Origin of the sequence: Terribacillus sp. DMT04 (assembly GCF_019056395.1) — a bacterium.
GTDB classification, from domain to species: domain Bacteria; phylum Bacillota; class Bacilli; order Bacillales; family Amphibacillaceae; genus Terribacillus; species Terribacillus aidingensis_A.
The window spans coordinates 1,824,818-1,881,863 of sequence record NZ_CP077639.1 but is presented as its reverse complement, the minus strand read 5'-3'; the positions used below and the strand labels follow the sequence as shown (position 1 = coordinate 1,881,863).

Below are 57,046 nucleotides of genomic sequence, written 5' to 3'. Positions count from 1 at the left end.
ACGAAAGCAGCGGATGTAGTCCTAACGGATATAAAAATGCCTGTGATGGATGGTTTAACATTGATTCAATCTCTCAAATCAGCAGGTTATACAGGTGATTATCTTGTGTTGAGCGGATTTGATGACTTTGATTATGTCCAACAGGCGCTGCGGAATAAAGTAAGTGACTATTTGCTAAAACCTATCGATCGGGAGCAGCTGCAAAAACGTCTGCTGGAATTGTATGAAAAGAAGCAAGAAAAACGAAAGCAGCTCGTAACCGAGAAGCAAAAGCAGGAACAGCTGCATTTGCTGCGGGCGCTTACGGGCGAAAGCAGTCTTGCAGATCAGCAGTGGACCGAGATGTTTCCGGAAGGTATGTATTTCACTTGTCAGCTGCATGTGCTGGACTTTTATCAGCAAAAATCCAAGCGTGATCCCGTCCGATTCCATCAAGAGCTGAGCAATGTTATTCGCTTACTAGAAGCGGAATTGTCCGCGCACTGGTCAGAACAAGATTTTTGGTGGTGGTGGGATCAGGAACGAAGCTTCGGACTGCTTGTTCACAGTGATAATCCAAATTTGTCTCCCCAATTTGAAGGAATCGCAAAGACACTATCACATCGAACATTTTTTCAGTTGATCGTTTCCTCTGGACAAGCGCTGCAGGAATTGGAGCTGCTGCCTGCTGCTTTGGAAACAGAGCACATCGAGATGAAGCTTCGCCCCAAATTAGCGGAAATCACAAGCATTGAATCATACAGTCAAAGCGTGCAAGATAATTTAAGTACCATGCGCTTTGCTTTCAAACAACTGTTATTTGATAAGCTGGATAGTGCTTTGACAGAATTACGAAAAGAGCTCTCTTCATTGCAGCAAATGGAACGGACGGCAGCGCTGCTTCAAACAACTGGCATTGAGATGCTGCATGATGTCAGCAGACGTCTGCCAGTTACAGAGGTAAATAACATGCTGCAACGTTTAGGCAAACTCACCGGCCGATCACTTCCCGAGATAGAGTTCGTGCAGGCATTTGAAAGCTGGACGAAAACGTTGGCCGGTTTGTGCATACAGTCTCACAAGCAGTCGGACCAAACAGCAGTGGAACGGGCCAAAGGATTCATACAGGATCATTTGCAGGATAGTATAACAATTGAACAAGTAGCTGGGCATGTGTATATGAATCCAACTTATTTTTGTGCTTATTTTAAAAGGCATACGAATGAAACGGTGCTGCACTATGTAACAAATCAACGGCTGGAACTTGCTAAGCAGCTGTTGGAAAATACCGAGGCAAAAGTGGTAGAGGTCGCGGAAGCTGTTGGCTATCAAGATCAGAAATACTTTACAAAACTATTCAAGAAACATACTGGTTTTGCTCCATCCGAATACAGACGTACACGTCGTTAGCTCAAGCAGCAGAAGAATGGATACCATAACAGAAAGACGTCCCCTTTTCGAAGCGGGACTTTTTTCATACTCTCTATGTAAGCGCTTTATTGATTGGAGGAGGTACTTTTGTTAAATGAATTTGTCCTGGAGATGAAAGGCATAACCAAAGCGTTCCCAGGTGTCAAGGCGCTGGATGATATGCAATTTCAGCTGAAAAAAGGGGAAATCCATGCGTTGATGGGGGAGAACGGTGCCGGTAAATCGACCTTTATCAAGATTATTACGGGCGTGCACGAGCCTACTGAAGGAGATATGTACCTTTTCGGTGAAAAGATAAGCTTCCAAAATCCAAATGAAGCAGAAAAGATGGGCATTGCAGCGATTTATCAGCATGTTACTAGTTATCCAGATTTATCTGTCACCGAAAACATATTTATGAATCATGAAATCAGACACCGGACTTGGAAGACGCTGAATTGGAGGGAAATGCATAAACAGGCACGGGAGCTTTTGCGCGAATTGGGCAGCAGTATCGACCCTAAAGCCCAAATGAATACGTTGAGCGTTGCCCAGCAGCAAATTATTGAGATTGCGAAGGCGATTAGTACGAAAGCAAAAATTATTATAATGGATGAACCGACTGCAGCTTTAACCGCAAGAGAAAGTGAAGAGTTGTACCGCATAACCGAAAAATTGCGGGATGAAGGAACGTCTATTATTTTTATTTCTCATCGATTTGAAGATATGTATCGTCTGGCAAGCCGGGTAACTGTACTTCGTGATAGCAAATATATTGGCACTTGGAATGTAGATGAAATTTCGAATGACAAATTGATTGTAGCGATGGTTGGAAGAGAGATTAATCAAATATTTCCTGACAAGAAAGTGACGGCTGGCGATACCATTTTAGAAGTAAAAAACTTATCTAAGCTGGGCGACTTTGAGGATATCAGCTTCTCGGTTAAAAAAGGTGAAATTCTCGGCATGACAGGGCTAGTGGGTGCAGGAAGAACAGAGGTATGTCAGGCTATTTTTGGGATTAAACGTTTTGAGAAAGGTGAAGTCCTGCTTAACGGCAATCCGGTTAAAAGTCGTAATCCACAAGAAGCGATGCAGAATGGAATTGGGTATTTGGCAGAAGACAGGCTGGAACAAGGATTGGTAGTGGATTGGAGTATCGAAAAAAATGTAACACTTGCCAATTTGTCTGATTTGTCAACGTTTACTTGGCTTCATCGTGCAAAGGAAAAAGAGCAGGCGAAAACATTCGGAGAAAAGGTACAGATTAAAGCAACAAGTATTTTTGACACCGTCCATTCCCTTTCTGGCGGTAATCAGCAGAAAGTGGCCGTTGCAAAGCTGCTGGCAAAGGACTTGAAGGTCATTTTATTAGATGAACCGACTAAAGGAGTGGATATCGGAGCGAAGGCGGCAATTTATGAGATTGTCCAGCAGCTTGCAGAAGAAGGCTATGCGGTCTTGTTTGTATCATCAGAAATGCCGGAGATCCTCGGTATGAGTGATCGAATTCTCGTTATGAAGGAAGGCAGGATAGCTGCTGAATTTGTAAATAGGGGAGTAACACAGGAGATGATCCTAGAAGCCGCAATGGGTGAAGAACCAGTGCAGAAGAAGAGCGGCTAAAAGGAGGAGGATATCATTGGAGAACAAAGTGGCACATGCAGAAAATACGAAGAAAAACATGTTGACATTGTTTTATCAGTTTCGTGAGTTAGGTTTGTTATTCTTCATAATTCTTTTATGTATAGGTGTACAGATGCGAAATCCTTCTTTTCTAACGGGCGAAAATATACTTGATCTGGCAACAAACACGTCAATCTTAGTAATCCTCTCCTTAGGAATGATGATTGTCCTCATCACAAGAGGTATTGATTTGTCAATAGGAGCTGTCATAGCGCTGTCAGGTATGCTGACGGCACAGCTTGTCGCAGCCAATCCTTCCATCAATCCGCTTCTGTGTTTATTATTCGGAACGATAATCGGGGCTGTGTGCGGAATGGTCATCGGCTTGCTCATCGCAAGGGTAGGCTTGCTGCCGATAATCGCGACGCTTGCTTTAATGAACATATTCCGCGGTCTAACATTTTTGGTTAGCGATGGAGAGTGGGTAAGTTCTTATCAAATGTCAGAAGGTTTCGTTGCGTTGGCGGGAGGATCTTTCTTAGGAATAAATCATCTGATCTGGGTTGCAGTCGTTTTCTGCCTCGTATTCTTTTATTTCCTGAATTACACACGTACCGGCCGACAAATTTATGCGGTTGGCAGTAATCCGCAATCTGCAGCAGTGAGCGGTATTAGACAAGGGCGTATTTTGTTGCTGGTTTATACAATTATGGGCGGCTTATCCGGCTTATGCGGCGTTTTGTGGGTCTCTAAATTCGCCTCTGCCCAAGGCGATACGGCGTCTGGATATGAACTGACTGTTATTGCTGCTTGTATTCTTGGCGGTGTCAGTATTGCGGGTGGTTCGGGAAAGCTTGCTGGTGTTCTGTTAGGTGCAATCTTACTCGGAATCTTGAATAATGCACTGCCGCTTTTGAATGTATCTCCATTCTGGCAAAACGGTATTCAAGGATTTATTATTTTGCTTGCTGTCATCGTAAATGTCATTGTAAAGCGGCGTGTTGATCGGACACACTTGCTAAGGAGGGCTGGCTGATGGAACAGAAAAAACAAATCTATCAACCTCGTACGTTGGAAACGCAGTTGCCGTTCTCCTGGAAACGCTTGTTTTTTCAATGGGAATGGATGCTTTTGCTCATTTTAGTAGCAGTTATGCTGTTTGGCAGTTATGTATCGCCATACTTTTTCAATTATCCGAGCTTGCGGGATGGTACGATGGTGTTTTTGGATAAGGCTTTAATCGTTTTCCCTATGGCGATGATTATGATTATGCGGGATATTGATATCTCGGTAGGATCTACAGTCGCATTGTCTTCCGTTGTCATGGCATCTCTTTACACAACTGCTGGATTGCCGATGGAAGTAGCAATCGTGGCTTGTCTTGTGACGGGAGCTGTTTGCGGTTTAATCAATGGCCTGCTAATCGTTAAGTTCAAAGAGCTGTCAGCCGTTATTGTCACGCTTGGCACGATGATCCTATACCGGGGTATTGCTTACATTATATTGGAAGATCAAGCAGCAGGAGGCTTCCCAGAGTGGTTCGGTTTCTTTGGGTGGGGTTATGTATTTGGAATCCCATTTCTGTTAATTGTTTTTGCAGCTTTTGCTATAGTCTTCGGAATTCTTTTGCACCAAACAACTTTTGGCAGAAAGGTGTTTGCTATCGGTAACAACCCGACTGCGAGCCGCTTCTCTGGTGTGCGAGTTGACCGTATAAAAGTAATTGTCTTTATGCTTGCAGGACTATTGGCTGCTATTACAGCGATTTTCCTAACTTCTAGAATGGGCAGTACGAGACCAAATATTGCCACAATGTATGAGCTTGATATTATTGCCATGGCTGCACTTGGAGGTGTGAGCACCGCTGGCGGAAAAGGCCGCGTACTCGGTGTTGTAATAGCTGTTTTCATTATTGGCTATCTGCAATATGGACTTGGTCTGATCAATATGCCGAGCCAGCTGTTTTTAATCATTGTTGGCGCATTGCTCATACTGTCTGTCGCCATTCCAAAGTTAGGCAGCATGATAAAAAGAAAATGAGTACTCCAGCTTAGCTGATACTAATAGAAAAAAGGGGAGACCATGATGAAGAAAATAGCAAAGTGGGTAGGATTGATTGTATTGGTATGCATGCTGGCTGCTTGTAGCCAAGGAGCACCAGAATCCAACGGTGCATCCGGGAATACAGACGATGGGCCAAAGAAATATGCTTTTGTATTTAAGAACACAGGAAATCCTTATGGCGAAAAGATGCAGGAAGGCTTTGAGAGCGCAGTAAAAGAATTAGGCGGAGAAGTAATTTTAAGATCGCCGGATCAGCCAACTGCTGAAGGACAAATTCAGATTATTGAACAGTTAATTACGCAAAAAGTAGATGTAATTGCAGTCGCAGGTAATGACCCGGATGCACTCGAGCCTGCTCTGAAAAAGGCGAGAAATCAAGGAATCAAAGTATTGTCTGTCGATTCAGCAGTCAATGCAGCCAGCCGTGATATCCACGTGAACCAAGCGAACCCAGAACGAATCGGGCGCGTACAGATTGAAGCAGTGTCCGAAATGATAGGCGGCGAGGGACAAATTGCTGTATTGAGTGCAACGAGTCAGGCAACGAACCAAAATGAGTGGATCGAATGGATGAAGAAGGAACTGGAGAAAGAGGAATACAAAAATATTGAACTTGTAAAGGTAGCTTATGGAGACGACTTGCGAGATAAAAGTGTATCTGAAACAGAAGCACTGCTAAAATCATACCCAGATTTGAAAGCAATTATTGCACCAACCACAGTCGGTATTGCAGCAGCGGGCAAAGTGCTTACTGATAAAGGACTTGAGGGAGAAGTTGCGCTGACTGGTTTAGGGCTTCCAAGTGAAATGGCAACATATATTGAGAGTGGCGTCAGCCCTTGGATGTACCTTTGGAATCCGATTGATGTTGGTAAGGCAGCTGCGTATACAGCTTATGAACTAGGAGAGGATAACATAAGCGGCGAACTTGGCGAGAAAGTTGATTTGCGTGATCTCGGAGAAGTAGAAGTTGTGGAAGATGGGGAAGGCACACAGATTATGTTAGGCGATCCATTTAAGTTTGATAAAAACAATATCGATGAGTGGAAAGACGTATATTAAACAGTTCAGCGGGGGAGAATTACTCCCCGTTTTTTCTATAATAGGATAAGAAATCAGACGATTACAAATAAAGGAATCTATTCGACAATCATGCATAACGCTAAAATGCATCAGAATCTTCATATTTAACAATTGCTTTTTGTTAAGCACCCGAATACCCCCAATATTATCCATTAAGATTTTCATTGATAATGAAACTTAAATCATGTATCCTCTTATTTACTGCGACAAAAAAATAATATTTTTTTCTTATTAAGAGAGATGGAGGGACTGGCCCGATGATATCTCGGCAGCGGAACTTAATAATTAAGTTGCTGTGCCAAATCCAGCAAGCCAAAGCTTGTAAAGATAAGAGAAGTGTTTTATAGCTATAAGGCCTCTTCTTGTTATATGAGAAGGGGTCTTTCTTTGGTTGCAAGTTGGAGAATGATTTGTCGTATTATATTTGGAGGTGGAACGATGAAAAAAGGAAATCCATGGGCACTCATCCCATTTCTTGTTTTTTTGATTTTATTTATTGGTTCAGGAATTATTACGGGTGATTTTTATGCATTTCCGGTTATTGTAGCTATTGCTATTGCGGGTGCTGTGGCATTGGCGATGAATCGAAAAGAAACTTTTGCACGAAAGGTTGATATTTTTTGCCAAGGCGCAGGTAATTTAAATGTCATGATGATGGTTGTTATTTTTCTTCTAGCTGGGGCATTTTCAGCGACAGCAAAAGGCATGGGAGCTGTGGACGCTACAGTTAACTTCGCATTATCTTTTGTACCGCAAAACCTGCTTATTGTAGGTCTGTTCATTATTGCCTGCTTTATCTCTCTGGCTATGGGTACATCAGTAGGCACGATTGCGGCGTTAGCGCCAATCGGTGTGGGAATAAGCGATCAAACCGAACTTTCGGTAGCTTTCGTCACAGCGGCAATTGTTGGCGGAGCAATGTTTGGTGATAATTTATCCTTTATTTCAGATACGACAATCACCGCCGTTCGCTCGCAAGGTGTAAAAATGAAGGATAAATTTAAAGTGAATTTTTGGATTGTGGTGCCAGCAGCTATCGTAACCAGCATTATTCTAGGAGTAATGACAATAGGTGAAACAGCACAAGTAGACCATGTTGGTTATAATTGGGTAAAAATTCTGCCTTATATTTCCGTCATTATCTTTGCTTTAGCCGGAATGAATGTGTTCCTTGTTTTAGCATTAGGAATTGTTTTTTCTGGTGTTATAGGCTTGGTTGATGGCAGCTATCAAATGATGACGCTTTTCCAAACGATAGGAGACGGAATCGCCGGTATGTATGAAATCGCCTTTCTCGCTATCTTAATAGCTGGAATGGTAGCAGTTATTAAACACAATGGCGGGATTGACTTTCTGCTTCACCTCTCTACACGAAAAATCAAGTCACAAAAAGGTGCTGAATTTAGTGTAGCGGGACTTGTAGGTCTTACGAATTTATCGACGGCTAACAATACGATCTCTATTTTAATTACCGGACCGCTTGCAAAGAATATATCTGATAAGTATGGAATTGATCCGCGAAAAACCGCAAGTATTTTAGATATCTTCTCTTGTACCATCCAAGGGCTAATTCCATACGGTGCGCAATTACTGGCAGCTGCTAGCGTAGCGGGTATATCGCCAGTAAGCATCTTGCAATATTCCTACTACCCAATCCTTATTGGTATTTGCGGTAGCATTGCGATACTTCTCGGATATCCGAGAAAGAAGAAAGACTAAAAGAGCGATAATAAGATGATAGATTGAAGTTAGGACATTACCTTTTGTAATATACAATGGATGTAATGTCCTTTTTCTATCTATAGATAAGTTAATCTGCATAAACAGTTAACTATAATAATATTACGTAAACTAATATCGTCACTTTTTTCTCAAAATTATGTCTTTCATCTAGTCAGCGGCAGAAAACCTGTGATACTATTTTATCTATGTAAAGAAAAAGCGTAATGGAGAGAGAGATATGAAGGTAGCTAAATTTGGTGGTAGTTCAGTAGCAAGTGCGGAACAGCTCCGCAAAGTAGCACAAATTGTAAAAGAAGATACAGAACGGAAATTTATTGTTGTTTCTGCACCAGGGAAACGGGATAAAGCAGATACGAAGGTAACAGATTTGCTGATTGCAATTGGCGAGGCGCATCGCAAAGGAGAAGACGTCAGCAAACAGGTCGAGAAAGTACTAGCGCGTTTTCGCTCCATCGTAAGTGACTTGGAGCTGGATAACAATCTAATTGAGCAAATAGCTGATCATTTAGATGGAATACTAGCTGATACGATTCCTGTTTTGGATAAAATGGACGCTTTGAAAGCTACGGGAGAAGATTCGCTGGCGAAAGTATTTAGTGCTTATCTAAACAAATTAGGCGTAAAAGCAGCCTATGTTAATCCACAGGAGGCGGGCCTTCTTGTCAGAGAGGAACTGGGCGGTGCCCGTATACTTGATGAAAGCTTCGATCATTTGTACAATCTTCGTAAACGTGACGAGGTGCTTGTTATTCCAGGTTTCTTTGGTTATACAAAAGAAGGAAAGCTGGCAACATTTCCGCGGGGCGGATCTGATATTACTGGGTCGATTGTAAGTGCGGGTGTAAAAGCTTCTTTATATGAAAACTTCACCGATGTAGATAGCGTATACAGTGTGAATCCAAACATCGTGGACAATCCGAAAGAGATTCATACACTGACATATCGGGAAATGCGGGAGTTGTCTTATGCCGGTTTTTCTGTGTTTCATGACGAAGCTCTAATTCCAGCGTTCCAAGCAAAGATTCCAGTGTGTGTGAAAAACACCAATAATCCGTCTGCGCCAGGTACGATGATTGTAGCGGAGAGAGAAGTGGCGGGCAACCCGGTCATTGGTATTGCAAGTGATGCAGGTTTCCTTAGTATTTATATTAGCAAATATTTAATGAACCGGGAGCTCGGATTTGGACGGAAGCTCCTGCAGATTCTTGAAGAAGAGAATATTTCGTTTGAACATGCGCCATCCGGAATTGATGACATGAGTGTTATTATTCGTGAGAGTCAGCTTCCTGCAGACAAAGAAGCAATTGTTGTGCGCAGGCTGCAAGAGGAACTTCAGGCAGATCATGTATCGATAGACCGAAACCTTTCTATGATTATGATCGTGGGAGAGGGAATGATTGAGACTATTGGAGTATCCAGCACCGCTACAAAAGCATTCACAGACGCAAATGTGAATATCGAGATGATCAACCAAGGTTCTTCAGAGGTGTCTTTAATGTTCGGTGTAAAAACAACACAGCTTCATGATGCGGTGAAATCTCTGTATCAAGCATTTTTTCAGTAAAAAAAATCAGGACAGCGACTAAAGTTGCGCTGTCCTGATTTTCTTTTTTATCTTACTTAAAGGCAGTTGGAGGCTGGCATAATCACGGATTCCTCGGTCAGCTGCCATGTCCAGCAGACGAACGAACACGTTAGCTGTCATTTTCGCATCTCCGAGTGCGTGGTGCCGATCGGACTGCGGCACCTCGAAGCGGCTGATTAAGCTGTCAAGACGACACTGCCTTTTTTTAAAAAACATCCTCGCCATTATTTGTGAATCCAACGTATAGCAGGAGAGGGGAGGCAGTTTATACATCTTCAGCATCGTCTGGATAAACCGAATATCGAATGACGCTGGATGAGCTACGAGAATGGTATCTTTACTGTATGCCAAAAAACGTTCCATCACTTCGGTAAATGCAGGTGCGTTCTCTATTTCATCAGGGTCCATTTTGGTCAATTTGATGATTTTCTTTGGTGTTTTCAGCATTGGTTTTGCAACTTCATAAAATGTCTCATCAGATAGTATGTGGTTTCCTTGTACTTGGACCGCTCCGATTGAAATAATCTCATGCCCGAAGTCGGGGAAGAAGCCAGTCGTTTCTAAATCAAACACCGTAAATGTCTGATCTTCGAATGGCACTTCCCGCAGCGAGCGAGCTGGCTTGTAATTGGTAAGCGCTTCTTGCAGCTGTTCATATGCTGGTTCTTTCATCAGTGCTTTACGCTTTATATGCTGTGTCAATTTCCCATAAAGCATATATCGGAAAAGCTGTAAATCGATAATCATCCGTTCACCTTGTTTCTATTCTGTCTTAATTCAAGACCTTGCTGCATTCCTTTTGCGGCAGCAAGTGCATTTTTCAATGTCTGTTTATCGACTTTGTCCAGTTCTTTTACAGAAATTTGCGTTGTTAATGGTTCACCAGCATCCAATTGCTGCAGATTAAGCTTAAGACGGAAGAGCAGCAGTTCGTGCAAAGCTTGGATGGCCATTTCACTGTCACTTTTAGACATGTGGTTGTTGTCTAGAAGAGAGCGAAGGCGCCGGACAGTATGGACATTTTCAATGCCATAGCCGACCGCGTAAATACGTACGGCGTTAACGATTTGCATCATAGCTGACTGCTTTAGATTTAAACGCTTTTCCTTTGAACTAGTAGAGATACGGCCAAATGCTTGCAACGGCACACGTATCTGCAGCGTGTCGCGAATCAGCATTGGCTGCAGTTTTGGTGCGTGCTGCATCGCATGTGTAAGTTTTTCCCGGAGCTTGTGAGCAAGATCAAAATCTCCATATACAGGACGGAAATCAATAAAGATAGTAAAATCTCTCACTTCTTGTGCATCCAAATTCCGCAGCCATTGATCAATGGTATGAGACCATTGGGACAGGGAATGACGCCATTTCTTTTCCTTCGCCATAATGCCGCCGGTACAAAGCGGGAATCCGCAGGCATCGAGTTTAGCATTAATCTTTTCTGTCAATCTTTCGAAGTAAGTTTCTATTTCTTCTTTGTAGTTCAATTCATCGTAGTCTGCAAGAATAATCCCGTTATCTTGGTCTGTGCTGAACCCCTGCTCTTTCCTGCCTTCACTTCCCATTACGATAAAGCAGTAATTAATCTTTGGTCTGCCATATCCCTCATGGACCATTTCCCGTTCTGACAGTTCGATAATCTGTCTGTGCATGCGATCATTGTAGCTTGAGATCAATTCAACAATATCGTAACCATACATACGCTCGTCGATCAGCTGCTGGATGAACAGCTGAAATTGCTTATTGTGCACCGGACTGAGACTTGCCAGTGTTTCAATTGAGTCAGCATTGGCAATTCTGTAAGTGAGCTCAAAGTAAACGCTGTTCGACACACTGAGGAAAGAGGATTGGCGGATAAAACCGACCGCTCTGCTTCCGTGGAGCACAGGTATCACAGCCGCTGGGTGATGCTTAAGGAAGGAAAGGGCATCATAAATAAAATCATGTTCCTGCACAAAATAATAATCTTTATTCATAATTTGTTCTACTGGAGCGTCCAATCTGCCTTCCTTCAGAGCATCGAATATTTGCCGATATCCAATCATCCCTTCAATATCTTGTTTGTTCGAACTAACAGCAACACCTTCCGTTTCTGCAGTTTGAAGCAGTTCGGCTGCTGCATAAACGGATTCGTCGGGATGAATGAAAGTGGGGCGCTCCATAAAACCGGATACGCGCTTTTTATAAAGGGCCGGTTCCGTTTGGTCAGATAAATCACTAGTTTTGTATTTTACTTCTTCATACAAGCTTTTCATCATTTGGCTGACTCGCTCGAGAATCGCCTGCGAAAACTGTACATTTTGCTGCATGGCTTGCTGGAAGGAAGCCTTTGGGAAAACAATCGATTTTGCTTTCTCTGCAGCTTGAACAGCTATTTGCATGTCGCCATTAGCTACCAGCGTTAATAAGCCGGCAAAATCTCCTGGATAGTCGTAACGAACAGCCACTTGCTTGCCATTGGCTTGGTATATGATATCTTTTGCAACACCTGAGACAAAATAATGCACATGGGCATCTTCAACGTTTTCTTCGGCGGAAACAATATACTCATTTTCTAAAAATTCCTCGATCTCTGCTTGCTCAAACAACGCATTGCGCTCTTTGTCATGCAGCAGGGAGAAAGGCATTGTGTTTTCGTATAATTTGGCTAATTGTGTCATCGTTAAGTCGCTCCTTGCATGTCAAGAATCTTATTATTGCTAATTTCTGCAGACTAGTATACCCTATAAGTGTGCAAAACTTTGCAGGATGTGATCAAAATGAAAAATTTACTCATAATTGGTGCTGGTGATGAGGCCGTCTTATTTATTAAGCAGCTGCAACGGTTCAAGGAAATTCGGGTCGCTGGGATGCTAGTGAAAAGTCCAAGTGCCCTCGTGAAATACCAAGCAGAACGACTGGCTATTCCGCTTTGGAAAGATGTGACCGCTGAATCATTAGAGCAGGTCGATTTTGTGCTGGAGATCTCTGGTGAATTAGCAGATTTTCTTGATCCTTCGCTTTGTAAGGCGGAGATTATATCCGGACAAAGTGCACAAATGATGCTTGCATTCGCATCATCAGAAGATACAGAGAAAACTTCTACATATAATAGTCAGCATTTTCGCAGTAAAACGCTGGAATACTTGCATGAGGGGATCCTGTGCATCAATCGTCAGGATGAAATTATGTATATGAACGAAGCAGCAGAGATGCTGCTTGGCAGCCGCAAGCACACAGTGATCGGGAAACCCATAAATACCGTACTACCCGGTTCAAGACTATCTGAAACCATTCGAAAACGAGAACGCTATACGGATGAACAGCTAAAACTCCCGAATGGAGAGGAAGTCGTGTACACATGTGCGCCAATTGAAGATGACCAAGAGCGCGTGACAGGAGCATTTGCAGTACTAAAAAAGACAGTTGATATCGTGGCGCTGGCAGAAGAGCTGACAGATGTTCGGGAAGTAAAATCGATGCTGGCGGCCATTATTGATTCATCACAGGAAGCCATCAGTGTTGTGGATGAAAACGGTATTGGTTTGATTGTTAATCCAGCGTACACACGCCTGACCGGCTATGAAGCTGACCAGATAGTCGGGAAACCGGCGATAACGGATATTATGGAAGGGGAGAGCCTGCATATGCAGGTGATTCGTACACGCAGACCGGCCACAGGAGCTCGTATGCGAGTCGGGAAGAGCGGGAAAGAAATGATGGTCAATGCTGCTCCGATTATCGTTGATGGAAAGCTCCGCGGCAGTGTCGGGGTACTGCATGATATCTCAGAACTGCACGAACTTCAAGATGAGGTGCAGCGCGCCCGGAAGATAATCCGCAGTCTGGAAAATAAATATATGTTAAAAGATGTTGTTGCCGATTCTGACACGATGCAAGTAACACTTGAACAAGTAAAATTTGCCGTTCTTGCAGATGCGCCGTGTCTTTTACGCGGAGATGCGGGTGTCGGTAAAGGGATGTTTGCTGCAATTATTCATAATGAAAGTAAACGGCGTCATCATCCGTTTATCCGTGTTGATTGTGCCGCAAATGATGAGGAATCGTTAGAGAATCAATTGTTTGGTTCCGTTCGCCAGCAACGTGCTGGTGGTTTAATTGAAAGAAGTAATGGAGGCACCTTGTTTTTGGATGATGTAGATTTCTTGCCGATTCGTTTGCAGGAGAAGCTTTCAGATTTCATGACTACAGGACAGGTTCTGCTTCCTGCCGGCAAACCAAAACAATTGGATGTGCGAATTGTTGTCAGTGCACGTCACCCGCTGGAACGGGCTGTGTTTGAGAAGCGATTTCATGAACCATTATTCGAGAAATTAAAGCGAATTACAATTTATATTCCAGACCTAGCAGCGCGAGTAGATGATTTCGAAGGATTATTATCCACAATTATCCACAAGCAAAAACAGCTGCTGCAAACATCGGTTCAATCCATTTCTAAATCGTCAATTGATGTATTGAAAGCAAAGAAATGGTCCCATAATGTTAAAGAACTGGAAACAGCTATCACTCAAGTTATGACTTTTATGGAGAAACATGAGCGTGTTATCCTGCCGAAGCATATACAGCAGAAAAGCTCTGATTCTGAACTGTCTGTATCAAATGGGACACTGCAGGAGCAAGTAGAACTCCTGGAAAAACAGTTGATTGAGGCCGCTTTGCAAGCAAATGATTACAATAAGAAAGCGACAGCAGATCAGCTTGGTGTATCCATCCGTAATCTTTACTATAAAATGGATAAATATAATTTTGATAGAAGTGGCATGCAAGATTTTTCATAACGGGGAAGGAAGAATACGATGCATAAGTTTACCGCTCTTGAAAAAATGTCTGCTGCCAAGCGAGGGCTGACTATTGCCATAGCAGCTGCAGACGATCTGTCCATTATGCAAGCTGTAAAAAAAGCAACCGATCAACAGATGGCTTCCTTTATATTATACGGAGATAGTGATCGGCTGAAGCAGTTCATGCAGGAAGAACAGCTACGGAAGGAAAGCGTATCCTGCGTCCATGCAGAAACAGCTGACAGGGCGGCAGATATGGCGATCGAATCCTGGAAGGCAGGAGAAGCGGATATGCTGATGAAAGGAATTGTTAGTACAGATGTACTGGCAGGCAAGCTTTTAAAAGACAAAACAATGCTAAAATCAGGCCATATTTTGTCGCAGCTGGCAATCTTCGACGTCCCATCTTATCACAAGCTCCTTTTTTTGACGGATGCGGGCATTAATATCGCTCCGTCTTTAGAGGTGAAAAAGAAGATTCTTGCAAATGCTGTGAATGTTTATACGCAAATGCTGCACCAAGAACCAAAAGTAGCCGCACTTGCCGCTACCGAAAAAGTGAATCCGGCGATGTCTGCTACGACGGATGCTGCACTGCTTCGAGTGATGCAGGAACGGGGCCAGCTGGCTGCTTGTGAGCTGGATGGTCCGATTGCACTGGACAGTGCGTTGTCGGCACAATCGGCTGCTATTAAGAAATTAGATTCATCCGTCGCAGGAGATGTAGATATTTTATTAGTTCCTGACATTGAAAGCGGCAATATGTTATATAAATCGTTTACTTATACAGCAGGAGCCGTCAGCGCTTCGCTGCTCGTTGGTACTAAAACGCCCGTCATTCTCACATCGCGTGCAGATAACAGTACGAGCAAATATTATGCAATATGCTTCGCCATTGCGGCAGCATCCGTTGCTTAGGAGGAAGAAAAATGAAAATTTTCGAGACGTTAGAACAATATGATTACGAACAGCTTGTCCTTTGCCAGGATAAAGAATCCGGCTTGAAAGCAATCATTGCTATTCATGATACAACACTAGGACCTGCACTAGGCGGTACAAGAATGTGGACATACGCGTCGGAAGAAGATGCCATTGTTGATGCGCTTCGACTGGCAAAAGGGATGACATATAAAAATGCAGCGGCTGGTCTGAATCTGGGCGGCGGTAAAACCGTCATTATCGGAGATCCAAAAAAAGATAAAAACGAAGCAATGTTCCGCGCATTTGGACGTTACGTACAATCTTTAAATGGCCGTTATATTACGGCAGAAGACGTAGGAACAACGGTAGAAGATATGGAACTTATCCATACAGAAACTGATTTTGTAACAGGAATCTCTGCAGAATCCGGGTCGTCAGGTAATCCGTCTCCTGTCACAGCTTATGGAGTGTACAAAGGAATCAAAGCAAGTGCGAAGGAAGCATTTGGAGATGACAGTCTGGAAGGCAAGACGATTGCCGTGCAAGGTATTGGGAACGTTGCTTATGCTTTGTGTGAGCACCTTCATGCAGAAGGCGCCAAACTGATTGTCACGGATATTAATAAAGAAGCTGTTCAAAAAGCGGTCGAAGCATTCGGTGCTACAGCTGTTGATCCAGACGATATTTACAGCGTTGACTGTGATATTTTCGCACCTTGTGCACTTGGAGCGGTTATTAACGACGACACATTGCGTGTACTCAAAGCAAAAGTTGTGGCTGGAGCAGCTAACAACCAGCTGAAAGAAGAACAGCACGGACAAATTTTATATGAACGCGGTATTGTTTACGCGCCAGACTATGTCATCAACTCAGGCGGTGTTATTAACGTTGAGGACGAACTGCATGGCTACAATCGCGAACGTGCGCTACGTAAAGTAGAGACGATTTATGACAGCTTGCAGCGTGTGTTCGAAATAGCTAAACGTGACAATATCCCTACAAGTATCGCAGCAGATCGAATGGCAGAAGAAAGAATTGAAACAATGCGTCGATCCAGAAGCCAGTTTTTACGTAACGGCCATCATACATTAAGCAGAAGATAATATCGAGGGGGAATCCGCGTGCATACTGTTGAAAACCGTATTTTAGCGATAAATCCAGGTTCTACTTCCACTAAAATTGGTGTGTTTGATGATGAGCATAACATCTTTGAACGAGTGATCCGTCATGATTTGGAAGATATCGGCGGATACGCAAAAGTGATGGATCAATATCCTTTTCGGAAACAAATTATCTTGGATGCATTGGATTTTGAAGGCATCAATGTTTCCAAGCTAACTGCAGTCTGTGCACGCGGCGGACTGCTCAGACCGCTTGAAGGCGGAACGTATCAAGTAAATGAAGCAATGCTTGCGGACCTAAAGGCAGGTTATAACGGCGAACATGCGTCGAACCTTGGCGGACTGATTGCTTATGAGATTGCCAGCAGTCTCGGAATTCCAGCATTCATCACCGATCCCGTTGTCGTAGATGAATTGGACCCGCTGGCCCGGTTATCGGGTTTGCCCGGTGTAGAACGGAAAAGCATCTTTCATGCATTGAACCATAAAGCGATTGCACGGAAGGCTGCTGCAGCGAAAGAGAAGCCATATGAAGAAGCGAATATAATCGTTGTTCATCTCGGAGGCGGCATTACCGTTGGCGCACATCGGCAAGGATTTGTAATTGATGTGAATAATGGGTTGAATGGAGAAGGTCCGTACACACCAGAAAGAGCGGGAACTGTACCGGCTGGTGATTTAATTGAACTAGCACTAAGCGGTGAATACACGAAAAATCAGTTAATGCGTATGCTGACGACAAAAGGCGGTTTCATGGGTTATCTCGGAACAAATGACGGACGGCTTGTCGCCGATCGAATAAAAAAAGGCGACGAAAAAGCAAAATTCATTTTTGAAGGGATGGTTTATCAGACTGCCAAAGAAATTGGCGCGATGAGTGTCGTTTTAACGGGCGAGGTTGATGCGATTGCCGTCACCGGCGGACTGGCACATGATGAATTGTTTATTTCCATGCTGAAGGACAGGGTAAGCTGGATAGCAGATGTGCTTGTTTATCCAGGGGAAAATGAGCTTCGTGCTCTGACAGAAGGTGCTCTTCGCGTCATGCGTAAAGAAGAAGCAGCAAAGATTTATGCCATATAGGAGGCAATAACAATGGTTAGAGAATACGATATTGTCATCTTAGGAGGCGGTACGGGCGGTTACGTTGCCGCCATACGTGCTTCCCAGCTAGGATTGAAAACGGCAATTGTAGAAAAAGCAGAACTTGGCGGAACGTGTCTGCACCGCGGATGTATTCCATCAAAGGCATTACTTCGTTCAGCAGAAGTGTACCGCCAAACAAAGGAAGCGGCAGCATTCGGTATACATACAACAGATGTGCGCCTTGATTTTGAAGGTGTACAAAAGCGAAAAACGGCTATCATAGACCAGCTGCATCGTGGTGTGCAGCATTTAATGAAAAAAGGAAAGATTGATGTATTTCAAGGATTCGGCCGTATTTTAGGCCCATCCATCTTTTCTCCGACAGCGGGAACAATATCGGTTGAATTTGCCGACGGCAGCGAAAATGAAATATTGCTGCCGAAGAACGTCATTGTAGCGACCGGTTCTACTCCGCGTTCACTTCCGGGAATCGAATTTGATGAGAACAGAATTTTAAGCTCGGAGGGTGCTTTGGCGCTGACAGAGCTGCCGGAAACTATAACAATTATTGGCGGCGGGGTAATTGGGATTGAGTGGGCATCCATGCTCCATGACCTTGGTACAAAAGTGACTGTACTTGAATACCAAGATTGCATTCTTCCTACTGAGGATGAACAAATCAGTAAGGAAATGGAAAAACAGCTCAAAAAACGCGGCATCACCATCCATACAAATGTGAAAGTAGAGAGCGCTGCTGCAGATGACAGCCAAGTAACCGTAACAACTCACATGGATGGCGGCAAACAAGTATTTGTTTCTGAAAAGATTCTCTTGTCTGTCGGGCGTGCAGCTAACGCAGCAGATATTGGCTTGAAAAATACAGATATCCAGCTCACCGAGCAAGGTTATATTGCCACCAATGCATACTATCAAACAAATGAATCCCACATCTATGCAATTGGCGATGTGATCGGCGGCATGCAGCTGGCGCATGTTGCTTCTCGGGAAGGAATTGTGGCAGTTGAGCATATTGCAGGTGTGAAAACAGAAGCCCTGGACTATAGCACAGTACCTGCTTGTGTATACAGCTACCCGGAGACAGCCAGTGTCGGAATGACAGAAGCCCAAGCCAAGGCAGAAGGCTACACCGTTAAGACGGGTAAAATGAGCTTCCAAGCAATTGGTAAAGCGCTAGTTTACGGAGAAACAGAAGGGTTCGTCAAAGTAATTGCTGATGAACAAACAAATGATTTACTAGGTGTTCATATGATTGGTCCGCATGTGACAGATATGATCTCTGAAGCAGCGCTTGCGAAACTGCTGGACGCAACACCGTGGGAAATTGGACAATCCATTCACCCGCATCCGACATTATCGGAAATTATCGGGGAAGCTGCTTTAGCGGTTGATGGAGAGCAAATACATGGGTGAGACAATAAAGAAAGGGGGAGCGGCGATGTCAGAATCAAGACATGCTTCTCTTGGAATATCAGATGAAAAAGTAACAGAAATGTACAGGTGGATGCTTTTGGCTAGAAGAGTTGATGAACGGATGTGGTTATTGAACCGCGCTGGTAAGATTCCGTTTGTAGTTTCTTGTCAAGGGCAAGAGGCATCCCAAGTTGGCGCTGCGATGGCATTGGATAAGGACATTGATTATTTGCTGCCGTATTATCGTGATTTAGGCATGGTGCTTCCATTCGGGATGACAGCGAAGGATTTAATGCTGTCTGCATTTGCTAAAGCGGAGGATCCAAACTCTGGCGCAAGACAAATGCCGGGACACTTTGGCAAAAAGTCTTCCCGTATTGTTACGGGCTCTTCGCCTGTAACCACACAAGTGCCGCATGCAGTCGGCTTCGCGCTCGCTGCTAAAATGGAGAAAAAGCAGCTTGTCAGCTTTGTAACGCTTGGAGAAGGTTCTTCTAACCAAGGTGATTTTCATGAAGGCTTGAACTTTGCTGGCGTTCATAAACTGCCAGTAATAACAATGGTACAAAACAATAAATATGCCATCAGCGTACCGCAGGAAAAACAGCTTGGCTGCGTCAATGTATCTGACCGAGCGCAGGGCTATGGAATGCCTGGCTTCACAGTTGACGGTAATGACCCGCTGGCTGTATTCCAAACGGTAAAAGATGCACGGGAGCGTGCGCTGAACGGAGAAGGTCCGACACTAATTGAAACTGTGTCTTACCGCTTAACGCCACATTCCAGTGATGATGATGATATGACATACCGAGAAAAACAGGAAGTTGAAGAAGCGCGCAAAAAAGACGGCGTGCTGACATTTGCTGCTTATCTTCGCGAAGCAGGTGTGCTGACAGAAGAAGCAGAACAGAAATTAGAAGAAGAAATCAAGCAAATCGTAGATGAAGCAACAGACTATGCTGAGCATGCTGACGACCCGGAACCGGAATCCGCATTGCTTCATGTGTATGCCGATTAAGGAGGAAAAACAATGCCAGTAATGTCTTATATCCAAGCAATCACGCAAGCAATGCGCGAAGAGATGGAAGCAGATGAAAAAGTATTTGTATTAGGAGAAGATGTCGGAAAACGAGGCGGTGTATTCCGCGCTACCGACGGCTTATATGATCAATTCGGGGAGGAGCGCACATTAGATGCACCACTGGCTGAATCAGCGATCGCTGGTGTAGCAATTGGCGCAGCAATGTACGGTTTGAAGCCAATTGCAGAAATGCAATTTGCTGACTTTATTATGCCGGCAGTAAACCAGATCGTCTCGGAAGCAGCTAAAATCCGCTACCGTTCCAATAATGACTGGACTTGCCCGGTAACTATTCGCGCGCCGTATGGCGGCGGTGTACATGGTGCTTTGTATCATTCTCAATCTGTAGAGGCAGTATTTGCCAACCAGCCCGGATTGAAAATTGTGATGCCTTCTACACCTTATGATGCAAAAGGGCTTCTAAAAGCAGCGATTCAAGATCCCGATCCGGTCTTGTTCTTCGAGCATAAACGAGCTTACCGCCTCATTAAAGGGGAAGTACCGACAGAATCCTACACGCTGCCAATAGGCAAAGCTGATGTTAAACGAGAAGGTTCTGATATTACGGTCATTACTTACGGATTATGTGTTCATTTTGCTCTGCAGGCGGCTGAAAAGCTAGCAGCTGAAGGCATTGAAGCACATATTCTTGATTTGCGGACTGTTTATCCACTGGATAAAGAAGCAATTATCGAGGCTGCTTCTAAAACAGGAAAAGTGCTGCTAATCACAGAGGATAATAAAGAAGGCTCCATTATTGGAGAAGTTGCTGCAATCATTGGAGAAAACTGCCTCTTCGACTTGGATGCACCAATACAGCGGCTAGCTGCACCAGATGTTCCTGCTATGCCATATGCGCCTAGTACGGAAAAATACTTCATGGTCAATCCTGCCAAAGTAGAAGCTAGCATGCGCGAACTAGCGGAATATTAAACGAGGTGTAATGATGACGATAGAAAAGATATTAATGCCGAAGCTTGGCGAGAGTGTAACAGAAGGTACAATCAGTACATGGCTTGTCCAACCTGGTGACAAAGTCAGTAAATATGATGCCATTGCAGAAGTGATGACCGATAAGGTTAACGCGGAAATTCCCAGCTCTTTCACAGGTATCATCAAGGTATTAACAGTAGCAGAAGGAGATACAGTCGAAGTAGGAGCACTCATTTGTTCCATTGAGACAGAGGATACAGGAGAAGCGCAGCAGCAAGAAACTGCTTCTGTTCCATCTGGCAACGCTGCGTCTGCTGAGGAGCCAGCGAAGCAAACAGCTGGAGAAACAGCGATGAAAGCACGGTATTCACCTGCTGTTATGCGGCTCGCACAAGAGCATGACTTGGATCTTTCCGCTATAGACGGCAGCGGAAAAGGCGGTCGAATCACGCGGAAAGATGTGGAAGCAGTGATTGCCTCCGGTGAGAAGCCGCAAGCGCAAGCTAAATCAGAGCCAGAAACGCAAGCTACTGCACCGGCGGCCGCAGAACAGCCAGCAGCATCAGCGCCAGTGAGAGAAGCATCAGCTTCAGGTGCGGCGATTCCAGTTACAGGAGTCCGTAAAGCCATTGCTAATAACATGGTTAAAGCTGCTACGGAAATACCGCATGCATGGATGATGGTAGAAGTAGACGTAACGGAATTGGTTAACTATCGAAACAAAGTAAAAGATGCATTTAAAGCAAAAGAAGGCTATTCACTTACGTTCTTCTCTTTCTTCGTCAAAGCCGTTGCACAAGCGTTAAAAGAATTTCCGCAGCTGAATAGCTCTTGGGCAGGAGATAAAATCATACAGCATGATGACGTGAACATTTCGATCGCAGTAGCAAAAGAGCAAGAGCTGTTCGTTCCGGTCATTCAATCAGCAGACGACTTGAGTGTGAAAGGAATCGCGAAACAAATTACTTCTCTTGCAAGCAAAGCGCGAACTGGCAAGCTGACAGCAGCTGACATGCAGGGCGGTACATTTACGGTTAATAATACGGGCTCCTTTGGTTCTGTCCAAAGCATGGGGATTATTAATCATCCGCAAGCGGCCATTCTACAAGTAGAGTCCATCGTCAAACGTCCGGTAATTATTAATGACATGCTTGCAGCGCGCGATATGGTGAATTTATGTTTGAGTCTTGATCACCGCGTATTGGACGGACTTATTTGCGGTCAATTTATGGCTAGAATAAAAGAGGTTCTCGAAAATATATCTGAATCTACAATGCCAGTCTATTAAGGGAGTCTTTAGAAATTGAAAGAAGCTAAATTTGCTGATACACTTGAACTAGTGTAAAAGGGGAGGAATAGCAATGGCTGATTTCAGAATGTTTATGAACGATATTGTAACAACAGCGAGAAAAGACCTGACAGATGCAGGTTATGTCGAAATGACGACACCGGAGGAAGTGGACAGTACCTTGAAGAAAGAAGGTACAACACTCGTTATGGTCAATAGTGTCTGTGGCTGTGCAGGCGGCATTGCTCGTCCTGCAGCAGCGCATAGTCTTCACTATGATAAACGCCCGGATCAGCTTGTGACTGTGTTTGCAGGTCAAGACAAAGATGCGACTGCAAAAGCGCGTGAATATTTTACAGGATTCCCGCCAAGCTCTCCATCCTTTGCTTTCATGAAAGACGGCGAAATCGTCACGATGATTGAGCGTCATGATATCGAAGGTCATGAACCGATGGAAGTTGTCAATAAATTGCAGTCATTGTTCGACGAGCACTGCAAAGAAGTATAAGCAGTAGTCCCCATCCTTTGGATGCGGGACTATTCTGCTTTTGATTATTTTTTAACGAGGAGCACCAAAGTGAAAATAGGCTATCGTACAATTAAAACTGCGGTAGGAACACCCCTTGCGATTTGGATTGCAGAACTATTGCAGCTGGATAACAGTGTATCGGCAGGCATACTGACCATACTCTGCACACAAATCACAAGAAAGAAATCTTTCCTAGCCGCTTGGCATCGTATAGCAGCCTGTCTGCTGGCGATTGTACTTTCCTTTCTGCTGTTCGAGACAATCGGTTTCTATCCATTCAGTATTGGCATTCTGCTGCTTTTGTTTATTCCGATAACAGTTTCGCTGCGCGTTTCACCTGGTATTGTATCCAGTTCCGTTATCATTCTGCATTTATACAGTGCCGGTAATATTACTGTTGATTTGGTTATAAATGAACTTATTTTAATAGCAGTAGGAATCGGGATTGCGTTACTTGTAAATCTTTATATGCCAAGCCTAGAGGCTACCATTCGGCGAAAACAGATTGCACTGGAACGTAATTTCGCGAAAATACTGAAAGAGATTGCAACGTATTTAAAAGAAGGAGACCAAGCGTGGTCTGGCGAAGAGATTGCCAAGACAGAGAAAATTCTTAAGGAAGCAAATCAGCTCGTAGGACGTGACGTTGAAAATCATGTACTGCGGTCGGAACATCCGTATTACGATTATTTTGAAATGCGTACAAACCAATTTGCCATCTTAAAACGCATTCTGCCGCTAGTAAGCCGGCTTCCAGAAACATCGTATTCGCAATGCGATCGATTAGCTCATTTTTATTTTGGGCTGGCAGACTCTGTCCATCCTGGGAATACAGCCGTTTTATTTCTAGACGAATTAGAATCGTTACGACAATCTTTCGATAAAGATCCGCTTCCAAAAACAAGAGAAGAATTTGAAACAAGAGCACATCTGTTTCAGCTGCTGTATGAGATGGAAAATTATTTAAAATTAAAGCAAACATTCAAAGAAAGCGATCTGCAACATAGAAATAGACAGATAGAGCAACACTAAAAGCATTATCACCTAGAAGGGATCGTGCTTTTATGCGTGTATTTCTGCTGGCTTTTACATGTGTATTAATCTTGTCACCGCTATGGCCGTTTGGTGAAAATCCCATGCCGGGCAGGCCGCTTATCATTGTAAACAAGACGACGAACCAGCTTGCACTCGTAGACGATGGGGAAGTTGTAAAAATCTATCCTGTGGCTACCGGCAAAACAGCCGAGTCAACCCCAGAAGGATTATTCATGACGTTATTCAAGACAAAATACCCTTCGTATACAAAAAAGGGCATCGCTGGCGGTGACGAAGATAATCCGCTTGGAAGCAGATGGATCGGTTTTAATGCAAAAGACACACAAGGCCGGACGTACGGTATTCATGGAACGAACAGGCCGGAGTCAATAGGAAGAAGTGTATCAGCTGGCTGCATCCGAATGCAAAATAAAGACGTGGAAGAATTGTACGAACAAATACCCGTCGGAACAAAGGTACACATTGTTACAAATGGAAAATCATTCGAGGAGATTGGCAGAGAAGATGGAGCTATTTTGTCTCCTAGAAGACAAAATAGCTCATTGTGATTGCTAATGTGGAGATTAGCATCGTGAATATCATCAAGTAAACCATGAATTTCATGGCGATACTTTGCTTGGATCTTTTTTTCTTCTGATTAGCCATTGCAGTAAAAGCCCCCTTATCTGTTTATGTACATTGTACAGGGAAGCGGGTAAGGGGACAAGGAGAAACCAATAGACAGATAGGAGTACATAATTATGATAAAAGTAAACGAAGATCGTTTAATTGAAACATTCTTAGAACTCGTTCAAGTGGATTCCGAAACTGGCGAAGAACAAGAAATCGCAAAAGTTCTGAAAAAGAAATTCACGGATTTAGGTGTTCATGTTCAAGAAGATAATTCCATGGAGAAGACAGGTCACGGAGCTAACAATCTGATTTGCACATGGGAAGGCACAGTTGAAGGAAAAGAGAACATCTACTTTACCTCTCACATGGACACTGTTGTTCCTGGCAAAGGCATTAAACCGCAAATCAAGGACGGCTATATTACGAGTGACGGTTCTACAATTTTAGGTGCAGATGACAAAGCTGGTCTTGCAGCAATACTTGAAACAGTGCAAGTGTATAATGAACAGAAGCTGCCGCATGGCACTGTTCAATTTATTATTACAGCAGGTGAGGAGTCGGGTCTTGTCGGCAGCCGGGCGCTTGATTCGTCACTGGTGAAGGCATCATTCGGTTACGCGATTGATAGTGACGGTTCGGTTGGAGATATTGTCGTGGCAGCACCAACGCAAGCAAAGCTGCTTGCAAAGATTCACGGCAAAACCGCGCATGCAGGAGTAGCGCCTGAAAAAGGCATCTCTGCAATCACATTGGCAGCCAAAGCGATCTCAAAAATGCCGCTCGGCCGCATTGATGAAGAAACGACAGCAAATATCGGCAGCTTTGCAGGCGGGAAGCAAACAAATATCGTATGCGATTATGTGGAAATCTTAGCAGAAGCCAGATCACTAGAAACGAGCAAGATGGAACTACAAGTTCAAAAAATGAAGCAAGCATTCGAACAAACGGCTGAAGAGTTTGGCGGCCGCGCAGATGTAGACGTCAAAATTATGTATCCAGGCTACAAGCAGCAAGCAGGTGACCGCGTTGTCGAAGTTGCGCGCAGTGCAGCCAAAACAATTGGCCGGGAAAGTAAGCTGACACAAAGCGGCGGTGGAAGTGATGCCAATGTTATTGCTGGATTTGGCATTCCAACAGTAAACTTGTCTGTCGGTTACGAAGACATTCACACGACAAATGAACGAATACCGGTAACGGAGTTGGTTAAGACCGCAGAAATGGTTGCGGCAATCATTCAGGAAGTTGCCAACAGCTAATGAAGATAGGAGGCTCTATGCCTCCTATTTATTTTGTAAACATGATATAATAGAACGACAGTTCGCATCGAAAGGAGGAGCAGCATGCAGAGTAAAGGAAGGGCGATATTTCATGTAGATATGAATAGCTTTTATGCTTCGGTTGAGATGGCTTTTGATCCATCGCTTCGCGGCAAGCCATTAGCTATTTGCGGTAATCCAGCTGAACGGAAAGGCATAGTCGTAACAAGCAGTTACGAAGCAAGAAAAAAAGGCGTACGCACGACCATGCCGCTGTGGGAAGCACGCCGCTTATGCCCAGATTTGCTAGTCATGCGCCCCAATTTCGATCGCTATCGGAAAGCTTCCAGTGAAATGTTTAAACTTCTGCAAGAGGTAACACCAATGATTCAGCCCGTTTCTATTGATGAAGGATATATGGATGTAACAGATTGCTCTCATTTAGGTTCTACGCTAGAGATTGCTCAAACGCTTCAGGAACGTATTTTGAAAGAATTGGATCTCCCTTGCAGCATAGGAATAGCGCCTAACAAGTTTTTGGCTAAGATGGCGTCGGATATGAAGAAACCGCTTGGCATTACTGTTTTAAGAAAAAGAGATATTTCTTCTATCCTGTGGCCGCTTCCGATAGAGGAAATGTACGGAGTCGGAGCAAAGACAGCAGAGAAGATGCGGACACTTGGGATTCAGACAATTGGAGAATTAGCACATAAAGATAAATACCAGTTAAAACGAATCTTCGGCGTGAACGGTGAACGGCTGTCCAATCGGGCAAATGGAATAGACGACCGACCTGTTGATCCAGAAGCTGTGCACAGCTTTAAAAGTATCGGCAGTTCTCAAACACTTCCCCATGATACAACAGATGATAAAGAGCTGGATAAACTGTTAAGCCAATTGAGCAAAAGTGTAGAAAAACGGATGCACCGGAAAGAAGCTATCGCAAAAGGTATACAGCTGATGATTCGTTATCATGACCGCAAAACCATTACGAGAAGCATGAAGCTGCATCATTTTCTTGAGTCAGCAGATGAAGTATTCCAGCATGCCCAAACACTATTGCTGAAGCATTGGAACGGAGAGCCGATTCGGCTGCTAGGAGTCAGTGTATTTGATGTGGCAGAGAAAAAGGAAGTCGGCAAACAGCTGAATCTGTTTACGTATGAAAAAGAAGCCGAAAAAGAGGGGTTATACAAAGCAATAGATGACTTAACCTCCAAATTCGGCAAGAATCCATTTCGCCGTGTGCAAGCAAATTCAGACGATGAAGTGCGCACAAGCTTTCAGAAGGATTTTTTGGATGACTTTAAGAAATAGCGTATCATCTTGCTACATGGACTGTGCTTTCCATCCTTGCTTTTGTGGTTTAAAAATCCAAACAATGCTGCTATTAACTGCAGTATTATTTGGATTTTCAAATATCTAAAACACTTGTGTCTCAGCGTCTCTTTTATTAATTACAGATACTAATTTCGTGTAAATGTAAAGGGAGTTCAGATGCAATTTAATTTTCCGATTTATGCTTCTTTTAACATACAGTACTTTTGATAGGCTTTATAGAAACTGATACTAGAGAAACCAAGTATTATGAGCGGAAGGTTGCTTAAAAGCAGAAATGGAATCTCGAAAATAAACCCTATCCAAAATAAAGAACCACTTAAATCGGAAAGACCCTCAGCAAAATAGAAACCTGTATCTTGGTAAATTAAATATGAAATAAACATCAGCATGAAGCTAACAACAGCTGAAAAACTCATCAATTTTCTATAATAATTACGTTTTGATTGGCGATCTGAGAAGATCACATCTTGACTATTACCTTCTTTTTGCCAGTATCGAGTTCCACCAAGCCAGCATGGGCTCTTTACGTAGCTCCATCCAAAATCTTCATAAGTTCCTTTATATTGTTTGAACTTTGCCTTGGATAAATAATCTTGGTAATCTAATCGCAACACATATTTCTTATCGGTTTTTTCGAAAGTGTATATCCCTAATGCATTAATATTTGTACAACAGTAGCCTTTCTGTAATTGGTCGTTTAGCCACTGCTCTTCTTTTTCAAGATCAAAAAAAATATTAAATTTCTTCATTTGATTCACTTCCTTCGTAAAGTGATAGAATGTGCAATAATCTGGTTTGTTCCAGTTTTAAAATTGAACTTCCTTCTTCAGTTAACATATATACTTTTCTTCGACCCAGCTCTCCAACAGGTTCAATCCAACCATGCTTATTTAAGTTGTCAATCGCACCGTACAATGTACCAGCTGCTAACTTAACAGTACCGTTACTTAACTTTTCAACCTTTTGCATAACAGCGTAACCATGGAGTGGTTCACGTAGAGCCAATAAGATGTAATGCATTGTTTCGGACAACGGTAACAATTTGTGCTTCATATGATCACCCTTTATTAAGTTCGACTATATAGTTCAACTTTATAAAAGATAATACAGTTCAACTGAATAGTCAAAATATTTTCCGAATTTAACCAGAACTCCTGTTACAAGTGGTTTGCTAGGGCTAAGAAAAAGGGCTTGGTAGTTAAAGAGGGGGTTTTAAAGCTTTTAACCGAATAGGTATATCAGAACATTATCAGCGATTGTCTACAATTAATGTAAAATAAAAACCCAAACTATGCTAGTCCATAAGACTTCGCGATAGCTTGGGTTATTTGCTTACCTACTATTTTTTCACCACTTCAAAAACGCTCATATCCTCGGCAAGTTCCGTTGCTGGGAAAATCGTTTGTGCTTGTTCTGCTAGGATTTCTGCTTCTTCTTTGTGGTAGCGGGCAGAGATGTGGGTCAGAATCAGTTTCTGCACATTTGCTTCTTTTGCCAATGTAGCGGCTTGCAGGGCAGTGGAGTGACCGTATGCTTTGGCCATTTCCGGTTCATCTGCCGAGAAAGTCGCTTCATGCACAAGCACATCGGCATCTTGCAGTACTTCTTTTAACTCCGGTAAATAGGTTGTGTCGCCAAGTATTGCCAGCTTGCGGCCAGGTTTGTCAGGTCCGAGAAAATCTTCTCTTCTAATTTGCTGTCCATCAGGCAATTCGGTTACTTCTTGGGTTTTAATTGCCCGGTAAATTGGACCTGGTGTAATACCCAATTCTCTAAGCTTATCTACGCGCAGTTCTCCGAGTGTGTCTTTTTCTTTGACGATATAGCCAAAGCAGGGGATGCCATGTGACAGCTCAATTGCTTCTACTGTCCAGCCTTCGTCTTCAAAAATGCGGCCAGGTTCAATTTCGTGGATGATCAAGCTGTTCGCTGTGCTGCTTCCGCTTATATTTAATGACACTTCAATATATTGCTTTATGCCGCGCGGACCGTAAATTTCGAGCTGTAAATCAGATTGCTGAAATGAACGTGTCGATAATAGTCCAGGCAATCCGTATATATGGTCACCGTGAAGATGCGTGATGAATATCTTTTCAATTTTACCGGCTTTCAGCGGGGAATACAGCATTTGATGCTGTGTAGCTTCTCCGCAGTCAAACATCCATACAGCTTGCCTTTCTTGCGGCATCGAAAGGCAAATGCTCGTTACATTACGATCCTTTGAGGGCAGACCGGCGCCTGTCCCGAGAAAATGTAATTCCATATTAAAAAGCCTCCTGCTATTACCAGCCTCGCTTATAAGGGGCTGGTGCTTCCAAACTATAATGCAGCTGTTCTGCTGCTTCGAGCGGCCAATACGGATTCCGCAGCATGGCTCGGGCAACAAAAACAAGGTCCGCACGTCCATTCTGGAGAATCTCTTCGGCTAATGGACCGTTCGTGATTAAACCAACTGCTGCCGTGTCGACAAGCGCATGCTTGCGAATGCGTTCAGCATGAACCACTTGATAACCAGGATAAACAATGTCAGGGCCCTGAGCGACAACGCCGCCAGTACTGCAATCAATTAAATCAACGCCTTGTCGTTTCATTTCAATGCTATAGTAAATGAAAGCATTCATATCATTGCCATCTTCGGCATATTCATTTGCCGATATACGGACAAACAACGGGCCGTCCCAAACTTGCCTTACAGCATCAATTACTTCTCGAAGAAAACGATAGCGGTTTTCTCGGGCGCCTCCGTACATATCAATTCGCTTGTTGGTAAGCGGTGAGAGGAATTGATTGATCAAGTAACCATGCGCGGCATGAATTTCTATTACATCAAATCCTGCTTCTTTTGCACGAAGCGCTGCTTGGCGGTATGCCTCGACTAGTTCTTTTATTTTGTCTATTGTTAATGGTGTTGGTTCAGCTGATTCTCCGTCCCATGGCACGTTGCTTGGCGCTGCAATGGGATCGCTGGCTCTGGATTTCCTGCCCGCATGTCCGAGCTGAATACCGCTTTTGGCACCGTGTGCTTGAATACGGCTGCTGATCGTATGAAGACCCTCCACATGCTCATCAGACCAAATACCAAGGTCGTTATTGGAGATTCTTCCTTCCGGTGTAACAGCTGTTGATTCCACAAATACAAGGCCTGCTTGGCCGATTGCTCTGCTTTCATAGTGAGAGACATGGAAAGTTGTTGCTTTCCCATCTTCTTCTTCCACGGCATACATGCACATTGGCGATACCACAATACGGTTTTTTAACGTACAATTTCTGTAAGTAATAGGTTGAAATAATTTAGGTGTAGCCATTGTAGGACCTCCGTTAGTTTGATTAACTAGTTATATAGCTTTTACGCAAATCCAGCGCTCTGTCTGGCACGTCACTGATGATTGTATCGCATGCTGCTTCAAGCGCTTTTAAGATGTACACCGGCTGATTAACGGTGTATACCCGAATTGGGATATTCCGCTGCTGGCATTCATCTAGCAGCTTTTTATTCAGCAAGCGAAACTTTGGATGTAAAGCTTTAGCACCAATTTCCTCCATAAGAGAAAACAGATGCTTCGGCCGTTTCGATGTTAGAAATCCTGTATCAATAGCAGAACAAAGTGCGGCCGTTCTGCGAATGCTGTCTGGATTAAAGCTGGATATCGTTGTCCTGTCTGTCATCTGATGTTCTTGAAGTCGCTGTATCACTATTTCCTCAATGCCCGGATAAGGAAACTTGTTAGTTTTCAGTTCTACATTCAAAAGAAGTGATGTTTGTTTGATCCAAGAAAGAAAATAATCAAGCGAGATAATTTTTTCGCCCGCGTAATCACGATGAAACCAACTGCCTGCATCTACCTGTTGTAATTGCTCGTATGTAAAATTGCGGACCAGTCCGCGTTTATTCGTCGTACGATTAATGCTTTCATCATGAATCAGTACGGGAACTTGATCCTTCGTCAGTTGTACATCGGTTTCAATTCCGTCCGCCTGCATTCGTTCAGCCATTTGAAAAGCAGCCATTGTATTTTCCGGTGCATAGTTACTTGCACCGCGATGTGCAAATATTTTAGTAGACATGTTTTCACCCCGAACTTATACGTATAGTAGAATTGTGCGAGAAAAACCGGCAAAAGTCAATTTGAAAAGGAGTGCTGAGAATGAAACAGTGGCAAACGGTTGAAGAATTGGTCGCATTACTGGCAGAACTGGTGGAAATTGAGAGCATTACAGGTTCGGCCGAGGAAATACGTTTCCCAGAACATGTGTACAGTTTATTAGAACAAAAGCCATACTTTCAGCAGCACCTTGATGATGTAGCGCTGCATCCTTTACAAGATGGCAGACAGCTGCTTACTGCATTGGTTAAAAAAGCTGATAAAAAAGACACCATTATCCTTCTCAGCCATTTTGATGTAGTAGGAACAGAGGATTTCGGCACGTTTCAGCATTTGGCCTGCAAGGTAAGCGATTTGACAGCAGCTTACCGAAACGGGGGTGTTGAGCTGCCGCAAGCGATTAAAACGGAAATACAGCATGGCGAATGGCTGTTTGGTCGCGGAACGATGGATATGAAAGCGGGCTTAGCTGTTCATCTATCGATGCTGGAACGGGCCATGGATGGAGTCTTTGACGGTAATATTCTGTTATTGTCAGTTCCGGATGAGGAAGTAAATTCAGCGGGTATGCTGTCTGCTTTAGAAGTGCTGCAGCAGCTGCAGGACAAAGAAGGGCTGCATTATAAGCTATGCTTGAACGGAGAGCCTGTTTTCAGTAAGTACCCTGGGGATACCGGCAACTATATGTATACGGGTTCCATTGGTAAAGTACTTCCTGGATTTTTCTGCTATGGAAAAGAAACGCATGTAGGAGAACCGTTTGGCGGGCTTAACGCCAATTTGATGATCAGCTATTTGTCGCAGGAACTTGAGCTGCAGGAAGCATTCATTGAAGAAGTAGATGGTGAGGTGACACCTCCGCCAGTCAGTTTGATGCTTCGTGATTTAAAAGAAGCGTATTCTGTTCAAACACCTGTCTCCGCAGTAGCGATGTACAATGTTTTGTTCTTGGAGCAATCTATACAAACAATCAATAATAAATTGAAAGTCGCTATGAATCAGGCAGCCAGCAGGATAGAAGCACATTACCAAGAAAAAGCAAAGGCGTCAGCTGCAAAGTCTCATGCATTTCAGCCAATTGGCTTCCAAGTAAAAACGATTCTGTATGAAGAACTCTATGACTATGCCGTCAAACGGTTTGGCAGAGCAGAAGTGGAAAGAAGACAAAACTGGCTGGTAACGAAAAGAAAGGAAGGAGACAGAGACTTCTCGACAAAGCTTGTGAAGGAATTAGTGAGTATGTGCCATGAACTGGCACCTGTTATCGTGCTTTTTTACAGTCCGCCGTTTTATCCTGCGGTTTCTTCTAAAAAAGATCCATACGTACAGAAGCTAGTGAAGGAGATTCAAACAGAAGCTAAAAGGCATTTTGCTGCAGATTTGACGGAAGTCCAGTTTTTCCCGGGGTTGTCTGATTCGAGTTTTATCGGCAAACCAACATCACCGACCGCTATTCAAGACTTGATATCTAATATGCCGCTGCAGAAGAAAGGGTTTACACTTCCAGCTGATTTGATGGAAGGGCTGCAAATGCCGGTTTTGCATTTAGGTCCGTATGGCAAAGATGCACATCAATGGACAGAGCGTCTGGAAATAACCTATAGTTTTGGCAAACTCCCTGATTTGATGGAACAGGCAATCCAGTACGCATTTCGTACATAACCAGGGAATTAATGGGGTAAACAGAAAGAGGTACGTCACATGAAATTGGCAAAAAAGAATGTCTTAATTACCGGTGCATCCAGTGGTCTCGGCAGGGCGCTTGCGATAGAAGCAGCTGCAGCTGGGCACAAGTTGCTGCTGGTCGCTCGGTCATTGGATAAACTGCAGCAGCTTGCTGCAGAATTAGCGGAGCGCTTTAACGCGGATGTTTCTGTCTACCGCGCAGATTTAAATGCTGCAGCAGAGTGGCGTGCCGTGCTGGAAGAAATGCTGCAGCAAGAGCAGCAGATTGATGTGCTGATCAACAATGCCGGCATTGGTTATTTTCGTTATTTTACCGAAACAGAACCTGATCAGCTGGACACAACGATGCGTGTTAATGCACTTGCTAGCATGGAAGCCACAGCGGCTGTCCTGCCAAGCATGTTAAAGCAGCAGAGCGGACATATACTGATGATTGGTTCGATGGCTGGGAAGGTGGCAACGCCAAAAGCCGCTGTATACGCCGCTAGTAAACATGCAGTTATAGGATTTAGCAACGGATTGCGCCAGGAGCTGAAGCCTTATGGCATCTATGTAACAGCTGTTAACTTAGGTCCAATGGACACAAACTTTTTTGATACAGCTGATCCGAGCGGACGCTATCGTGAAGCAAGTTCCCGTTATATGCTGGCGCCTGAGAAAGTTGCACGGAAAGTGGTGGCCAGCATCGGCAAGTCAAAGCGTGAAATAAATCTGCCAGCTTGGATGGGCAGTGGCAGTAAACTATTTCAGCTCTTCCCGGGATTCATGGAGAAGCTGCTCGGCAGTCAGCTTAGCAAGAAATAAAGGAGGAATATGTGATGAAATTAACTGTTACCGAAACAGCATTAGAAAAGATTAAAACACTGCAGGATGAGAAGCATCATTATCTGGTCTTATATTACGATACAGAAGGAATCGGCTGCAAAGTGAATGGCATACCGACGGTTCGATTGGCGGAAGAACCGCGTGCGAAGGATGTAGAGATAGAAAGCGATGCTATTCCTGCTATCATTGATGCACATCAGGAAGTGTTTTTTGCAGATGAGGTGAAGCTGGACTTTAGCAATAATGTTTTTCGTTTATCCAGCAAAGAAGGCTATTTGAATGCCTTGATTCCGCAAACGCATTTGACACAAACAGATTTTCGTGAGAAAAAAACGGAACCTAGCAGGGGAGATGAATGCTAAGTTCCCGATTTACATTATCGATGATTGGCATAGGTTAGTGGCTTGGTGATTTGCTGCAGCTGTGCATATAAGTCATCTGGCAGCCGTTCAGTTGATAAAGCGGCGTTTTGTTTCACTTGCTCCAAGGAGCTAGCGCCCATTACTGCACTTGCTAAAGCTGGATGTTGTAAGATATAGCGAACAGCTACATCTGTGACAGATGTTTGTTCGTTTTTCGCAAGCAGCTGCAGTTTTTCACTTATCGCCAGCAATTCTTCATAAGTGTAAGTTAAATGACCGTCACTGCCTTTTTGCTTCACTTTTTCAGTTGTCTTGTCACTTAGCATGCCTTTTGCCACACTTCCGCGTGCAAAAACGCTAATTTGGTTTTCGGCAAGCAAATTCAATGTTTGTTCTTCTGGTCTGCGGTCTAATAAACTGTACTGCATCATGACGCTCACAATAGTTGACCGTTTCACATACTCACGGATGACATTCGGGCGGATAGAAGAGATACCGTAATAACGGATCAGTCCTTCTTTTTTTAATGTTTCAAATGCATCAATCGTTTCGTCAATATTATCTTCCATTGTACCGCCGTGCAGCTGGTAGAGATCAAGATAATCTGTCTGCAGCCGCTGCAGGCTTGTTTTTATTTGCGAAATAATATAGTCTTTGCTGGCATCCCAATGCCAGCCGTTTCCGTCTGGATTCATGCGGTTGCCGACTTTACTCGCTAAAATGATGTTGTCCCGACGTCCTTTGAAAGCTTTTCCGACTATCTCTTCATTCCGGCCTTGGTCGTACAAATCAGCCGTATCAAAATAGTTAATTCCCAGATCCTGTGCTTCATGAAGCAGTTTAATAGCTTGCTGTTCATCTGTGCCAATGCTCATCGTTCCAAAAGAAATCTCAGAAACGTGAAGATCAGAAGTACCAACACGTCTTTTGCGCATATTATCCCACCTTCTTTTTTTATCCTGCAGTTTCAGTGTAAAGGGAAAGGAGCTGGCGGACAACTTATGTGTTCGAATGAAGGAAGCGAAATGACATGTTGCATCTATTTAGCTGTGTTAAGCTAGAGAAACGAAATGAAGGAGTGTACATAATGAAGAAATTTGAAGAAAAAACAATAGAATCAAAACCTGTGTATGATGGAAAAGTAATTTCCTTGCGTGTTGACACAGTGGAGCTGCCGGATGGCAATACTTCAAAGCGCGAATTGATTAAACATCCAGGCGCTGTCGCGGTTATACCCATCACAAAAGAAGGCAAAATCATCTTTGTCGAGCAGTACCGAAAAGCATTAGAAAAATCAATTATCGAAATTCCTGCTGGTAAGCTTGAACCGGGAGAAGCACCGGAAGTGACCGCAGTAAGAGAACTGGAAGAAGAGACAGGCTATACAGCGAAGCAGCTGAATAAGCTAGGGTCGTTTTATACCTCACCAGGATTTGCAGACGAATTGCTTCATGTATATGAAGCAGATGAGCTTGAGCTTTTGACAGAGACCGTTGCAGGAGATGAAGATGAATTCGTTGAGCTCATGGAGCTGACCCTTGAGGAAGCAGAGGCATTAGTAGAGGAAGAGCGCATTCATGATGCAAAAACGATGTATGCACTGCTGTATCTTCGTTTGAAACACGCAACTAACTAATGGTTCTAGCAGACAAGCTTTCTTCATAGATTCTAGTAACTAGACTAGATTATGGAGGAAGATATAAATGAAGCAGCGGGAATTTATTCTCTTGTCGCACGTCAGACAGCATGCGACAAGTTACTTGTTTATGCTTGTTTTATTTCTTATCGGAATTGTTTTCGGAGCGATTGTGGTTAACAGTATGAATTTTACGCAAAAAGAAGATCTGTTTTATTATTTGGAACGTTTCTTTTCACAGCTGCAGCAAGGTCAAACGATGAGCAAGCAGGAGATCTTGCAATCCAGCTTTTTATCACATATTAAATTTTTGCTGTTTTTATATGTGCTAGGTCTCTCTATTATTGGTATTCCAATTATATGGATGCTGTTGTTTAGTAAAGGTCTGATGATGGGCTTTAGTGTAGGTTTTCTAGTCAATCAGCTTGGCTGGAAAGGGCTGATGCTTGCAGCAGCCGCAGTAGCGCCGCAAAATCTGATCGTTATTCCGCTTTACTTGATTGCGGGTACAAGCGCTATGCTGTTTTCGGTGACGCTGCTGCGCAAGTTGATAGCTAAACGGTCTCCATTATCATTGAGACGCTATTTTATTCAATACAGCGTCATTTTTCTCATTTTGTTAGGCAGTTCCTTTGCTGCTTCTATGCTGGAGACTTTTCTGTCAAATCCACTCCTTTCCTTGCTTGTAAACGAATTATTATGAGTCGGTTGTTAAGAATTATTATAATTAACTATTTATAATAATTATAATTTGACACTTTTTTTGCTGTCGGTATATAATAAGTGTGGGATTACGAGGGAGGAATTCACTTGGAACACCGCATTGAACGCATTAAAAAGCAATTACATGCGCAGAGCTACAAGCTGACACCGCAGCGGGAAGCAACGGTACGTGTGCTGCTAGAGCGAGAAGAGGATCATTTAAGCGCTGAAGACGTCTACCTCCTCGTAAAGGAAAAAGCACCGGAAATCGGCTTGGCTACTGTTTACCGAACGCTGGAACTACTATCTGAACTGAAAATCGTTGATAAAATAAACTTTGGGGACGGCGTATCCCGTTATGACCTTCGCAAAGAGGGCGCCACGCACTTCCACCATCATCTTGTTTGTATGGAATGCGGGTCTGTTGAAGAGATTGACGAAGATTTGTTGGAGGACGTTGAGAAAATTGTCCAAACCGACTGGGGATTCAAAGTAAAAGATCACCGTCTTACTTTCCATGGCATTTGCCGTGTCTGTCAGGCGGCCGAAAAGGAAGAAGATTTAGAAGCTGCTGCAGTTCAAGTAAACCGAACATCTTAAACATCGGAGGCCTTTCCTAGCAAATGGATAAGGCTTTCTTTCGTTTTACTAACTGATTTACAAAACGAGAGGAATAGGGTAACGTTAACCTTGTACGTATAATTTCCGCTTTCTTTGGCATAGTCTGTACAAAGACGATGTCAGGGAAAGGAGAAGTGTATATGAAACGTTTCATTTTTGATACAAGCAAGCTTCTGCTCGTATTTGTTGCATGCTCCACATTTTTCTATTTTGGATTACGTTTTATCCATAGTGAATATGAGAGTTATCATCGCTATGATCCCCCTGAGGGAAATGCGGTGAAAGTGGCGTCAATGGAGCAGGAGGATAGTTTAGTAGATAGAATGACGTTATTTTTCCGGTTAGGAGAGTAGCTATATGCAAGAAGCTTTGGATGATTTTATCCATTATCTGCAGATTGAGCGAGGTTTATCGGAAAATACATTGCAGTCTTACGCCCGTGACCTGCGTACTTATTCCAAGTATTTGCAGGCAAACGAGGTGCAGGAATGGGCAAATGTCACCCGGGCTAAACTGACCGCTTATCTTCGCTGGCTGCATGATAATGGGAAGTCGGCAGCGACAATCGCGAGAACATTATCCAGCATCAGACTCTTTCATCAGTTCTTGCTTCGGGAATATGGTCTGAAGGAAGACCCAAGTATACATATTGACACACCAAAAAAAGAACGCAAGCTTCCGAAGATACTTTCTTCTGACGAAGTGGACAAGCTTTTGTCCTGCCCAGGGACAGATATATTAACGATTCGCAATCGCGCTATGCTGGAAACGCTGTATGCAACGGGGCTGCGCGTATCAGAACTTTTAGCTTTAGAACTTGATGATCTGCACTTGGAAATGGGCTTTGTCCGCTGTTTTGGGAAAGGATCGAAGGAACGGATTGTCCCGCTGGGGGATATAGCCAAGGCAAGGTTGGAAGACTATTTGAATCGGTCGCGAAAAGTGCTGCTCAAGTCTAAATCGAGTGATATTTTATTTGTGAACCATCATGGTAATGCTTTGTCCCGCCAAGGATTTTGGAAAGTATTAAAACAAATTGGCCGTGATGCTGGCATACAAAAAGAGATTACCCCACACACGCTGCGTCATTCTTTTGCAACGCATCTGCTGGAGAATGGGGCTGATTTGCGTGCTGTTCAAGAAATGCTCGGGCATGCGGATATAAGTACGACGCAGATTTACACACATGTGACAAAAACAAGACTGAAGGATATTTATAAGACCCACCACCCTCGGGCTTAAGCTATACATATAGGAGGCAATACTCATGGATTTTAAACGCGCATTTCTTATCGTAATGGATTCTGTCGGGATTGGAGAAGCGCCGGATGCAGAAGCTTTCGGTGATAAAGGAGCAGATACACTCGGCCATATCGCTTCTCATATGAATGGTCTGGAAATGCCGAATATGGCAGCTTTAGGTCTTGGTAATATTAGAGAAGTAGAAGGTATCAAAGCTGCCGACCAGCCAAAAGCGTATTATACAAAAATGCAGGAAGCGTCAAATGGTAAAGATACGATGACAGGCCACTGGGAAATCATGGGCCTTCGTATTGACCAGCCATTCCGTACATTCCCGGACGGGTTCCCCGATGCTTTATTAAATGAATTGAAAGAACGTACCGGCCGCGGCATTATTGGCAACAAGCCAGCTTCCGGAACAGAAATCCTGGACGAACTTGGCGAGCAGCATATGGAAACTGGCGATATGATCGTTTATACATCTGCTGATTCTGTGCTGCAGATTGCAGCGCACGAAGATATTATTCCGCTTGATGAACTGTATCGTATTTGCGAAATTGCCCGGGAGCTTACACTTGATGATCCTTATATGCTTGGCCGCATCATTGCACGTCCTTTCGTCGGGAAGCCGGGTGCATTTGAGCGGACATCGAACCGCCATGATTACGCACTGAAACCTTTTGGCAAAACGACGATGAACAGTTTGCAAGATGCAAATTATGATGTTATTGCATTAGGTAAAATCTCTGATATTTATGATGGAGAAGGCGTGACAAAGTCTGTCCGTACCAAGGACAATGACGACGGGATGACAAAGCTTGTGGAAAGCATGGACGAAGACTTTACTGGCATTAGCTTCCTTAACTTAGTTGACTTTGATGCGAAATATGGTCATCGCCGCGATCCAGAAGGCTACGGAAAAGCACTGGAAGATTTCGATAAACGCTTGCCGGAAGTATTAAACAAGCTAAAAGAAAATGATCTGCTGCTGATTACTGCTGATCACGGAAATGACCCGGTGCATCACGGCACAGACCATACAAGAGAGTACGTGCCGTTGATCGCTTATCATACGGGAGCTGCGCAAGGGGAAGAACTTCCGCTTCGGAATACATTCGCCGATATTGCTGCGACTCTCGCAGAAAACTTTAACATTGATATGCCTGAACACGGAACAAGCTTTTTACAAGCGTTGAAAAAGGGGAAATAAACATGCAGACAGAAGCAATTAAACAAGCAGCCGATTATATAAAAAACAACTTAACTGCTGCACCGGAAGTAGGTCTCGTTCTTGGATCTGGTTTAGGTGTTCTTGCTGATGAAATTACCGATGCAACTGTTGTTCCTTATGGTGAGATACCAGGATTCCCGGTTTCTACCGTTAGCGGACATAAGGGACAGCTCGTAATTGGCAAACTGGAGGGCCAGCATGTAATTGCGATGCAAGGTCGCTTCCATTTCTATGAAGGTTATCCGATGGAATTGGTAACATTGCCAATTCGCGTAATGAAAGCGCTAGGTGTAGAAACACTGATTGTGACGAACGCAGCCGGCGGTATCAATGAGAGCTTTGAGCCAGGCAACTTGATGCTGATAACTGATCATATTAATAATATGGGGATCAATCCTTTGATTGGACCGAATGACGATGAGTTCGGGGCACGATTCCCGGATATGTCTGCTGCTTACAGCAAAGAACTTTTGAAGCATGCACGTGCAGTTGCTAAAGAAATTAATCTAGAAGTGCAAGAAGGCGTCTATGTGGGCAATACAGGTCCTTCCTATGAAACAGGTGCCGAAGTACGGATGCTCCGCACATGGGGCGGAGACGCAGTCGGAATGTCAACTGTTCCAGAAGTTATCGTTGCCAGTCATGCTAAAATGGATGTTCTTGGCATTTCTTGTATTTCCAATATGGCAGCAGGCATTCTGGATCAGCCGCTAACACACGATGAAGTAATGGAAACTACAAGCCAGGTTCGGGAAGACTTCCTGCGATTCGTAAAACAAATTGTCAAACAGCTTCCAAAAAAATAAAGCAGGTGATCGAGTATGAGAATGGTTGATTTAATTACAAAAAAACGCGATGGCGGCAAACTTTCAAAAGAAGAAGTTAGCTTTTTTGTTCAAGGGTATACACGCGGAGATATTCCAGACTATCAGGCATCTGCCTTTTTAATGACAGTATACTTTAATGGAATGACGGAAGAAGAAACAGCTTGGCTTACAGAAGAAATGGCCAATTCTGGTGAAACTTTCGACTTGAGCAGTATCGCGGGTAAAAAGGTAGATAAACACAGCACAGGCGGCGTAGGAGATAAAATTACCTTAATTACAGGTCCGCTTGTCGCGTCTATTGGTATTCCGGTTGCAAAAATGTCGGGGCGCGGTCTCGGACATACAGGCGGAACATTAGATAAGCTGGAATCGTTTAAAGGCTTTTCCATCGACTTGAGCCGGGAGCAGTTCATGGGCTTAGTTAATGAAAATAAATTAGCTGTTGCTGGGCAAACAGGCAACTTGGCCCCCGCTGATAAGAAGCTATACGCATTGCGCGACGTTACAGGAACGGTAAATACAATCCCGCTAATTGCAAGCTCAATTATGAGTAAAAAACTTGCTTCTGGTGCAGAAGCAATCGTCTTAGACGTAAAAACGGGCTCTGGGGCTTTCATGAAATCACTTGATGAGTCACGCCAGTTAGCAGAAACAATGGTTAAAATCGGCAATAATTTAGGCCGTCAAACAGTTGCAGTTATTACCGATATGAACCAGCCGCTAGGCTTTGAAATTGGCAACAGCAATGAAGTCAAAGAGGCCATTCAAGTGCTAAGCGGAGAGAAAATCACCGATTTACGCGAGATTTCCGTGGAGCTTGCAACACATATGGCGCTGCTTGCTGGTAAGTTTGCTACATATGAGGAAGCACGTACGCATTTAGAAGCATGCTTAGATGATGGTACTGCGCTTGCAGCTTTCCGGACATTCATCGGAGCACAAGGCGGAGACACAGCACTTGTCGATAATCCAGAGCTCTTCCCGCAAGCAGATTATCATATCGAAGTGAAAGCGCCGGCTGCTGGCTTTGTCCACAGCATCGACGCAGAAGGAATCGGTACAGCCGCTATGTATCTTGGAGCAGGACGTGCGACGAAAGATGACGACATTGATCATGCTGTTGGGATTACATTAAAGAAAAAGCAAGGCGATGCTGTCCAAGAGGGCGAGACAATTGCCATTTTGCATGCGCGTGATGCAGAAGCAGCAGATTCCCGCAGCAAAGTATTGGAATCATATACAATTAACGAAGAACATATTGAGAAAATGACGCTGATTTACGACGTCATTTCGTAATACCAAAGCAGTCCTGATAAAGGGACTGCTTTTTTTGTGCAAAAACGACTCATAAATCAATTTGTTTGGGAGATTCTAACTGTATTACCGTAAACGGAGGAACCCGAGATGAAAAAAATGAGTCTAGTCAGTCTGATGCTAGCTTTTGTTATCAGTATTGCAGCGGTACCATCGCACGTTTTTGCTGAAAAGGAAAAAGAAGAAACAGTCAGGTCATCTATTTTGATCGAGCGTGACACAGGACAAGTACTTTCAGGTGAAAATATGGAAAAGGAACTGCCGCCTGCTAGTATGACAAAAATTATGACAATGCTCTTAATCATGGAAGAAATTGAAGCTGAAAAATTGCACTATGAAGACAAAGTAAGAGCAAGCGAATACGCAGCAAGTATGGGCGGGTCGCAGATTTTCCTTGAAGCTGGAGAGGAGATGACCGTTAAAGAACTGCTTAAAGGAATAGCGGTTGCTTCCGGAAACGATGCAAGTGTGGCTATGGCAGAGAAGATTGCAGGCACAGAAGATGCATTTGTGAAAAAAATGAATGAAAAAGCAAGTGAGCTCGGGCTATCGCATACGAAGTTTCAAAATGCAACGGGACTTCCAGCAAACGATCACTACTCGACAGCCAAAGATATGGCAATGATGGCCAGAGCACTGCTTGGTCACGAAGAAATTACGGAATTCACCGGTATCTATGAAGATTATCTGAGACAGGACTCAGAAGATCCGTTTTGGCTTGTAAACACAAACAAGCTTGTGAAATTTTATCCGGGTGTAGATGGTTTGAAAACAGGTTTTACTAAAGAAGCAAAATATTGCCTGACAGCAACTGCTAAAAAAGACGGTATGCGAGTAGTTGCTGTTGTGATGGGTGCTGAAACGCCAAAACAACGTAACAACGAAGTATCACGATTGCTGGATTACGGTTTCAATCAATATGCAGTCAAACAGCTTTACAAAGAGAATCAAGTTGTTGCGAAACTGGATAAACTGAAGGCCGCGCGACAAAATGTTCCGATTATGACAGAAGAACCTGTATCATTGCTGCAAAAGAAAGGCGAAGAGCAAGGTAAACTTGAAACAAAAATCGTATATAAAAAAGAAATATCGCTTCCGCTTAAAGCTGGAGAACAAGTAGGTATCCTCGAAGTACGAAGCAAAGACAAATTAATCTCTACTACACCGCTGGTGATGAAAGAGGATGTTCCGACGGCTAGCTATTGGCTATTAATGAAGCGAAGTTTTGATGATATGGTGAAATTCCGCTGATTATAGCAGATTGACCAATCTTTTTTCTATTTTTGTCACTCAAAAGGTTTTCGCCTTTTTCTGCAGAAATGTATAAGCAGGATAAAGGAGGAGAGAATTATGGGGTTGACAGTCGAATACGAATTAAAGGAAAACATCTTGCTAGCCCGTCTCAGCGGAGAGCTCGATCATCACACGGCGAGAGAACTAAAAGAAAGCTGGCAGCTTGCATTGCAGCAGCCAGGTATTAAGCATATGGTATTGAACTTGGAATTTCTCTCGTTTATGGACAGCTCCGGTCTTGGTGTCATCCTTGGCAGATATAAAGAACTGAAAGCAGAAGGAAGAGAAATGGTGGTCTGCAGCCTTACGCCGGCTGTGGACAGGCTCTTCCAGCTGTCTGGTTTGTTCAAGATTATCAGATTTGAAGAAAATGAGCGCTTTGCGCTGGAAACATTTGGGGTGGTGCTATCATGACTACGAATATGATGCGGTTTTCTTTCTCTAGCCAAAGCAGGAACGAAGCTTTCGCTCGTGTAACTGTCGCTTCCTTTGTCTCGCAGCTTGATCCGACAATGGATGAGCTGACAGAGATCAAAACAGTCGTCTCCGAGGCCGTTACAAATGCGATAATACATGGATATAATTCGGATCCTGATCAGATGATTACGATTATCTGTACATTGGAAGACGGAGACGTGGAATTGATTATCCGGGATGAAGGAGTTGGCATTTCGGATGTGGAACAGGCAATGGAGCCTTTGTATACATCAAAGCCAGACTTAGAGCGTTCTGGAATGGGCTTCACTATCATGGAAAACTTCATGGACAATGTGTATGTGTTTTCGGCAGAAGGCGAAGGCACAACAGTTACAATGAATAAGCAGTTCAATCGAAGCAAAGCCATGAGTCAGTAGGTGGGGAAAATGGATGTATATTTGAAACAGCAGAAGGCAAAGGAACAATTGACCGATAAGCAAGTAAAAACATACATCCAGTTAAGTCAGAATGGTGATAAAGAAGCACGTGATATCCTTGTCGAACGAAATGTAAGACTCGTCTGGTCCGTCGTTCAGCGGTTTATTAACCGCGGTTACGAGCCGGATGACTTGTTTCAGATCGGCTGTATCGGGCTGATCAAATCGATTGATAAGTTCGACTTGACTTATGACGTCCGATTCTCTACCTACGCTGTACCGATGATTATTGGCGAGATTCAGCGGTTTATCCGAGACGACGGCAGCTTGAAAGTGAGCCGGTCACTAAAAGAGACAGCCAATAAAGTACGCAAGAAAAAAGAAGAAATGACTAAAACACTGAATCGTGCACCAACAATTCAAGAGATTGCTGCGGAGCTTGAGCTTTCCCCAGAGGAAATCGTCCATGCAGAAGAGGCTGCTAAACTGCCGCACTCCATTCATGAGACTGTTTTTGAAAATGATGGCGATCCCATCACTTTGTTAGACCAGATTGCAGAACAAGACAATAACTGGTTCGATAAGCTTGCTCTTCAAGAAGCAATACAATCGCTGGGCGAGCGGGAAAGGCTGATTGTTTATTTGCGTTTCTATAAGGACCAAACCCAATCAGAAGTATCGGAACGGCTTGGGATTTCACAAGTCCAGGTTTCCCGACTGGAAAAGAAACTACTGGCTGCTATCAAGGAACAGCTGGAAAAATAGCTTTTGCACATATTGTGCAAAAGCTTTTTTTATTGCCTGCAATTACCAGCATGTTTCCTAGGTGCTTACACCATACTAAGTACAGAAACCCTTCTTCATAGGGGAGGTGCTTTTATGCCAGCAATTGTATATATCCGGTTTATCCGGAAAATAACCGCTGCTCCAGAAGCAGTAATCAAATTAAAGGATATTGCACATATTGCCAATGCCGGTGATCAAAAAGAGCGCATGCTGGATACGGTCGTGTACCGGATAACAGAAAAGGACAGCAATATTGTCGTACTCGACTCCTTTCTTGTATTTCAGCAGCTGATGCGGATTTTTCCGGAGCACGAATTGCAGCTGATTGGATCAGAACAGACGATTGTGCGTGTGCAGCGTTCTAAGAAAAGAACGGTTTGGCCGCTCGTCATTCTCATATGGCTGCTGCTGTTTATCGGTTCCGCTATGACAATTATGAACTTTCATTTTGACGTTGCAATGGAGCCTGTCCAGCAGAAGATTCATTTTTTGCTTACCGGAGAAAAGCTTATCCATCCATTATGGATGCAAATTCCTTACAGCATTGGCATTGGGGTTGGAATGATCCTCTTTTTCAATCATGTTTTCAAGAAAAGACTGAATGAGGAGCCTAGTCCGCTCGAAGTGGAAATGCACAAATACCAGCGGGAAATGGATGTTTACGTAGCATATCACGAAAACAGTTTGGAGAAACAAAATGTGGATCGCCATAGCTGAAACGATCATCGGGCTCAGTGCCGGGCTTGCAACTGGAGCGGGCTTTGTAGCGTTTCTAACGGTTCTCGGCATCATCCCCAGATTGATACAGCTGAGCAAAACACATGAATTTATTGTTACGTATGAAGCTGCTGTCACTGCGGGCGCTTTTGCGGGTACCATCCTATCCTTTCATTATTTCCACTTCCATGCACCGCTCTTGCTAATCAGCCTATGGGGGTTATTGCACGGTGTTTTTGTCGGCATGCTGGCTGCGGCACTAACAGAGGTGCTTAATGTATTTCCTATTCTGACTAGGAGAATCGGCTTGGATGGGAGTCTGATTTGGTTCTTCATGGCCATCGTGTTAGGCAAGATTACAGGATCATTATTTCAATGGCTTTTATTTTCCTATTAATTAAGAGGTGAAAGTATGGATTCCAAGTTCAAAAAAGAAAATTACAGCAAAACAGCAAAATCATATTATCCAAAGGTTCCGTTATTCCGCAATTGCTTAAAAGCATTCCTTGTCGGCGGCTTCATATGTTTCATCGGTGAACTGCTGACAAAATTTTATATGCAAGTATTTGATATGACACAGCAAGAAGCTGGGACGCCGACAGTTACGACGCTTATCCTGCTATCCGCTTTATTAACAGGGTTCGGAGTTTATGACCGAATTGCGCAGTTTGCTGGTGCTGGAACTGCAGTACCGGTTACGGGATTTGCCAATTCCATTACAAGTGCTGCCTTAGAATTTAAATCGGAAGGCTATGTACTGGGGATAGGTGGAAATATGTTCAAATTGGCTGGTAGCGTCATCGTATTTGGAGTTACCTCAGCGTATATCGTCGGCATAATCCGCTATGTATTTAATCAGCTAGTTGGAGGGTGAGAAAATGGCAAAATTGGGCAGACAATCCTGGACGCTGAACAATGCTGTTTATATTGAGGAGACAGGAACAAGTGTCGGACCTAAAGAAGGAAATGGACCGCTTGGCAGCTCCTTTGACAAATCGTATGAGAATCTTTATTGCGGCGAAGACAACTGGGAAATGGCAGAGCGCAAACTGTTGCAGGATTCCATCCAAGTGACGTTAGAAAAAGCAGGATTAAATCCGCAGCACATTGATATGTTCATTGCAGGAGATTTACTGAATCAAAATGTTAGTGCTAACTATACGGCACGTGACATGGATATGTCTTACCTTGGCATGTTTGGCGCATGTTCGACCAGCATGGAAACGTTGGCAATTGCTTCACAGCTTGTTGATGCAGGAGCCGCAAACCGTATTCTGACTGCTGTCTCCAGTCATAACGCAACAGCAGAAAGACAATTCCGTTTCCCAACAGAGTATGGCAATCAAAAGCCCGAGACAGCGACAAGCACAGCAACTGGAGCAGGCTGTGCACTAGTGAGCCGGGAAAAAAGCAAAATACGTATCGAAGGGGCGACCATCGGCAAAGTTGTAGACTTCGGTGCTACCAATGCGTTTGATCTTGGCAGTGCAATGGTGCCAGCTGCGCACGATACGATAAAAAGACATCTGAGCGATTTCGGCCGGACACCGGCAGATTATGACTTGATCGTAACTGGCGATTTGTCGAGTGTAGGTTCTCCGATACTTAAAGATATGCTGCGCAGTGATGGTATCGATATTGATGCTGTTCACAAAGACTGCGGCAATTTGCTTTACACAAGTGATCAGGGGATGCTTGCTGGCGGAAGCGGTACGGCGTGTTCCGCTATTGTGACATATGGGCACTTATTGGATGAAATGAAAAAAGGGACATACAAGCGGATTTTAATTACTGCTACAGGAGCTTTAATGAGTCCGACCGTCATTCGTCAGAAAGAATCGATTCCTGCCATTGCGCACAGTGTGGTACTCGTCAGAGAGGAGGGATAAGCATGGATTTTTTCTGGGCCTTTGTTGTAGGAGGGTTGATCTGTGTAGTCGGTCAGCTGCTTTTGGATGTAGCGAAATTGGATGCAGGACATGTAATGAGCACCTTTGTTGTAGCAGGATGTGTCCTGGATGGTTTTGATTTGTATGATAACTTGATTTCCTTCGCTGGCGCCGGCGCCACTGTTCCCATTACAAGCTTTGGTCATTCTTTGCTGCATGGAGCGATGGAGCAAGCGGATAAACACGGATTCTGGGGCATCGCGCTCGGCATGTTTCAGCTGACATCTGCCGGAATTGCTGCTGCTATTCTGTTTGGCTTTCTTGTCGCAGTGTTCTTTAAGCCGAAGGGATGAACAAGATGAAAAGAGTTATTCTCATAACCGACGGAGACGCATATGCCAAACGAACCATTGATTATTTGGCGCATAAGATTGGCGGAACTTCGCTCTCCTATTTAGCTGATAATCCAATGACAGCCGATGACAGTACAATAAAAGCGGCTATTCAAGCAGCTCCTCAGGAACCAGTATATGTTCTGCTGGACGATGGGGGCGTTCCGGGCGTCGGCAGCGGAGAGAAAATTCTTCTAAGCCTTGCTGCCGACCCGGAAGTTAATATTATTGGCGCCCTGGCTGTGGCAGCACATACCCAAAACAGAGAATGGAGCCGAGTCAGCTTTTCCATTGATCAGGATGGCGAAATGCAGCCATTTGGAGTGGATAAAGAAGGTGTAATAACGGATGAGCTTGGGCGTATAAACGGTGACACGATTTACTTACTCGATCAGCTTGATCTTCCAATCGTTGTAGCGATTGGAGACATTGGGAAAATGCGAGGCAAAGACAGAATTGAAATTGGATCGCCAATTACCGAACAAGCGCTTCGAATCATCCTAGAAAGGGAGGGTACGATTCATGGCTGAAAAAGATAAGAACCCGATTCCGTCCAAAATTGATGAAGTAAACGACTTTATGAAAGAGCGTGTCGGGCTCGGGGTATCCTTTGACGTTGGTCACCGCAAACTCATCATTCTCAAAAAACAAGTTGAGATCTACTACACAACCGGTCTGGCCGATGCCGAAATTGTACAGCGTGTTTTATCCAAATTAATAAGTATTAATGATGATGAGAAAAACACGAATAAAATTCCGGAAATCATCGAAAACCGATTGGTTCATATGCAAGTCGACAGAAAGCAAAATGTTGACGACTGTGTTGATGCTTTCTTATCTGGTTTAATTGTCGTCTTCATCGACGGCTGTGATTTTGCATTTGCGGTTGATACGAGATCTTATCCAGGCAGGCAGCCAATGGAGCCTGACACAGAGAAAGTTATTCGCGGACCGCGAGATGGGTATACAGAAAATATAATTATTAACACAGCATTGACGCGCAGAAGAATTCGCGATGAAAGATTGCGTCTGGAAATGATGCAAGTCGGAGAAAGATCCAAGTCAGACATTTGTATTGCCTATATTGAAGATGTTGCCGATCCGAATTTAGTCAAATTAATTAAAGAAGAACTGAAGGAAATAGAGATTGATGGAATTCCAATGGCGGACAAATCTGTGGAGGAATTTCTTGTTAAACAAGGAAATAAACCTTTTCCATTAGTCCGCTATACAGAAAGACCCGATATAAGTGCCATTCATTTATATGAAGGCCATGTTATTATTATCGTGGATACTTCTCCAAGTGTCATTATTACACCGACAACATACTTCCATCATTTGCAGCATGCAGAAGAATACCGAGAATCACCAGCGCCGGGATCCTTCATTCGCTGGATACGGCTTATTGGTATCTTTGCATCGTTATACTTATTGCCATTTTGGTATTTGGTTACAGTTCATCCAGAGCTCCTGCCAGCAACCATTGACTTTATTGGGCCAAATAAAGGCGGAGGGCATATTCCATTATTCCTCCAAATATTACTGGCCGATTTGGGGATAGAATTCCTCCGGCTGGCTGCTATTCATACGCCAACCCCGCTGTCTACCGCCATGGGTCTGATTGCAGCTGTGCTTATTGGTGAAATAGCCATCAATGTTGGTTTATTTACACCTGAGGTTATTCTTTATGTAGCTATATCGGCAGTTGGATCCTTTGTGACACCAAGTTTTGAACTCAGTGTATCAAATAAAATAACGCGCATTATCTTTTTATTTGCAACTGCCATCTTCGGAGTGCCTGGATTTGTTATCAGCATAACATTGATGATGCTGATACTTGTTGGTACAAAATCTTTGAATACACCTTATATGTGGCCGTTTATCCCATTCAATCTGAAAGGGTTCATACAAGTAATTTACCGGACGCCAACACCATTATCAAAAATTCGTCCAGGTATTACCAACCCACAGGATAAGAACAGAATGCCGAATTCTTAGTTGCTAGAAAAATAAGAATATGATAAGTTTACTCTATCTATTTTGTCAGTTTCGGGTAGTGTAGCTTGTGAAGCGATAAGCTCATCTTCTTCCTATGCGGAAAGATGAGCTTTCGTTGTTTGACTGCTTATCCGATAGTCCTGAGTTGGAGGTTATGGTTTTTATGCAGCATCCTTTTGTTATTAATGATCAGCATATTCTAGAGATTGGCGGTGTTGACGCCGTCACATTAGCAAAAAAATATGGTACTCCTTTATTCGTATATGATGTTGGTATTATAAGGGAAAACGCCAAGTCCTTCGTGAACGCATTTGAAACGTTAGGCGTCAAAGCGCAGGTTGCTTATGCGAGCAAGGCTTTTTCTTCCGTTGCAATGCTGCAAGTAGCCAAACAGGAAAAACTCAGTTTGGATGTTGTTTCCCGGGGTGAATTGCATACAGCGTTAAAAGCGGAGTTTCCTGCCGACAGGATTCATTTGCACGGCAATAATAAAAGCTATGAAGAAATCTCCATGGCGGTTGCCCATAATATTGGCTGTATTGTGGTGGATAACTTCCATGAGATAGCACTGCTGGACGCCGTATTGAAAGAACAAGGAAAGCAAATGGATGTTTTGCTTCGTGTTACACCTGGAATCGAAGCACATACACATGACTATATCCTAACCGGGAATGAAGATTCCAAATTTGGATTTGATATTGCGAACGGACAAGCTGAAGAAGCTTTCCGGTTAGTAAAAGATAGTGAAGTCATTCGAATGAAAGGGTTGCACTGCCATATCGGCTCGCAAATCTTTGAGACAGATGGTTTCCTAATGGCTGTCAGCAGATTATTTGAGCTCGTTAAATCGTGGCATCATACGTATAATTATGCACCAGAGGTCCTCAACGTCGGGGGCGGTTTTGGTATTCGTTATACAGAAAACGATGAGCCGCTGCCGTTGTCAGAATATATTCACGCTTTAGTGTCCCGAATTAAAACGGAAGCAGAAGCTGCTTCCATTGCAATGCCGGAGATTTGGATTGAACCAGGCAGATCCATTGTTGGTAATGCGGCGGTAACACTTTACACAATTGGCTCCGTGAAAGAAATCCCTGGTGTCCGTAAGTATGTTGCAGTGGATGGCGGTATGACTGATAATCTCCGTCCGGCTCTATATAAAGCGGTTTATGAAGCCAAACTAGCAAACCGAGCAGATGAAGAAGCGATTGAAACGGTGTCAATTGCCGGCAAATGCTGTGAATCTGGTGATATGCTGATTTGGGATATCGACTTGCCAAAAGCAGAAGCAGGTGATCTGCTGGCTGTGTTCAGTACCGGCGCATACGGTTATGCAATGGCGAACAATTATAATCGTTTTGGCAGACCTGCTGTTGTGTTTGTTGAAAATGGTGTAGATAAACTTGTAGTCAAAAGAGAAGAGGCCGAGGAATTAACAAGGCTGGACTTATCATACGAATAAAAAAATCCTGTATGCTCGTGAGCATACAGGATTTTCTTTTATTCTTCGTCGAAAACTTTTACAGTTTCCATAGTGTCGCCGTTCACCATGTTACGGGCAACATCAAGATTGGAAGTGACTTTACCGAAAACAGTATGAACACCGTTCAAATGCGGCTGCGGCTCATGCACGATGAAGAACTGGCTGGAACCAGTATCTTTACCAGCGTGCGCCATAGATAGACTGCCAGCTTCGTGTTTATGCGGGTTTCCTTCTGTCTCACACTTGATTGTTTCACCGCTGCCGCCAGCACCTGTTCCTGTTGGGTCGCCGCCTTGGCTTACGAAACCTGGGATAACACGGTGGAATGTTACGCCATTATAGAAACCGGAGTTTGCGAGCTTTTCGAAGTTCGCTACAGTGTTTGGTGCTTCCTCCGGATAAAGTTCAAATTCGATCTTATCGCCGTCCAGCATTAAGATATAACCTTTTTTCGCCATTTTGCTTGTCCTCCTAAAATTGAAGTGAGTATGTACTCCTTGATGATTCTACCACATTATATAGCTATCTCGCCAGATTCTGCTTGCATCACTTGCATGATGACGTGCGCTGCTGGGGAAACTATGCACGAATTACCTGTATTGGAACAGAAAAAAGCGTAAAAAATGGCACTGAATGAAGTGTAAAGTTGACAAAAAACGTAGATAGGTTTTAAATAAGACTACGTACGACAGGAGTGGAATACAGTTGCAGGATAGTGACAAACAAGAGAAGAAACTTTTTTGGGTCATGATGGGAGCGAGCTTTCTCTTTCTTCTGTCGATGCTCAGAAGGTTATTTTCTTAATGAGGGGTTATTATGCTAATACGATACAAGAAGTCAATGGAAAAAATCGCAATGGGACTATTATCATTCATGCCCGATGTAAAACAAGTAAAGAAATTGCAGCAGTTAATCCAGGAATATAACAATAATCCAGATTGGCATTTATTTCTTTGGAAGGACGAAGATGATATTCTTGGATCGGTTGGTGTAGCGATTGAAGGAGAGCGTGCAATCGTGCAGCATATTTCGGTTGATCCATCTCATCGCGGTAACGGTATCGGCAGGCAGATTGTGTGCGAGGTACGGAATATGTATGCGCCGATGCATTATGTGACTGCGACAGATGAAACAAAAGATTTCCTTGAGAAATGCGGAACAGAAGCTTAAAATAAAAACCAGCCTCCTAGAAGGCTGGTTTTCTTTGTGCTTATCGGCTTATAGCCAAGCTGCACCTACGATGATTAGAAGAATGAAAAGCACAACGATTAAAGCAAATCCTCCGCCGTAGTTACCCATAGTGGAATTCCTCCCTTGTGAAATGTGACAGATAAATGCTGAACTGCTGAACATTTATCTTACGGTATAAGGTATGTAGGAATCGAAGCCGTGGTATGGGCGGTGATGAACTTTTTTCGGGAGGAGGAGATTTTATGCAAGGATACAGCGTAAAGCTGGACGGTTTCGAGGGCCCGCTCGATTTGCTCCTGCATTTGATCAATCAATACGAAATCGACATTTATGATATTCCGGTGGCGGTTATCACCGAGCAATATATGCATTATATACATACCATGCAGCAATTAGAGCTGAATATCGCAAGTGAGTATCTGGTAATGGCTGCCACGCTGCTCGCGATGAAGAGCCAGCTGCTGCTGCCAAATCAAGCAGCTCTCGAGGATGAACTGGCAGCAGATGAGGAAGATCCGCGTGATGAGTTAATGCATCGGTTAATTGAATACCGAAAATATAAAGAAGCGGCTGCTGACTTAAAAGACAAAGAAATGTCTGCTGATAAACTTTATACAAGACCGCCAGCACCGCTGCCGGATAAACCAGAATTAAAGCCGCTCGAGCCAGGAGAGGTTACGGTTTATGATATGGTAGCAGCACTTGAACGTGTTTTCCGCAGAAAAGCATGGACAAAACCGCTGGATACGAAAGTACAGCGCGCAGAGATAGCCTTGGAAGATCGAATGGGGGAAGTGCTGGAAGCTGTAAAACTTCGCAAGCAAGGCGTTGGTTTCTTTGAATTGTTTCCCGAAAGGACGAAGCAGCATATCGTTGTTACGTTCATGGCTATATTGGAATTAATGAAAAAGAAACAGATTGTTTGCAAGCAAGAACAGCATTTTGAAGAGTTAACTGTATTTGAAATGGGGATCTATGATGGAAGTACCGTATAACAGTATATTAGAAGGGCTGCTCTTTGCAGCTGGAGATGAAGGACTAACAAAAAAGCAGCTGATGCACGCGTTAGAGCTCGGAGAAGAAGAAATAAACGCAGAACTCGCTGCTTTGAGAGAGGCATACGCTTCTCCGGATAGAGGACTTTCCATTATGGAGCTAAAAGGCTCCTATCACATGACTACGAAGGCAGAGCATGCCGCTTATCATAGAAGACTGCTAGATTCGCCGCAAAACAGCAAGCTATCACAAGCAGCGTTAGAGACACTTGCTATTATTGCTTATAAACAGCCGCTTACGCGTATAGAGGTGGAAGAAGTGCGCGGCGTCAAAAGTGAGAGACCAATTCAGACATTGGCAGCAAGAGGCTTCATTGAAGAAAATGGACGTAAAGATGGGATCGGCCGGCCGATTCTTTATGTTACGACGCTAGCCTTTCTCGCTTATTTTGGCTTGCATTCATTGGATGATTTACCGCCCTTACCAGAAGGTACCGAAGATCCTGAAGGTGCTGCGGATTTGTTCTTTGAAGATTTTCCTGCTGATCCAGAATGACAAGCTGCTTTCACCCGGGCGTATGCATACGTTGAGGTGAGGTGAGTAATGTTGAGTATGAGAGCGTATTTGGAAGAGTTATTACAGTGGAGTAAGCAGATGGAGCATCATGCTGGTGATGTGTTGTGGCGTGCCGATGTAAAAGATTTGCAGAAGCATTTGGAAAGCAAGTTGGCAGCAGGTGAGACAATTCAGCAGCAAACAGCTGTGCATTTTCGTCAGGCTGCGGAAAAGATTGCTGACAGAGCGGAACATACAAACCGCCAACATAGTGTCCGCTGGGGGCAGCATCGTCTGCCGCCGCTTCCTTACCGATTTGATGCTTTAGAGCCATACATCAGTAAGGAAATTATGGAACTGCATTATACGAAGCATCATCAATCTTATGTCGATGGTTTGAATAAGGCCGAAGAAATGCTGTATGTGAACCGAGATGATAAATCAAGCTCCGATTACAAGCATTACTTGCGAGAACAATCTTTCCATGGTTCTGGACATTTCCTGCACACAATCTTCTGGTATAATATGTCGCCTAATGGAGGCGGAGAGCCATCCGGTCAGCTGGCGCAGCAAATCAGGAAGGATTTTGGTTCTTTCCGTCGTTTTCAAGAGATGTTCTCGAAAGCGGCAGATAGTGTCGAAGGCGTGGGCTGGACAATACTTGTTTGGGAGCCTAGATCTCATCATCTTGCTATTCAAACGCTGGAGAAGCATCAGTTCTTCGGTCTCCTCGATACGATTCCTCTTCTCGTATTGGATATGTGGGAGCATGCGTATTACCTGCAATACAAGACGAACAAAAAACAATACGTAGAAAATTGGTGGAAGGTTGTAAACTGGGCGAACGCAGCTCAGCGCTTCGAAACTGCCAAGCAAGTAAAATGGGCACCATTTTAATAGAAAACCTCTTCTCATGCAGAAGGGGTTTTTTCACTTGTTCATAAGCTTGTCTCTCTTGCATACAATGATGGTAGATGATTAAGGGAGGTTCGTAACATGTTCAAGCGCATGCTCGTTATATTGATTGCCTTATCACTTTGCGCCGGGCTTCTGCCCGGACAAGCAGCAGCAAAACCAGGCGTAGCTGCCGATTCGGCAATCTTAATGGAGCTTTCTACAGGCAGAGTGCTATACGAGAAGAATGCAGCCGATCCAAAGCGGATTGCCAGTATTACAAAGATTATGACAGCAATTATTGCCATTGAATCAGGCAAGATGGATGAAACGGTGACAGTTAGTAAAAATGCCATCTATACAGAAGGCTCCTCTATTTACCTGAAGGAAGGCGAGGAAATTCCGCTAGCTGATTTGGTGTACGGTCTTATGCTTCGTTCTGGGAATGATGCGGCTGTGGCCATTGCCGAACATGTGGGAGGCAGTGAAGAAGGGTTTACACACTTGATGAACGAAAAGGCAGCATGGCTCGGCATGCAAGATTCCCATTTTGATAATCCGCATGGTCTTGATACAGAATCGCACCACAGCTCGGCGTATGACATGGCGTTATTGACAAGATATGCGATGAAAAACGATACTTTCCGAAAAGTCAGCAGTACGAAAACGTATAAGGCAGATTCTAAGCGATATGCTTGGGGAAATAAAAATAAGATGCTGACACGATATTATGAACACTCTACTGGCGGTAAAACAGGTTATACAAAAAAAGCAGGCAGGACACTTGTCAGCACCGCAGAAAAAGACGGGATGGAGCTAGTTGTCGTTACAATCAATGATCCGGATGACTGGCGGGATCATAAGAACTTATTTGAATGGGGATTTGATGAATTTCGACTGACCAAGCTAAAGCAGCCGGAGACAGGTACCTCCATTATTTATCCGCTGACAGACAAGGAGAAGAAAGCAGCCCACAGCGTTACTTACATGCTGAAGCAGCAAGAGCATCAACAGCAAATCGGGACAGATGTTTATTATTTGGATAAAACGAGAATTGGTTCGGTGCCTATATATACCACACCGGAGGAACCGACATTAGCTGGTACGGTAAAACAAGTGTTTGATGAAGTGGCGGGTGTCCGTCTATGGTGAACTATATCTGGGCAATAATGGCAATAGGCGGTATTATATATGCCATGTTTACCGGTACGATGGATCAAGTGAACAAAGCAATCTTTAAAAGTGCGGATGATGCGGTTGTTTTGGCTATCAGTCTTATTAGTGTAATGGTATTTTGGCTTGGTATTACAAAGATTGCAGAAGCTGCAGGACTTTTACATGCACTGGTTCGACTAGCTAAACCATTCATTTCCAGATTGTTTCCTGACATACCAAAGGACCATCCAGCAATGGGATATATCTTGTCCAATTTGACAGCCAACTTCTTTGGATTAGGCAACGCGGCGACACCGATGGGGATCAAAGCGATGGAGGAAATGAAAAAACTCAGCAACAGTCCAAAAGCAAGCCGATCGATGATTACTTTTCTGGCAGTGAACACATCCAGTTTAACACTTATCCCGACGACAGTACTTGCTGTGCGAATGAAATATGAATCTAATTCGCCGACCGAGATAGTCAGTGCGACGCTGCTAGCATCCATTCTTTCTTTCATCGGCGCTATTCTGATCGATCGGCTCTTTTATGAGATTCGAAGACGGAAGGAGCGTCGCGTATGAGCCTGCTTGCAACAGCCAGCTTGTGGATTATTCCATGTTTAATTCTAGTGGTGCTAGCTATTGCTACCGCTAAACGATTGCCAACATATGAATTGTTTGTCGATGGCGGGAAAGAAGGTATTAGCTTAGCCATCTCAATTTTACCTTTTTTACTCGGCATGCTCGTCTCCATTTCGATTCTGCGGGCGTCAGGTGCACTCGATGCCTTAATTGGCCTCATAACGCCGGTACTAAGCATACTCGGTATGCCAGCTGATATTGTTCCATTAGCACTTGTGCGGCCAATTAGCGGGACAGCCGCACTGGGTATGACAACAGAACTAATCGCTACGCATGGTCCGGACTCATTTATCGGCAGACTGGCATCTGTTTTGCAAGGCAGCACGGACACGACCTTTTACGTGCTGACCGTCTATTTCGGAGCAGTAGGGATCCGCAAGATGGGGGATGCATTAAAAGTTGGACTGTTAGCGGATGTTATTGGTATAATGGCTTCAATCATTGTAGTTACGATTATATTCGGAGCATGAGAAGCGTTGACAATCGTTAACGCTCTTTCTTTGTTCTTTTAAAAAAAGTGAGGATTAATAAATGGATAAACAAGCAGAACGCCTGCAGAAAGTGATTGCCCATAGCGGTGTTACATCAAGAAGAAAAGCCGAGACGATGATCTTGGAAGGCAAAGTAAAAGTAAACGGTAAAGTCGTAAAGGAACTTGGCATTAAAGTTACATCAAACGATTCAGTCGAAGTGAATGGGATACCGCTTGAAAAAGAGAAGTCAGTTT

The 57,046-nt window shown here is 43.8% G+C and carries 62 protein-coding genes and 1 riboswitch (2 of these 63 cut by a window edge); of the genes, 51 read left to right on the top strand and 11 right to left on the bottom strand.

Translation table 11 applies throughout. The annotated features are described in order from the left end of the window. From KS242_RS09975 to KS242_RS09945, 7 genes are all read left to right on the top strand, one after another. Positions 1 to 1,389, top strand: the 3' portion of a protein-coding gene (locus tag KS242_RS09975; protein WP_217321228.1) for a response regulator transcription factor. 141 nt of this gene lie to the left of the window's left edge; only the last 1,389 of its 1,530 coding nucleotides appear in the window; the start codon falls outside the window, past its left edge; its stop codon occupies positions 1,387 to 1,389. Positions 1,390 to 1,497: 108 nt separating this feature from the next. Beyond that, positions 1,498 to 3,015: a sugar ABC transporter ATP-binding protein gene (locus KS242_RS09970; protein WP_254391682.1), complete on the top strand. Its 1,518-nt coding sequence runs from the start codon at positions 1,498 to 1,500 to the stop codon at positions 3,013 to 3,015. Positions 3,016 to 3,031: 16 nt separating this feature from the next. Continuing rightward, positions 3,032 to 4,051, top strand: coding sequence for an ABC transporter permease (locus tag KS242_RS09965; RefSeq protein ID WP_254391681.1), 1,020 nt, complete (start codon positions 3,032 to 3,034; stop codon positions 4,049 to 4,051). Next, complete coding sequence (locus KS242_RS09960; RefSeq protein WP_217321227.1) at positions 4,051 to 5,055, top strand: ABC transporter permease; 1,005 nt, start codon at positions 4,051 to 4,053, stop codon at positions 5,053 to 5,055. Before KS242_RS09965 ends, KS242_RS09960 begins: the two co-directional genes overlap by 1 nt. A 45-nt stretch (positions 5,056 to 5,100) precedes the next feature. Then, a complete protein-coding gene (gene rhaS / locus KS242_RS09955) occupies positions 5,101 to 6,141 on the top strand; it encodes a rhamnose ABC transporter substrate-binding protein (protein ID WP_254391680.1) in 1,041 nt (346 codons plus the stop codon). Positions 6,142 to 6,387: 246 nt separating this feature from the next. Continuing rightward, positions 6,388 to 6,496, top strand: a riboswitch (SAM riboswitch). A gap of 104 nt (positions 6,497 to 6,600) precedes the next feature. Then, positions 6,601 to 7,881 carry a Na+/H+ antiporter NhaC family protein gene (locus tag KS242_RS09950; protein WP_217321225.1) on the top strand — a complete coding sequence of 427 codons (1,281 nt, stop codon included), beginning with the start codon at positions 6,601 to 6,603 and terminating at the stop codon, positions 7,879 to 7,881. 241 nt (positions 7,882 to 8,122) lie between these two features. After that, the gene (locus tag KS242_RS09945) at positions 8,123 to 9,469 is read left to right on the top strand and encodes an aspartate kinase (protein WP_217321224.1); all 1,347 of its coding nucleotides are present in this window, start codon (positions 8,123 to 8,125) and stop codon (positions 9,467 to 9,469) included. An 18-nt stretch (positions 9,470 to 9,487) separates the two neighbouring features. On the opposite strand, the gene KS242_RS09940 is transcribed toward KS242_RS09945, so the two are convergent. Continuing rightward, positions 9,488 to 10,237 (bottom strand): 3'-5' exonuclease, encoded by a 750-nt coding sequence (locus tag KS242_RS09940; protein WP_217321223.1) that lies wholly within the window; start codon positions 10,235 to 10,237, stop codon positions 9,488 to 9,490. Further along, a complete protein-coding gene (locus KS242_RS09935) occupies positions 10,234 to 12,147 on the bottom strand; it encodes a DUF294 nucleotidyltransferase-like domain-containing protein (RefSeq protein WP_217321222.1) in 1,914 nt (637 codons plus the stop codon). Before KS242_RS09935 ends, KS242_RS09940 begins: the two co-directional genes overlap by 4 nt. 99 nt (positions 12,148 to 12,246) lie before the next feature. Between KS242_RS09935 and KS242_RS09930 the strand changes: the two genes are divergently transcribed. The 11 genes from KS242_RS09930 to KS242_RS09880 all read left to right on the top strand — a co-directional run bounded on the left by KS242_RS09930 (position 12,247) and on the right by KS242_RS09880 (position 24,262). Beyond that, entirely contained in the window at positions 12,247 to 14,265 is a 2,019-nt protein-coding gene (locus KS242_RS09930; protein WP_217321221.1) for a sigma 54-interacting transcriptional regulator, read from the top strand. Between the two features lie 18 nt (positions 14,266 to 14,283). Next, positions 14,284 to 15,186 (top strand): phosphate acyltransferase, encoded by a 903-nt coding sequence (locus KS242_RS09925; protein ID WP_217321220.1) that lies wholly within the window; start codon positions 14,284 to 14,286, stop codon positions 15,184 to 15,186. 11 nt (positions 15,187 to 15,197) lie between these two features. Beyond that, a complete protein-coding gene (locus KS242_RS09920; RefSeq protein ID WP_217321219.1) occupies positions 15,198 to 16,292 on the top strand; it encodes a Glu/Leu/Phe/Val family dehydrogenase in 1,095 nt (364 codons plus the stop codon). Between the two features lie 18 nt (positions 16,293 to 16,310). Next, a complete protein-coding gene (buk, locus tag KS242_RS09915) occupies positions 16,311 to 17,393 on the top strand; it encodes a butyrate kinase (protein ID WP_217321218.1) in 1,083 nt (360 codons plus the stop codon). A gap of 12 nt (positions 17,394 to 17,405) precedes the next feature. Next, positions 17,406 to 18,827 carry a dihydrolipoyl dehydrogenase gene (gene lpdA / locus KS242_RS09910; RefSeq protein ID WP_217321217.1) on the top strand — a complete coding sequence of 474 codons (1,422 nt, stop codon included), beginning with the start codon at positions 17,406 to 17,408 and terminating at the stop codon, positions 18,825 to 18,827. Continuing rightward, complete coding sequence (locus tag KS242_RS09905) at positions 18,820 to 19,845, top strand: thiamine pyrophosphate-dependent dehydrogenase E1 component subunit alpha (RefSeq protein WP_371747530.1); 1,026 nt, start codon at positions 18,820 to 18,822, stop codon at positions 19,843 to 19,845. The genes lpdA and KS242_RS09905 overlap by 8 nt, the downstream gene beginning before the upstream one ends. Before the next feature lie 12 nt (positions 19,846 to 19,857). Next, on the top strand, positions 19,858 to 20,841 hold the full coding sequence (locus KS242_RS09900; RefSeq protein ID WP_217321215.1) for an alpha-ketoacid dehydrogenase subunit beta: 984 nt from the start codon (positions 19,858 to 19,860) through the stop codon (positions 20,839 to 20,841). A gap of 13 nt (positions 20,842 to 20,854) precedes the next feature. Then, positions 20,855 to 22,129 (top strand): dihydrolipoamide acetyltransferase family protein, encoded by a 1,275-nt coding sequence (locus KS242_RS09895; RefSeq protein ID WP_217321214.1) that lies wholly within the window; start codon positions 20,855 to 20,857, stop codon positions 22,127 to 22,129. 73 nt (positions 22,130 to 22,202) lie between these two features. Next, complete coding sequence (locus KS242_RS09890; RefSeq protein WP_217321213.1) at positions 22,203 to 22,637, top strand: BrxA/BrxB family bacilliredoxin; 435 nt, start codon at positions 22,203 to 22,205, stop codon at positions 22,635 to 22,637. Positions 22,638 to 22,706: 69 nt separating this feature from the next. Then, the gene (locus tag KS242_RS09885; RefSeq protein ID WP_254391679.1) at positions 22,707 to 23,690 is read left to right on the top strand and encodes an aromatic acid exporter family protein; all 984 of its coding nucleotides are present in this window, start codon (positions 22,707 to 22,709) and stop codon (positions 23,688 to 23,690) included. A 32-nt stretch (positions 23,691 to 23,722) separates the two neighbouring features. Further along, entirely contained in the window at positions 23,723 to 24,262 is a 540-nt protein-coding gene (locus KS242_RS09880) for a L,D-transpeptidase (RefSeq protein ID WP_217321211.1), read from the top strand. Here KS242_RS09880 and KS242_RS18325 read toward each other — a convergent pair. Beyond that, complete coding sequence (locus KS242_RS18325) at positions 24,237 to 24,296, bottom strand: hypothetical protein (RefSeq protein WP_371747634.1); 60 nt, start codon at positions 24,294 to 24,296, stop codon at positions 24,237 to 24,239. The two genes, KS242_RS09880 and KS242_RS18325, sit on opposite strands and share 26 nt — an antisense overlap. Before the next feature lie 158 nt (positions 24,297 to 24,454). On the opposite strand from KS242_RS18325, the gene KS242_RS09870 reads away from it, so the two are divergent. Further along, entirely contained in the window at positions 24,455 to 25,582 is a 1,128-nt protein-coding gene (locus tag KS242_RS09870) for a M20/M25/M40 family metallo-hydrolase (protein ID WP_217321210.1), read from the top strand. Between the two features lie 84 nt (positions 25,583 to 25,666). Continuing rightward, on the top strand, positions 25,667 to 26,899 hold the full coding sequence (locus KS242_RS09865) for a DNA polymerase IV (protein ID WP_217321209.1): 1,233 nt from the start codon (positions 25,667 to 25,669) through the stop codon (positions 26,897 to 26,899). 200 nt (positions 26,900 to 27,099) lie between these two features. Here KS242_RS09865 and KS242_RS09860 read toward each other — a convergent pair whose 3' ends face one another. From KS242_RS09860 to KS242_RS09840, 5 genes are all read right to left on the bottom strand, one after another. Then, positions 27,100 to 27,672 (bottom strand): DUF2812 domain-containing protein, encoded by a 573-nt coding sequence (locus tag KS242_RS09860; RefSeq protein WP_217321208.1) that lies wholly within the window; start codon positions 27,670 to 27,672, stop codon positions 27,100 to 27,102. After that, positions 27,659 to 27,976: a PadR family transcriptional regulator gene (locus KS242_RS09855; RefSeq protein ID WP_217321207.1), complete on the bottom strand. Its 318-nt coding sequence runs from the start codon at positions 27,974 to 27,976 to the stop codon at positions 27,659 to 27,661. Before KS242_RS09855 ends, KS242_RS09860 begins: the two co-directional genes overlap by 14 nt. Before the next feature lie 286 nt (positions 27,977 to 28,262). Beyond that, positions 28,263 to 29,186, bottom strand: coding sequence for a ribonuclease Z (gene rnz, locus KS242_RS09850; RefSeq protein ID WP_217321206.1), 924 nt, complete (start codon positions 29,184 to 29,186; stop codon positions 28,263 to 28,265). A 19-nt stretch (positions 29,187 to 29,205) separates the two neighbouring features. Continuing rightward, positions 29,206 to 30,228, bottom strand: coding sequence for an NADPH dehydrogenase NamA (gene namA, locus KS242_RS09845; RefSeq protein WP_217321205.1), 1,023 nt, complete (start codon positions 30,226 to 30,228; stop codon positions 29,206 to 29,208). Between the two features lie 22 nt (positions 30,229 to 30,250). Then, the gene (locus KS242_RS09840; RefSeq protein ID WP_217321204.1) at positions 30,251 to 30,988 is read right to left on the bottom strand and encodes a glycerophosphodiester phosphodiesterase; all 738 of its coding nucleotides are present in this window, start codon (positions 30,986 to 30,988) and stop codon (positions 30,251 to 30,253) included. Positions 30,989 to 31,068: 80 nt separating this feature from the next. On the opposite strand from KS242_RS09840, the gene KS242_RS09835 reads away from it, so the two are divergent. Genes KS242_RS09835 through KS242_RS09825 form a run of 3 tightly spaced genes read left to right on the top strand, consistent with a single transcriptional unit; the run spans position 31,069 to position 33,899 of the window. Then, entirely contained in the window at positions 31,069 to 32,688 is a 1,620-nt protein-coding gene (locus KS242_RS09835) for a M20/M25/M40 family metallo-hydrolase (protein WP_217321203.1), read from the top strand. A gap of 39 nt (positions 32,689 to 32,727) precedes the next feature. Beyond that, positions 32,728 to 33,516: an SDR family NAD(P)-dependent oxidoreductase gene (locus KS242_RS09830; RefSeq protein WP_217321202.1), complete on the top strand. Its 789-nt coding sequence runs from the start codon at positions 32,728 to 32,730 to the stop codon at positions 33,514 to 33,516. 14 nt (positions 33,517 to 33,530) lie between these two features. Further along, complete coding sequence (locus tag KS242_RS09825) at positions 33,531 to 33,899, top strand: iron-sulfur cluster biosynthesis family protein (protein WP_217321201.1); 369 nt, start codon at positions 33,531 to 33,533, stop codon at positions 33,897 to 33,899. Positions 33,900 to 33,913: 14 nt separating this feature from the next. Here KS242_RS09825 and KS242_RS09820 read toward each other — a convergent pair whose 3' ends face one another. Continuing rightward, the gene (locus KS242_RS09820; RefSeq protein WP_217321200.1) at positions 33,914 to 34,834 is read right to left on the bottom strand and encodes an aldo/keto reductase; all 921 of its coding nucleotides are present in this window, start codon (positions 34,832 to 34,834) and stop codon (positions 33,914 to 33,916) included. Between the two features lie 152 nt (positions 34,835 to 34,986). On the opposite strand from KS242_RS09820, the gene KS242_RS09815 reads away from it, so the two are divergent. The 20 genes from KS242_RS09815 (at position 34,987) to lysA (ending at position 50,863) form a co-directional block, all read left to right on the top strand. Further along, entirely contained in the window at positions 34,987 to 35,535 is a 549-nt protein-coding gene (locus tag KS242_RS09815; protein WP_217321199.1) for an NUDIX hydrolase, read from the top strand. A gap of 67 nt (positions 35,536 to 35,602) precedes the next feature. After that, positions 35,603 to 36,238: a stage II sporulation protein M gene (gene spoIIM / locus KS242_RS09810; RefSeq protein WP_217321198.1), complete on the top strand. Its 636-nt coding sequence runs from the start codon at positions 35,603 to 35,605 to the stop codon at positions 36,236 to 36,238. A 107-nt stretch (positions 36,239 to 36,345) separates the two neighbouring features. After that, positions 36,346 to 36,837 (top strand): ferric iron uptake transcriptional regulator, encoded by a 492-nt coding sequence (locus KS242_RS09805; RefSeq protein WP_077308856.1) that lies wholly within the window; start codon positions 36,346 to 36,348, stop codon positions 36,835 to 36,837. A gap of 161 nt (positions 36,838 to 36,998) precedes the next feature. Then, the gene (locus KS242_RS09800; protein ID WP_217321197.1) at positions 36,999 to 37,211 is read left to right on the top strand and encodes a YqzK family protein; all 213 of its coding nucleotides are present in this window, start codon (positions 36,999 to 37,001) and stop codon (positions 37,209 to 37,211) included. 4 nt (positions 37,212 to 37,215) lie between these two features. Then, complete coding sequence (xerD, locus tag KS242_RS09795; RefSeq protein ID WP_217321196.1) at positions 37,216 to 38,100, top strand: site-specific tyrosine recombinase XerD; 885 nt, start codon at positions 37,216 to 37,218, stop codon at positions 38,098 to 38,100. A gap of 25 nt (positions 38,101 to 38,125) precedes the next feature. Continuing rightward, positions 38,126 to 39,310, top strand: a complete 1,185-nt coding sequence (gene deoB / locus KS242_RS09790) for a phosphopentomutase (RefSeq protein ID WP_217321195.1) — start codon at positions 38,126 to 38,128, stop codon at positions 39,308 to 39,310. A gap of 2 nt (positions 39,311 to 39,312) precedes the next feature. Beyond that, the gene (locus KS242_RS09785) at positions 39,313 to 40,137 is read left to right on the top strand and encodes a purine-nucleoside phosphorylase (protein ID WP_217321194.1); all 825 of its coding nucleotides are present in this window, start codon (positions 39,313 to 39,315) and stop codon (positions 40,135 to 40,137) included. A gap of 15 nt (positions 40,138 to 40,152) precedes the next feature. Further along, positions 40,153 to 41,454 (top strand): pyrimidine-nucleoside phosphorylase, encoded by a 1,302-nt coding sequence (locus KS242_RS09780; RefSeq protein ID WP_217321193.1) that lies wholly within the window; start codon positions 40,153 to 40,155, stop codon positions 41,452 to 41,454. A gap of 108 nt (positions 41,455 to 41,562) precedes the next feature. Then, a complete protein-coding gene (locus tag KS242_RS09775; protein ID WP_217321192.1) occupies positions 41,563 to 42,723 on the top strand; it encodes a D-alanyl-D-alanine carboxypeptidase family protein in 1,161 nt (386 codons plus the stop codon). Between the two features lie 99 nt (positions 42,724 to 42,822). Beyond that, positions 42,823 to 43,179, top strand: coding sequence for an anti-sigma F factor antagonist (gene spoIIAA / locus KS242_RS09770; protein WP_077308870.1), 357 nt, complete (start codon positions 42,823 to 42,825; stop codon positions 43,177 to 43,179). Then, positions 43,176 to 43,619: an anti-sigma F factor gene (gene spoIIAB, locus KS242_RS09765; RefSeq protein WP_217321191.1), complete on the top strand. Its 444-nt coding sequence runs from the start codon at positions 43,176 to 43,178 to the stop codon at positions 43,617 to 43,619. Before spoIIAA ends, spoIIAB begins: the two co-directional genes overlap by 4 nt. Positions 43,620 to 43,628: 9 nt before the next feature. Continuing rightward, positions 43,629 to 44,384: an RNA polymerase sporulation sigma factor SigF gene (gene sigF / locus KS242_RS09760; RefSeq protein WP_217321190.1), complete on the top strand. Its 756-nt coding sequence runs from the start codon at positions 43,629 to 43,631 to the stop codon at positions 44,382 to 44,384. 114 nt (positions 44,385 to 44,498) lie between these two features. After that, on the top strand, positions 44,499 to 45,122 hold the full coding sequence (locus tag KS242_RS09755; protein ID WP_217321189.1) for a stage V sporulation protein AA: 624 nt from the start codon (positions 44,499 to 44,501) through the stop codon (positions 45,120 to 45,122). Next, on the top strand, positions 45,103 to 45,519 hold the full coding sequence (locus KS242_RS09750) for a stage V sporulation protein AB (RefSeq protein WP_217321188.1): 417 nt from the start codon (positions 45,103 to 45,105) through the stop codon (positions 45,517 to 45,519). The genes KS242_RS09755 and KS242_RS09750 overlap by 20 nt, the downstream gene beginning before the upstream one ends. Before the next feature lie 15 nt (positions 45,520 to 45,534). Next, positions 45,535 to 45,996: a stage V sporulation protein AC gene (gene spoVAC, locus KS242_RS09745; RefSeq protein ID WP_217321187.1), complete on the top strand. Its 462-nt coding sequence runs from the start codon at positions 45,535 to 45,537 to the stop codon at positions 45,994 to 45,996. Positions 45,997 to 46,000: 4 nt separating this feature from the next. Beyond that, positions 46,001 to 47,011, top strand: coding sequence for a stage V sporulation protein AD (gene spoVAD / locus KS242_RS09740; RefSeq protein WP_217321186.1), 1,011 nt, complete (start codon positions 46,001 to 46,003; stop codon positions 47,009 to 47,011). Between the two features lie 2 nt (positions 47,012 to 47,013). After that, entirely contained in the window at positions 47,014 to 47,364 is a 351-nt protein-coding gene (spoVAE, locus tag KS242_RS09735; RefSeq protein ID WP_217321185.1) for a stage V sporulation protein AE, read from the top strand. Between the two features lie 5 nt (positions 47,365 to 47,369). Continuing rightward, positions 47,370 to 47,933, top strand: a complete 564-nt coding sequence (locus KS242_RS09730) for a stage V sporulation protein SpoVABEA (protein WP_254391678.1) — start codon at positions 47,370 to 47,372, stop codon at positions 47,931 to 47,933. After that, on the top strand, positions 47,926 to 49,401 hold the full coding sequence (locus KS242_RS09725) for a spore germination protein (protein WP_217321183.1): 1,476 nt from the start codon (positions 47,926 to 47,928) through the stop codon (positions 49,399 to 49,401). The genes KS242_RS09730 and KS242_RS09725 overlap by 8 nt, the downstream gene beginning before the upstream one ends. Before the next feature lie 154 nt (positions 49,402 to 49,555). Continuing rightward, entirely contained in the window at positions 49,556 to 50,863 is a 1,308-nt protein-coding gene (lysA, locus tag KS242_RS09720) for a diaminopimelate decarboxylase (protein ID WP_217321182.1), read from the top strand. A gap of 38 nt (positions 50,864 to 50,901) precedes the next feature. On the opposite strand, the gene KS242_RS09715 is transcribed toward lysA, so the two are convergent. Beyond that, entirely contained in the window at positions 50,902 to 51,342 is a 441-nt protein-coding gene (locus KS242_RS09715) for a peptidylprolyl isomerase (protein ID WP_077308892.1), read from the bottom strand. A gap of 358 nt (positions 51,343 to 51,700) precedes the next feature. On the opposite strand from KS242_RS09715, the gene KS242_RS09710 reads away from it, so the two are divergent. Further along, positions 51,701 to 52,054, top strand: a complete 354-nt coding sequence (locus KS242_RS09710) for a GNAT family N-acetyltransferase (protein WP_217321181.1) — start codon at positions 51,701 to 51,703, stop codon at positions 52,052 to 52,054. Between the two features lie 48 nt (positions 52,055 to 52,102). On the opposite strand, the gene KS242_RS09705 is transcribed toward KS242_RS09710, so the two are convergent. Next, positions 52,103 to 52,183 (bottom strand): YjcZ family sporulation protein, encoded by an 81-nt coding sequence (locus KS242_RS09705; protein ID WP_077308896.1) that lies wholly within the window; start codon positions 52,181 to 52,183, stop codon positions 52,103 to 52,105. A 134-nt stretch (positions 52,184 to 52,317) separates the two neighbouring features. On the opposite strand from KS242_RS09705, the gene KS242_RS09700 reads away from it, so the two are divergent. The 7 genes from KS242_RS09700 to KS242_RS09670 all read left to right on the top strand — a co-directional run. Then, positions 52,318 to 53,070, top strand: coding sequence for a segregation/condensation protein A (locus tag KS242_RS09700; protein ID WP_217321180.1), 753 nt, complete (start codon positions 52,318 to 52,320; stop codon positions 53,068 to 53,070). Continuing rightward, positions 53,054 to 53,626, top strand: coding sequence for an SMC-Scp complex subunit ScpB (gene scpB / locus KS242_RS09695; protein WP_217321179.1), 573 nt, complete (start codon positions 53,054 to 53,056; stop codon positions 53,624 to 53,626). Before KS242_RS09700 ends, scpB begins: the two co-directional genes overlap by 17 nt. 48 nt (positions 53,627 to 53,674) lie before the next feature. Further along, positions 53,675 to 54,523 (top strand): superoxide dismutase, encoded by an 849-nt coding sequence (locus tag KS242_RS09690; protein WP_217321178.1) that lies wholly within the window; start codon positions 53,675 to 53,677, stop codon positions 54,521 to 54,523. Between the two features lie 99 nt (positions 54,524 to 54,622). After that, the gene (locus tag KS242_RS09685) at positions 54,623 to 55,672 is read left to right on the top strand and encodes a D-alanyl-D-alanine carboxypeptidase family protein (RefSeq protein WP_217321177.1); all 1,050 of its coding nucleotides are present in this window, start codon (positions 54,623 to 54,625) and stop codon (positions 55,670 to 55,672) included. Beyond that, positions 55,666 to 56,259 (top strand): nucleoside recognition domain-containing protein, encoded by a 594-nt coding sequence (locus KS242_RS09680; protein ID WP_217321176.1) that lies wholly within the window; start codon positions 55,666 to 55,668, stop codon positions 56,257 to 56,259. The genes KS242_RS09685 and KS242_RS09680 overlap by 7 nt, the downstream gene beginning before the upstream one ends. Continuing rightward, positions 56,256 to 56,789, top strand: coding sequence for a spore maturation protein (locus tag KS242_RS09675; protein ID WP_097041205.1), 534 nt, complete (start codon positions 56,256 to 56,258; stop codon positions 56,787 to 56,789). The genes KS242_RS09680 and KS242_RS09675 overlap by 4 nt, the downstream gene beginning before the upstream one ends. 61 nt (positions 56,790 to 56,850) lie before the next feature. Beyond that, positions 56,851 to 57,046: the 5' end (the start) of a pseudouridine synthase gene (locus KS242_RS09670; RefSeq protein ID WP_217321175.1), read on the top strand. The gene runs 539 nt beyond the window's last position; 196 of the gene's 735 nt are visible here — the first part of the coding sequence; it begins with the start codon at positions 56,851 to 56,853; its stop codon lies off the right edge, out of view.

Bases quoted from the DNA above. Each gene is read 5' to 3' on its own strand.
- KS242_RS09960 (WP_217321227.1), top strand. From the start codon at position 4,051: ATGGAACAGAAAAAACAAATCTATCAACCTCGTACGTTGGAAACGCAG.
- rhaS (WP_254391680.1), top strand. From the start codon at position 5,101: ATGAAGAAAATAGCAAAGTGGGTAGGATTGATTGTATTGGTATGCATG.
- KS242_RS09950 (WP_217321225.1), top strand. From the start codon at position 6,601: ATGAAAAAAGGAAATCCATGGGCACTCATCCCATTTCTTGTTTTTTTG.
- KS242_RS09945 (WP_217321224.1), top strand. From the start codon at position 8,123: ATGAAGGTAGCTAAATTTGGTGGTAGTTCAGTAGCAAGTGCGGAACAG.
- KS242_RS09940 (WP_217321223.1), bottom strand. From the start codon at position 10,237: ATGATTATCGATTTACAGCTTTTCCGATATATGCTTTATGGGAAATTG.
- KS242_RS09935 (WP_217321222.1), bottom strand. From the start codon at position 12,147: ATGACACAATTAGCCAAATTATACGAAAACACAATGCCTTTCTCCCTG.
- KS242_RS09930 (WP_217321221.1), top strand. From the start codon at position 12,247: ATGAAAAATTTACTCATAATTGGTGCTGGTGATGAGGCCGTCTTATTT.
- KS242_RS09925 (WP_217321220.1), top strand. From the start codon at position 14,284: ATGCATAAGTTTACCGCTCTTGAAAAAATGTCTGCTGCCAAGCGAGGG.
- KS242_RS09920 (WP_217321219.1), top strand. From the start codon at position 15,198: ATGAAAATTTTCGAGACGTTAGAACAATATGATTACGAACAGCTTGTC.
- lpdA (WP_217321217.1), top strand. From the start codon at position 17,406: ATGGTTAGAGAATACGATATTGTCATCTTAGGAGGCGGTACGGGCGGT.
- KS242_RS09905 (WP_371747530.1), top strand. From the start codon at position 18,820: ATGGGTGAGACAATAAAGAAAGGGGGAGCGGCGATGTCAGAATCAAGA.
- KS242_RS09900 (WP_217321215.1), top strand. From the start codon at position 19,858: ATGCCAGTAATGTCTTATATCCAAGCAATCACGCAAGCAATGCGCGAA.
- KS242_RS09895 (WP_217321214.1), top strand. From the start codon at position 20,855: ATGACGATAGAAAAGATATTAATGCCGAAGCTTGGCGAGAGTGTAACA.
- KS242_RS09890 (WP_217321213.1), top strand. From the start codon at position 22,203: ATGGCTGATTTCAGAATGTTTATGAACGATATTGTAACAACAGCGAGA.
- KS242_RS09880 (WP_217321211.1), top strand. From the start codon at position 23,723: ATGCGTGTATTTCTGCTGGCTTTTACATGTGTATTAATCTTGTCACCG.
- KS242_RS09870 (WP_217321210.1), top strand. From the start codon at position 24,455: ATGATAAAAGTAAACGAAGATCGTTTAATTGAAACATTCTTAGAACTC.
- KS242_RS09865 (WP_217321209.1), top strand. From the start codon at position 25,667: ATGCAGAGTAAAGGAAGGGCGATATTTCATGTAGATATGAATAGCTTT.
- KS242_RS09860 (WP_217321208.1), bottom strand. From the start codon at position 27,672: ATGAAGAAATTTAATATTTTTTTTGATCTTGAAAAAGAAGAGCAGTGG.
- KS242_RS09855 (WP_217321207.1), bottom strand. From the start codon at position 27,976: ATGAAGCACAAATTGTTACCGTTGTCCGAAACAATGCATTACATCTTA.
- rnz (WP_217321206.1), bottom strand. From the start codon at position 29,186: ATGGAATTACATTTTCTCGGGACAGGCGCCGGTCTGCCCTCAAAGGAT.
- namA (WP_217321205.1), bottom strand. From the start codon at position 30,228: ATGGCTACACCTAAATTATTTCAACCTATTACTTACAGAAATTGTACG.
- KS242_RS09840 (WP_217321204.1), bottom strand. From the start codon at position 30,988: ATGTCTACTAAAATATTTGCACATCGCGGTGCAAGTAACTATGCACCG.
- KS242_RS09835 (WP_217321203.1), top strand. From the start codon at position 31,069: ATGAAACAGTGGCAAACGGTTGAAGAATTGGTCGCATTACTGGCAGAA.
- KS242_RS09830 (WP_217321202.1), top strand. From the start codon at position 32,728: ATGAAATTGGCAAAAAAGAATGTCTTAATTACCGGTGCATCCAGTGGT.
- KS242_RS09825 (WP_217321201.1), top strand. From the start codon at position 33,531: ATGAAATTAACTGTTACCGAAACAGCATTAGAAAAGATTAAAACACTG.
- KS242_RS09820 (WP_217321200.1), bottom strand. From the start codon at position 34,834: ATGCGCAAAAGACGTGTTGGTACTTCTGATCTTCACGTTTCTGAGATT.
- KS242_RS09815 (WP_217321199.1), top strand. From the start codon at position 34,987: ATGAAGAAATTTGAAGAAAAAACAATAGAATCAAAACCTGTGTATGAT.
- spoIIM (WP_217321198.1), top strand. From the start codon at position 35,603: ATGAAGCAGCGGGAATTTATTCTCTTGTCGCACGTCAGACAGCATGCG.
- KS242_RS09800 (WP_217321197.1), top strand. From the start codon at position 36,999: ATGAAACGTTTCATTTTTGATACAAGCAAGCTTCTGCTCGTATTTGTT.
- xerD (WP_217321196.1), top strand. From the start codon at position 37,216: ATGCAAGAAGCTTTGGATGATTTTATCCATTATCTGCAGATTGAGCGA.
- deoB (WP_217321195.1), top strand. From the start codon at position 38,126: ATGGATTTTAAACGCGCATTTCTTATCGTAATGGATTCTGTCGGGATT.
- KS242_RS09785 (WP_217321194.1), top strand. From the start codon at position 39,313: ATGCAGACAGAAGCAATTAAACAAGCAGCCGATTATATAAAAAACAAC.
- KS242_RS09780 (WP_217321193.1), top strand. From the start codon at position 40,153: ATGAGAATGGTTGATTTAATTACAAAAAAACGCGATGGCGGCAAACTT.
- KS242_RS09775 (WP_217321192.1), top strand. From the start codon at position 41,563: ATGAAAAAAATGAGTCTAGTCAGTCTGATGCTAGCTTTTGTTATCAGT.
- spoIIAA (WP_077308870.1), top strand. From the start codon at position 42,823: ATGGGGTTGACAGTCGAATACGAATTAAAGGAAAACATCTTGCTAGCC.
- spoIIAB (WP_217321191.1), top strand. From the start codon at position 43,176: ATGACTACGAATATGATGCGGTTTTCTTTCTCTAGCCAAAGCAGGAAC.
- sigF (WP_217321190.1), top strand. From the start codon at position 43,629: ATGGATGTATATTTGAAACAGCAGAAGGCAAAGGAACAATTGACCGAT.
- KS242_RS09755 (WP_217321189.1), top strand. From the start codon at position 44,499: ATGCCAGCAATTGTATATATCCGGTTTATCCGGAAAATAACCGCTGCT.
- KS242_RS09750 (WP_217321188.1), top strand. From the start codon at position 45,103: ATGTGGATCGCCATAGCTGAAACGATCATCGGGCTCAGTGCCGGGCTT.
- spoVAC (WP_217321187.1), top strand. From the start codon at position 45,535: ATGGATTCCAAGTTCAAAAAAGAAAATTACAGCAAAACAGCAAAATCA.
- spoVAD (WP_217321186.1), top strand. From the start codon at position 46,001: ATGGCAAAATTGGGCAGACAATCCTGGACGCTGAACAATGCTGTTTAT.
- spoVAE (WP_217321185.1), top strand. From the start codon at position 47,014: ATGGATTTTTTCTGGGCCTTTGTTGTAGGAGGGTTGATCTGTGTAGTC.
- KS242_RS09730 (WP_254391678.1), top strand. From the start codon at position 47,370: ATGAAAAGAGTTATTCTCATAACCGACGGAGACGCATATGCCAAACGA.
- KS242_RS09725 (WP_217321183.1), top strand. From the start codon at position 47,926: ATGGCTGAAAAAGATAAGAACCCGATTCCGTCCAAAATTGATGAAGTA.
- lysA (WP_217321182.1), top strand. From the start codon at position 49,556: ATGGTTTTTATGCAGCATCCTTTTGTTATTAATGATCAGCATATTCTA.
- KS242_RS09715 (WP_077308892.1), bottom strand. From the start codon at position 51,342: ATGGCGAAAAAAGGTTATATCTTAATGCTGGACGGCGATAAGATCGAA.
- KS242_RS09710 (WP_217321181.1), top strand. From the start codon at position 51,701: ATGCTAATACGATACAAGAAGTCAATGGAAAAAATCGCAATGGGACTA.
- KS242_RS09705 (WP_077308896.1), bottom strand. From the start codon at position 52,183: ATGGGTAACTACGGCGGAGGATTTGCTTTAATCGTTGTGCTTTTCATT.
- KS242_RS09700 (WP_217321180.1), top strand. From the start codon at position 52,318: ATGCAAGGATACAGCGTAAAGCTGGACGGTTTCGAGGGCCCGCTCGAT.
- scpB (WP_217321179.1), top strand. From the start codon at position 53,054: ATGGAAGTACCGTATAACAGTATATTAGAAGGGCTGCTCTTTGCAGCT.
- KS242_RS09690 (WP_217321178.1), top strand. From the start codon at position 53,675: ATGTTGAGTATGAGAGCGTATTTGGAAGAGTTATTACAGTGGAGTAAG.
- KS242_RS09685 (WP_217321177.1), top strand. From the start codon at position 54,623: ATGTTCAAGCGCATGCTCGTTATATTGATTGCCTTATCACTTTGCGCC.
- KS242_RS09680 (WP_217321176.1), top strand. From the start codon at position 55,666: ATGGTGAACTATATCTGGGCAATAATGGCAATAGGCGGTATTATATAT.
- KS242_RS09675 (WP_097041205.1), top strand. From the start codon at position 56,256: ATGAGCCTGCTTGCAACAGCCAGCTTGTGGATTATTCCATGTTTAATT.